The organism is Kribbella sp. NPDC050241, from assembly GCF_044459685.1.
GTDB lineage: Bacteria > Actinomycetota > Actinomycetes > Propionibacteriales > Kribbellaceae > Kribbella.
Genome location: NZ_JBITJE010000004.1, coordinates 395,318 through 451,663, shown reverse-complemented (window position 1 = coordinate 451,663; position 56,346 = coordinate 395,318). Strand labels below are relative to the sequence as shown.

Sequence of the window (56,346 nt, the reverse complement as noted above, 5' to 3'; positions counted from 1 at the left end):
TTGCCCGCTGTCGCTGGTTGCAGGTTGAGGACGGCGCGACCGGTGGTCGACTTGCCGCAGCCCGACTCGCCGACCAGGCCCAAGGTCTCACCACGATGCAGGTCGAACGAGATGTCGCAGACGGCATGTACGTCGCCGTTGCGACGGCGGAGCACTCCCTTGCTCCGGACGGGATAGTGCTTGACCAGGTTCTGCACGGACAGCAGCGGCTGCTCGCTCATTGGGTTCCTCCCGCACTGTCCAGCGACGTCTGAGCGAACACGTCCTCCGGTCGCCTTCCTTCGAGATGGTTGGAGAAGTGGCACGCCGCGAAATGATCGGTCGCGCCGACCGCGAGGAGATCGGGCTCGTCGGTATCACAGATCTCCGCCCGCATCGGGCATCGCGGCGCGAACGGGCAGCCCGGCGGCAGATCGAGCAGGGACGGCGGTGCACCCGTGATCGGGACCAGACGCTCCGACCGTCCGTCCAGTCTTGGCAGGCTGCCGATCAGTCCGAGCGTGTACGGCATCCGTGGTGCGTAGTAGATGTCGTCGACACCACCGAGCTCGACCGGGCGTCCGGCGTACATCACCAGGACACGGTCGGCCGAACCGGCGACGACGCCGAGGTCGTGGGTGATCAGGACCATCGCGGCGTCGGTGGCGGCCCGGGCGGTCTCCAGCGCCTGCAGGACTTGGGCTTGCACGGTGACGTCGAGGGCCGTGGTCGGCTCGTCGGCGATGATCACGTCCGGGTCGTTCGCCATCGCGATCGCGATCACCACTCGTTGCCGCATGCCGCCGGAGAATTCGTGCGGGAAGTCGCGGGCCCGTTCCCGGGGGCGGGGGATCTGCATCGCCGCGAGCAGGTCGACGGCCCGTTCGCGTGCGGCCGCCGCGCTGACGTCGTTGTGCGCGCGGACGGCCTCGGCGATCTGGTCGCCGACCGGGTAGACCGGGTTCAGCGACGTCATCGGGTCCTGGAACACCATCGCGATCCGGCCGCCGCGGATCCGCTGCAACTCCTTGTCCGGGGCACCGATCAGCTCCTGCCCGCGGTACCGGACCGAGCCGCCGACCCGGGCCGAGGCCGGCAGCAGACCCATCACCGCCATCGAGGTGACCGACTTGCCCGAGCCGGACTCGCCGACGATGCCGAGCACCTCACCGCGGCGCAATGCGTAGCTGACGCCGCGGACCGCGCGGACCAGGCCGTCCTCGGTCGGGAACGACACGGTGAGGTCCTCGACCTCGAGCACAGTCTCGCGGTCAGCGCTGTGCTTGACGGTGAACTCGCTCACTGGCGCACCTTCCGCTGGGTCGGATCGAACGCGTCCCGCAGTCCGTCGCCGATGAAGTTGATGGTGAGCGCGATCAGCACGATGAACGCGCCTGGGAAGTAGAACAGCCAGGGCCGCGTGCTCACCGCGGTGTCGGCCTCACTGACCAGCAGGCCGAGCGAGGTGTCCGGCGGCTGCACGCCGAGTCCGAGGAACGACAGTGCCGTTTCGACGAGGATCGCCGCCGCGACCAGGATCGTGACGTTGACGATGATCGGCCCGAGCGCGTTCGGAATCAGATGCCGGAAGATGATCCAGCGGTCGGGGGCGCCGAGTGCCCGGCTGGCCTCGACGTACTCCTTCTCCCGCAGTGACAGGACGACGCCGCGCACCACCCGCGAGACATAGGCCCACTGCAAGGCGGCGATCACCAGCGCGACGAACCACCACGAGCCCGAGGTCGCCCGCGTGAGTACTGCGGCGACCGCCAGCAACGGAAGGGTCAGGACCAGGTCGGCGATGCGCATCATGATGCTGTCGGTCACACCGCGGTAGTAACCGGAGAAGGCACCCCACAGCGTGCCGAACAGACCTGCCAGCAAAGCGATCAACAACGCGATCTCGATCGATCGTTGGGTGCCCCGCAGTACCTGCGCGAAGGTGTCATGACCCAGGTTGTCGGTGCCGAACGGATGCTGGGCCGACGGTGGCACGGACGCCGCCGGCGTGATGTCGGCGTACCCGTAGCGCCAGACCGCGCCACCCACGAAGGCCAGCAGCACGATCGCGACGAACAGGACCAGACTGATCACGGCCGCCTTGTGCCGGAGGAATCGGCGCAGGACCAACTCGCGCTGGCTGCGCTGCCTGACGGTGCTGACCGGCCGGGTGGTGGGTGCGGCGACGGTCGAGAGATGCTCACTCATAGCGGATCCGTGGGTCGAGGAGGGCGTACAGCAGGTCGGCGATCAGGTTGAAGACGATGACGGCGACCGCGACCACGAGCAGCCACGCCAGTACGGCGTACGCGTCGCGTTCGTTGACCGAGCTGACCAGGAAGTCGCCGAGTCCACGCCACTGGAACACGGTCTCGGTGATCACCGCCCCCGAGATCAGGGCGGCGAAGTCGAGCGCGGTGATCGTCACCATCGGGATCAGTGCGGTCCGCAGTGCGTGTTTGATCACCACCCGACGTCGCGAGAGACCCTTCGCCCGCGCGAACAGGACGTAGTCGCTGTTCAGTACGTCGAGCATCGAGGCCCGCTGGAAGCGGCTCCACGCACCGAACGAGATCAGCGCCAGCGAGATGGTCGGCAGCACCAGGTGGCCGGCCGCATCGGTGAGATGAGCCCACGTCCCGCCCTCCACGATGACCGATCTCTCCCCGATCGTGGAGACGACCTGCCGGCCGACCAGATTGTTCAGCGAGATCCCACCCTGCTTGAGCAGTACCGCGAACCAGAACGACGGCATCGACAGGAACAGGAATGCGGCGAAGGTGAAGCCGTAGTCGATCCCGGAGTACTGCTTCACCGCACTGACCACGCCGACGAACACCGCCAGCAGCAGCGCGAGAACGACGGCGACCGCGATCAGCCGCAGCGTGACGCCGAACCGGGTGACGATCTCGTGGCCGATGTCGACGTTGGTGCGCACCGACGGCCCGAAGTCGCCGTGCACCACCCCGGTGATCCAGGTCCAATAGCGCTGCAGGACCGGCTGATCCAGATGGAGGCGCTCCGCCTCGACCGCGACGACCTGCGGCGACGGTGGCGGGTTGCGTCCCTTCAGGTTCGCCAGCGGATCCCCTGACAGCGTGACGAGCAGGAAAACGATGAACGTCGACGCGATGATCACCGGGATCGACACCAGCAACCGGCGGATGGTGTAGGTCAGCACGTCGGCCTACCGCGCCGCTGTGATCGCGTCGAACACGGCGGTCGCACTCGGGTCGAGTTGGGCCTGCGTCGTCTGGTCGTTCCCGAGCAGCACCACCGCGATCCCGTCGTCGGGGAACAACGCATGCATCGCGTGGAAGCCGCCGACCGTACCGTTGTGCCAGATGAGCGGTTTGCCCTCGTACGTCTGGGCGACCCATCCACACGCATAACTGCCGAGGCTCGGCGTGAACATCAGCTTCAGCGTCTCGGCCCTGAACAGCCCCGGCCGCAGCAGCGCCGCATCCCATCGCGCGAGGTCTCCCGCGGTCCCGGTGATTCCACCCGCGCCCAGCATCCACGGCAGGTTCCACTGGTACGCCCGGTGTACGCCGTCCGCCTCGGCGTAGTAGCCGAGGGCAACGTCCCGGCTGCCCAGCGCCGGGTAGCTCTGCCTGGTGTCGCGCATCCGCAGTGGCCGGAAGAACGACTGCGCGAGGTACTCCCCCAGCGTCATCCGGGTCACCTTCTGCACGACCAGCCCCAGCAGGAGGTAGTTGGTGTTGCTGTAGGCGTACTGCGATCCCGGTGGGAACTGCAGCGGCAGGGTCTGCAGTTTCGCCACTACCTCCGAGTGATCCCGCTCGCCGCTCGCGACAAAGGCGTCGTACGCCGGTTCGAACAGCGGGAACTGGTTGTAGTCGATGATGCCGCTGACCTGCTGCAGCAGTTGGAGCAGCGTGATGGCGGCCCCGCGTGGATAAGCAGGCAGGTACTTGCCGAGGGGATCGTGGACGGAGAGCTTGCCGCGTTCGTGCAGCCGCAGTACCGCGGCCGAGGTGAAGCCCTTGCTGATCGAGCCAAGGTTGTAGATCGTGTCGCCGGTCGCCGAGCGCCGGCCCCGGGACAGGTGCAGCCGGTCGTCCAGCTGCTCGACCTCGAAGAAGTCCTCGCCGGTGAACACGTCGGGCTTGCCACGGTCGCGCAGTCCGTAACCCTTCGTGAAGATCGTGCGGCCGTGCTTGCTCACCGCAACGGTGATGCCGACGCCGGGCGGCTGGATCGCCGCCACGATCTCGTCGATCCGCTGGATCGTCCCGCGGGCGGACCCCGCTGTCGCCTCGGCCGGCGCCGTCAGACTCGCCGCGGCGACGCCGGCCAGGGACGCCGTCAGGAGCGTCCGTCTCGAGGGTGTGCTCGCCATTCCCGACCTCCGTGTCGTCGTCCGGACCTCGCAGCCCAGTGCAGCCGGTGGGTCCAGGTCGGCTCTTCGTTGTATCGCACACAAGATTGGCTCCGACTTCGGCCGATTGGACGAGTACCGCGGCCGTCGCAGCGGCTCAGGATGCTCGCATGTCGACGACCCTGATCATTCGAGGCGGTACTGTCCACGACGGCACCGGCGGCCCCGGCCGGGCCGCCGATGTCGTGATCGAGAACGACCGCATCGTCGCGATCGGGCCCGGCCTGGCCCGCGACGACCAGGACGCCGAGGTCCTGGACGCGACCGGTCTGGCGGTCGCCCCGGGCTTCGTGAACGTCCTGAGTCACTCCTACTTCACCCTCGAACGCGACGGCCGCGGACTGTCCGACCTGTACCAGGGCGTCACCACGCAGATCTTCGGCGAGGGAATCTCGATCGGCCCGTTCACCCCGGAGATCCGGGCCGAGCTCGAAGCGACCCGCGACGCGGGCGATCCCGAGCTGGTCTGGGACCGGCTCTCGGAGTTCCTCGCCCACCTCGAGACCAAGGGCGTCATCCAGAACGTCGCCAGCTTCGTCGGAGCGCACAACCTGCGGATGATCGGCGCCGGCGCGGACGACCGTCCGATGACCGCGGCCGAACTGGCGAACGTCACCGGCATCCTGGACGAGGAACTCGCCGACGGCGCCCTGGGGATCGGCTCCGCCCTCATCTACCCACCCGGCTGCTTCGCCTCGACCGACGAACTGGTTGCCTTGTCCACGGTCATCGCCAAGCGGGGTGGCATGTACATCTCGCACATGCGCAGCGAGGGCGACCATTTCCTCGAGGCCGTCGACGAGCTGATCGAGATCGGCCGCCGCGCCGGAGTCCACGCGGAGATCTACCACCTCAAGGCGGCGGGACGGCACAACTGGCCGAAGATGGCGCAGGCGATCGAGCGCGTCGAGGCGGCCCGCGCGACCGGCCAGCCGGTCACCGCGGACATCTATCCGTACCTGGCCGGTCAGACCTCGCTGGGGGCATCGATCCCGCCGGACTTCCACGACGGTGGCCATGAGGCGCTCGCCGCACGCCTGGCCGACCCCGCCGAGCGGGCCCGGATCCGGGAAGCGGTCGTGACGCCCTCCCCACGCTGGGAGAACCTCTACCTCGCCGCCGGCGGCGCCGACGGTGTGATGCTGCTCCCCGATCCGAACGGCCCGGCCGCGAAGTACCGCGGACTCAGCCTGCAGCAGGCAGCCGAGGCCGACAGCCAGGATCCGGTCGAGATGCTCTGCCGCCTGGTCGAGCAGGAACCGTCGCTGAGTGCGATGTACTTCATGATGGACGAGGACGTGCTGCGCAGCGCGCTCCGCAATCCCTGGGTCTCGGTCGGTTCGGACGCGCAGACGTTCGCGACCGAGGCGCCGTACTCGGACGGTGCGACGCATCCGCGCTCCTACGGCACGTTCGCCCGCATCCTCGGCCGGTACGTCCGCGAGGAGTCGCTGCTGAGCCTGCCCGAAGCGGTCCGCCGGATGACCAGTCTGCCGGCCGGCAACCTCGGTCTGAGCAATCGCGGCGTGCTTGCTCCGGGCAACTACGCGGACGTGATCGCGTTCGACGCCGGTACCGTCGCCGACCGGGCGACGTACGAGGAACCGCACCAGTACGCCGTCGGCATGCGGCACGTCGTCGTCAACGGGACGGTCGCGCTCGCCGGCGGCGCACCCACCGGCAACCTGCCCGGCCGCGCGCTGCGCCGTGGCCAGTAGCCCCGCGAAGGAGAAGGCATGAAGGAACAGCTGGAGCAGGTGCTCGGGCCAGTGCATGCGCAGGCCTGGGTGCACGCGGTCGACCTCACCACCGGCAAGGAGGCCGGGTACGGCGAGGACACCGCGGTGGTACTGGCGAGCGTGTTCAAGATCCCCGTACTGGTGGAGTTGTTCCGCCGGTTCGGCGACGGCCGGCTCGATCCGGCGACGCGGATGGACGTACCGGTCGACGGTCGCTCCGCCGGGCCGACCGGGTTGTCGGTGATGGCCGGACCGATCGAGCTGTCGCTGCACGATCTGGCGTACTGGATGATGAGCGTCAGCGACAACGCGGCCACCGACATCCTCGTCAACCTGCTCGGCACCGAGTCGATCAACGCGACCGTGCGCGAGCTCGGACTGACCGCGACCCGGGTCGACGGCACCTGCGACGACATCTACCAGACCATCTACGCCGACATCCCGGACACCGACGAGCTCGAACTGGAGGCCTGGCGAGCCGCCCGGGCGATCGATCCCGCGCGCACCCTGCAGGCCTCGACGGTACGCGACATCACCAGACTGCTCGCCGCGATCTGGAACGACGAGGCGGCGCCTCCCGAGCAGTGCGCGGAGATGCGTCGCATTCTCGCGGGGCAAGCCTGGCCGCACCGACTCCGCAGCGCGTTCACCGAGACGGGCACGATCGTCAGCGCCAAGACCGGCACGCTCCGGTTCTGGCGGAACGAGGCAGGCGTCGTCCGAACTCCCGACGGAAGCCGGTACGCCGTCGCGTCGTTCGTCCGGACCGACGACCCGGACTACCGTCTCCCCGCGGTCGACGCGGCAGTGGGGTCCGTCGCGCGGATCCTGGTCGACAATCTCAGGTCGGTCCCGACCAAGCTCCGTACGCCGGTCACCGCGACTGCGTCGACCCCGGACGAGATCCGCGCGTACGCCGGAGAGCTCGGCGCCGAGATCTGGTTGCACGCGCGTGACCTCGCCACCGGCCGGACGGTCGGCGTCGACGCGGAGACGCCGGTGGTCACCGCCTCGGTTCTGAAGGTCCCGGTGGCGCTCGAACTCGCGCGCCAGGCTGTGGCCGGCGAGGTGGATCTGACCGAACGGATCACGGTGCCGACCGAGGGCCTCGTCCCTTCGCCGTACGGGCTGGCCATGCACCGCGATCCGGCGCTCATCTCCTACGACGACCTCGCCCTGCTGATGATGGTGATCAGCGACAACGTGGCCACTGATCTCGTGATCGATCGGGTCGGCAAGGACCGTGTGGCCGCACTGCTGGCCGAGCTCGGGTTGCCGGGGACCGCCGTACCGCAGAACTGTGCGGAGATCCTGGCGTCGATCGAGGCCGACCTCGCGATCAGCTACACCGACGACGAACGCGAGCTGGCCGACGTACCGGTGGAGCAGTTGCGTGCGCTGCGGGCACTCGATCCGGCCGGGACCTGCCGGACGACACCGGACGAGATCACCAGCCTGCTGGCCGGCATCTGGCGCGACGAGGCCGCCGACCCGGAGGCCTGTGCGCTGGTGCGCGGCTGGATGGGCAAGCAGGTCTGGCCGCATCGGCTCAGCAGCGGATTCCCCGGTGACGAGGTCACGGTCAGCGGCAAGACGGGCACGCTGCCGCTCGTCCGCAACGAGGTCGGCGTGGTCGAGTTCCCCGACGGCGGCCGGTACGCCGTGGGCGTCTTCACCCGGGCCGCCGACCCGGCTCCCAATGCCCCGCAGTTCGACGGGCTGATCGGCTGGGCGGCCGCGCAGGCCGTGGCCCAGCTGCGTTCCTGACCCTTCTCATCCCCTGGAGCCGACATGGCTTTGCGAACCGCAGTCGTGGCCGCCGCTGGTGCCGCCGCACTGCTGCTGGCCGCGTGCAGCGGCGGTGGCGGTACGACGAACTCCGGCGACGGCCGCGTGTCCGATCCGCTCAACACCGCGAACACCGCCACCGTACGATCCGGCGGCACCGTGACCTACACGATCACCTACCCGATCTCGAACTGGAACGTGCTGAACTCCGGCGGCGCGACGTACTCGGTGCTGGACATCTCCAGCGTGCTGCTGCCAGGCGTGTTCCTGATTCAGCCGGACGGATCGCTGGCCCCGAACGAGCCGGTCGCCACGAAGGTCGAGAAGGTCGCCGATTCACCGCAGACGATCCGCTACACGATCAACCCGAAGGCGGTCTGGTCCGACGGTACGCCGATCTCGGCCGACGACTTCGCCTACACCTGGCGGGTGCTCGACCCGCGCCAGTGCCCGAAGTGCCAGGCGTCCAACACGGCCGGGTACGACCGGATCAAGTCGGTCACCGGGTCGAACGGCGGCAAGACGGTGACGGTCGTGTTCGACCAGTCGTACGTCGACTGGAAGGCACTGTTCTCCCCGATCCTGCCGGCGCACGTGGCCGCGACGTACGGGTCGGTGACGACGCCGGCCGGGCTCGAGAAGAGCTTCAACGAGGGGTTCGCGAAGAACGTGCCGAAGTTCTCGGCCGGGCCGTTCAAGATCCAGGAGTACACCTCGGACGGCTCGGTGGTGATGGTCCGCAACGACAAGTGGTACGGCAAGGCGCCGAACCTCGACAAGCTGGTGTTCCGCCTGATCACCGACGTCTCACAGCAGCCGACCTCACTGGCGAACGGCGAGGTCGACGTGATCTACCCGAACCCGCAGGTCGACATCGTCCAGCAGGTCGACGACCTGCCCGGGGTGAAGTACCAGGTCACGCCCGGCGCGTCGGTCCATCAGGTCTGGCTCAACCTGAACGCACCGACGCTGAAGAACATCGCGCTGCGCAAGGCGATCATCCAGGCCGTCAACGTGCAGGGCGTGATCGACAAGACGATCGGGCAGTTCGACCCCACCGCCAAACCGTTGCGCAGTCACCTCTTCATCGAGGGCTATCCGGGCTACTCGGACGTGGACACGGCGAACGAGTACGGCATCGGCGACGTGGAGAAGGCCAAGAAGACCCTGACCGATGCCGGCTACACCGGGGTCGGGTCGAAGGTCGTCGCGCCGGATGGTACGCCGGTACCGACGCTGCGGTTCATCGTTCAAGCCGGTGACAAGCTCCGTGCCAGCGAGGCGCAACTCGTGCAGGCGGCGGTCGCGCCGCTGGGCATCCAGGTCAAGTCCACCCCGGTGCCGAACACGATCGACGGAGTCCAGGCCGGCAACTGGGACCTGACCGTGGGCACCGTGACGCAGTCACCGTTCTCGGCCACCAGCAACATCCCCTACTACCTGAGCTGTCCCGCAGGGGTCACCTTCTGCCGGTTCAACCTGGGCAAGTACGGCAACCCGAAGGTGGACAAACTGCTGAACGCGGCACTGTCCGCGACCAGCGCCGACGTCGCGACGAAGGATCTGCAGGAGGCCGACAAGATCGTGTCCTCGGACTACGCGATCCTGCCGCTCTACCAGAACCGGTCGTTCCTGGCCTACAGCGCGAAGCTCGGCAACATCCGGGAGAACAGCCTGGCGTTCCCCACCTACAACACCGAGCAGTGGGGACTGCTGGACGGCTCATGACGACCACCGCGGAAGGACGACCCCGATGCACGACCTGATGCTGGCAGATCTCGAGCGGCTGATCTGCTGCGAGTCGCCGTCGTCAGACCTCGACGCCCTGCACCGCTGCGCGGATGTCCTGACCGGCATCGGTACGACGTGCCTCGGCCAAGCACCGGTCCGGACGGAGGCCGGCGGCCGACCGGTCCTCCGGTTCGGACCGGCCGACCCGGCCGTCCTGCTGCTCGGGCACCTGGACACGGTCCACCCGATCGGCACGCTCGAGCAGACGCCGTACCGAGTGATCGACGGGCGCGTCTACGGGCCTGGCGTGTTCGATATGAAGGTGGGACTGGTGCAGGCCGTGCATGCGATGGCTGCTTGCACTGCCCGCGACTACGTGGGCCTGCTGGTCACTGCGGACGAGGAGCTGGGCTCCCCGGCCAGCCGTGAGGTGATCGAGTCGGCGGCCGTGCGGAGTCGCGCCGTACTGGTGCTCGAGGCAAGCGTCGACGGCAGGCTCAAGACGGCTCGGAAGGGTGTGTCCACCTACGAGTTGCAGTTCACCGGGCGGGCGGCACATGCCGGCCTGGAGCCGGAGAAGGGTGCCAACACGAGCCTTGCGCTCGCGCAGGCGATCCTCGCGGTCAGCGATCTCGCGGACACCTCGGTCGGGACCACCGTCACTCCGACGGTGGCCCGGTCGGGCGTGACGATCAACACGGTTCCGGACACCGCGTCTCTCGCGATCGATGTGCGGGCCGCGAGCAAGGAGGAGCAGGAACGCGTGGACAAGGCGATCCGTGCCCTGCCCAGCCCGGTCGACGGCGTGTCGATCGAGGTACTGGGCGGGATCAATCGCCCACCGCTGGAAGAGAGCCTGTCGGCGGAGCTGTTCGCCCTCGCACAGGACGTTGCCGGTGAGCTCGGTCTGCCATCGTTGGAAGGGGCTCACGTGGGCGGCGGGTCGGACGGAAACTTCACCGCCGGACTCGGAATCCCGACGCTTGACGGACTAGGTGCCGTGGGCAACGGCGCGCACACGGTCCACGAGTGGGCCGACGTCGCCGCGCTCGGCGAGCGCACGCGGCTGCTGACGGGATTGATCGACCGTATCGCCGCCGGAGCGCGCGGATGACGGCCGTGCTCGAGGCCGAGGTGCGCGAGGCCCGGAAGGTGGCCGATGCGGTCGCCCGGGCCCGGGACCTGACCATTCGCGAGCTGCACGAGCCGATCGAGCATCGCGATGCGGAACGTCTCCTCGGGCGGGTCTGGCGCACCGGTCCGGCCAGCCCCCCGGTGTCGGGCGACCTGATGCGCGCTCTGTCGCACGCCGGTGCGTACGTCGCGGGCGCCTTCCTGGACGGCGAACTGGTCGGTGTCACCGCGGCATTCCTGGCCAACCGACCCGGCTCGTCCGCCGAGCTGCACTCGCACATCACCGGCGTCTTGTCCGAGGTTCGGGGCCGGCAGGTCGGCTGGGCGTTGAAGCTGCACCAGCGGGCCTGGTCGCTGGAACGCGGGATCGAGTCGATCGCGTGGACCTTCGACCCGCTCGTCCGCCGCAACGCGTACTTCAACCTGACCAAGCTCGGCGCGCACGTGGTGTCGTACCTGGTCGACTTCTACGGCGAGATGGCCGACGGCGTCAACGCCGGTCAGGGCAGCGACCGGCTCCTGGTGCGCTGGCCGCTGCGGGCTCCCGACGTGATCGCGGCCGCGGCGGGCCATCACATCGAGACACCTGTGGCAGCGGGCGCAACGATCCTCGACACCGACGGCGACGGTCGACCGCGCCGGCTGGCGATGCCGGACGGGCCGACGATCCGGTGCGCCGTACCGGCCGACATCGAGGGAATGCGGCTGGACGACCCCGCGCTCGCGCAGGTCTGGCGAATGGAGGTCCGGACGGCGTTCCAGGAGGTACTGGCGAGCGGGGCCCGGGTGGCCGGAGTGACGAAGGACGGCTGGTACGTGTTCACGAGGGAGAGGAAGAACCGTTGAAGATCACAGGTGTCGAGCTGCGGCGGATCGGGCTGCCGCTGGTGGCTCCGTTCGAGACGTCCTTCGGTGCGCAGACCCATCGCGACATCCTGCTGCTCCGCGTGGTGACCGCGGACAGCGAGGGCTGGGGCGAGTGCGTGGCGATGTCGGAGCCGGTCTACTCCCCCGAGTACGTCGACGGTGCGGCCGACGTACTGCGTCGATTCCTGCTCCCCGCAGTCGCCGCCGCTGGGCCGATTACTGCTCCGCTCGTTGCCGAGGTACTGGCGCCGTACCACGGTCATCCGATGGCCAAGGCGGCGCTGGAGGCCGCGGTGCTGGACGCGCAACTGAAGGCGGCAGGCATGTCGTTCGGTGACTACCTCGGTGCGGTCAAGCCGTCCGTGCCGGCCGGGGTCTCGGTCGGGATCATGGCGTCGGTCGACGTACTGCTCGAGGCTGTCGGCGGCTATCTGTCCGAGGGGTACGTACGGATCAAGCTCAAGATCAAGCCCGGTTGGGATCTGGAGCCGGTGCGTGCCGTGCGAGAGCGGTTCGGTGACGACCTGATCCTGCAGGTCGACGCCAACACGGCGTACGAGGTCCGGGACGCCCGGCACCTGGCGCAGCTCGACGCCTTCGACCTCGCGCTGATCGAGCAGCCGCTGCCGGAGGACGACCTGCGCGGCCACGCCGAGCTGGCACGGATGATGTCGACCCCGATCTGCCTGGACGAGTCGATCACCTCGGCACGGTCCGCGGCGGATGCGATCGCCATCGGAGCCACCTCGGTGGTGAACGTCAAACCCGGTCGCGTCGGCGGCTACCTCGAGGCCCGGCGGGTTCACGACGTGTGCGCCGCGAACGGAGTCCCGGTGTGGTGCGGCGGAATGCTGGAGACGGGCATCGGACGCGCGGCCAACGTGGCGCTGGCGGCCCTGCCAGGCTTCACGTTGCCCGGTGACACCAGCGCTTCCAACCGGTACTACGCCCGCGACGTGACTACGCCGTTCGTGCTCGACGGCGGGCATGTCACCGTGCCGACCGGTCCCGGCCTTGGTGTCGACATCGACCGCGACTGGCTGGACGAGATCACGACCGGAGTGGAGTGGGTCGCGTTCTCCTGATCATGCGTCCCCGGCGAGCCGGCGAAGCCGCAGTTGCAACATCGTGGCCAGCCGGACGTCGGGGTCGTCCAGGTCGAGACCGCTGATCTCGCACAGCCGGCGCAGGCGGTAGCGGAACGAGTTCGGGTGCAGGTGAACCGCGGCGGCCGCGTCCGCGACGTTGCCGAAGGCATCGAGATAGGCGACCAGGGTGTCGACGAAGCCGATCTCGTGCCGGTCGTCGTACTCGATCAGCGTGGCCAGCGGTCCCAGATGCAGCTCGCCGTCCTCGGTGACGAGGTCGGCGAGCCGGAGCAGGAGTGACTCGGCCTGGACGTCGTCGAAGCGGGCGATCCGGCGGCCGCGGCGATCCGCCTGCAACACCCGGAGCGCCCGGTCCGCCTCCCGGCGGGACAGCGCGACCTCGGCGAGCGACTCGGTTGTCCGGCCGACGCCGATCACGGCGTCGGCGCGGGCACCGATCCGGGCCAGGAAGTCCTCGGCCAGCCGGATGATGTCGCGATCGCCGTTCAGCACCGTTCGCGTCGAACCGTGGCCGGCCGGGAGGACGACGTACGTGACCCCACCCACCAGAGCGGCCGCCGACCTCGGGTGGACCGCGGCGAAGTGGAGAGCCAGCGCATCGCGCAGCCGTTGGGAAGCGGCCTCGTTGTCAGCCGCGTCGCCCGCGAGGACCTGAGCGGCCATCACACACAGCCGGCCGTCGGCCAGACCGAGTCTCTGTGCGGCCTCAGACGCACCCGCGCCACCTTCCAGCACAGTAGCGACCAGGTCGGCGCTGAGCCGTCGCTCGACATCCGCGCCGGCCCGGGCCCGAAGCATGTGCAAGGCAACAATCCGCGCGGAGTCGGCGAAGGCCGCGGCACGATCGGCGGTCAGTGGCCCCCGGGCGACGGCCCACATCGACCCCAGTACTTCGTTGCCTGCCCGCACGGCGATGGCGACGCGGGGCAGCATCTCGTCGGTCAGCGCCTCGACGTACACCGGCTCGTCGCCGTGGAAGAGCTCACGGAACGCGCCGCGCTCGTGCAGCATCCGGGTGTACCGGTCTGGCACCTGACGGCCCAGGATCGTCTCGACGCGGCCGGGGTCGGACTCCTCCTGATGCCCGGAGAACGCCAGCACCCGCGATGCCCGGTCCTCGATCGTGACCGGCGCGTCCAGTAAGGCACCGACCGCGTTCGCGAGGGCGAAGAGATCGCCGGCCGGTGCGCCCGCGAAGTCGTCCGTGCCGCCGACCATGTCGGCTGAGGCCAGTGACATCGTCCGGAGCAGCGCCGCCACGTGCGACCACGACGCCGCCCGGGTCAGCCCGAGCAGCGCGACCGAGCTCTCCCGGACCGCCCTGACGACCGCCTCGGAGGTCTCGACCGGATGCTTCACGACGAGCCCGATCGCACCGCACTCACCGAGCCGCCGCAGCAACTCGACCGTCGTCTCCGCGTCCCGGACGCCGACCCCGAGCACCAACTCCCCCGGACTGACCACCAACTCGTCGTCCGGGTCGTAGATCAGTACACCGGTCAGCTCCGCGTCGAGCTTCCCCGGCGACGCGACCACATCCAGCAACGTCCGCCCGAGATCCTCGAGCACGCGCGAAAGCTTCGACCTCGCCTGACCACTCATTGCCCACCGATCCTAGTACCGCCCCACATCGTTGCGCTGCCAACCGACTCGCCTCTGCAACCGAACGCCGCCACGCGGACCGCCCCTGGCGGGCGCCGCTGGGTCGGCGCCGATGGTGGGTCAGCCCATCGGAGTGTGGGTTGGCCCACGGCATCCGGCTGGCCAACCCCGCGTCCGGTGGGTCAGCCCATCAGACGGGGCTGGGCAGGTGGGGTGGCGGCGCGGGGCACACAGCGGTTGGGGTGGGGGGAGGATGTCGAGTGGGCGGGAATCCGGGCACCTCCGTCGGAGGGATCAGGCTCCCGCTGGCGGACGAAAGGCGCCGATCAGCTTCCGGTACGCCGACGGGTTGCTGAGCAGATCGGTGTTGTCGGCGAACTGGTCGATGGCGCCGAACATCCCGAGCGCCCGCACCCGTGGGTCGGTGACCGTGGCCTGGCAGGCGTCGACGAAGCGTTCGGCGCCGAGCACCATCGCCGGTCGGTCGAAGAACTGATGTGGAGACGGATCGACCTCGGGCGTGATCCCCAACGCGTTGTGGCGCCGCGCGACCAGCTCGTACGCCGTGGTCAGCGCGCGCTCCCGATCGGCGTGGTCGCCGGCCGCGACCACCTCAGCCAGCACTCGGTCCAGTCTGTCCGCGTGCCCGAGCCGGCCGAACGCCGTACCGAGCCATTTCGTGTACGGCGCGTAGGCGCGCGACTGGAGCAGCGCAAGGCGCATCAGGTCCCGGACCAGCCGGGTCGCGACGACACGGGAGCCCAGCTCATCGCCGACCTCGTGCGCACGCTGGACGAACGGCTCCTCCTGCGCGATCCGCGACCACTGACACGTGAGCAACCAGCGCCACAGCTCGTCCGGATACCAGTGCAGTGCGGCCCGGACCGGCTCGAGCCGACCATCGTCGGCGTACACCGCACCTGCGACCACACCCTGCAACTGCTGCTGTGGCGTGACCATCCAATCCTCGAGGCTGACGCCCTTGCTGGCATCGAATCCGAGGTGATCGACCAGCCAGCCGGACAGCGTCGTGACCGTGATGTGGTGAGTCGGCTCCTGCGCATCCCACCCGAACCGCACCGCGTGACCGTCGTACTCCTCCGGCAGGTTGGCCTCGATCGCCTCCCGCACCGGCTCGACCTCGTCGACGAACACCTGCAACCGCGGACCCCAGCCATGGTCCATCGACCGCTCGGTGTCATACCCCAGTACGTCGGACCCCCACCCGAGCAACCCGGCCGCGTGCGGAACCTCCACCACCGGCCTGATCACCTCGGCATAGAACCCACGACTGACCTCGAGCGCCGACCGAAATCCCGTCACCACCCCATCATCGGGCGAATCGAGGTTCATCCTGGGTCCGAGCCAAACTAGGGCATGTCGAAGTACCGGCGCGTGCTCCGACGTTGCGGGAAAGGTGTGACCTCGGCTACGGAAGGTGTTTGAAATGGGAACCACGGTTACTGCTGATCTGTTCATCTCTGCGGACGGTTGGGCCCGCGGAGCGGAGTCGCCGGGGTACTTCGGGTACCTCGGGCCGGATCTGCAGCAGTGGATCGACGAGGAGGGGGCACGGCCGCAGCATGTGCTGATGGGGCGCCGGACCTACGAGGCGCTGGCCGGGTTGCCGGAGGAGGTGAAGGACGCCGGATACGAGCGGATGGCGAACCTGCCGAAGACGGTGTTCTCACGGACGCTGAAGTCGGTCGAGTGGCCGAACAGTACGATCGAGTCCGACGATCTGGTCAAGTCGGTGCTCGCGCTCAAGGAGAGCAGCGACGTACCGCTGCGCACGATGGGCAGCATGTCGGTGGTGAAGCAGCTGGTCAACGCGGGTGTGCTGGACAACCTTCGGCTGATGGTGTTCCCGCTGTTCTGCGGCCCGACCGGACGCGAGTGGGCGTACGACGGGCTGAACGAATCCGAGCTGACCCTCACCAGTCAGCGCGTCCTCGACAACCGCATTCTCCTGGTCGAGTACACGCCGACAGGCAATCCGATCCCCCGCTGAGGTTGGCCGCGGCTACTCCTTGCGGCACGCTATAGTCCAAGCAACCATACGGTTGCAATCGGAGGTTGTCGTGGGCTTTCCCGATCGGATCGAGCGGGTGCTGGAGCTTGCCCACCCGCCGGAGAAGGTGTGGACCGCGCTGACCACAGCCGAGGGCCTGGGCACGTGGTTCGGGAACGAGGCGACGATCGATCTCCGGCCGGGCGGTGTTGCGCGGCTGACCTGGACCAGCGGTGACACCGCCGAGCTGACCCTGGAGCGCGTCGAGGAGCCGACGGTCTTCGCGTTCACCTGGCACATCTACGGACTGCCCGCCGACGACCCGCGCCGGACGTACGTCGAGTTCTCCCTCGAACCGACCGGCACCGGCACCCGGCTCACCGTGGTCGAGTCCGGCTTCGCCCAACTACCACAGGAGGCACACGACAAGGCGTTCGGCGGCAACAGCACCGGCTGGACCCACGAACTCGGCGAACTGGTCGACTACCTCGATGCCGCCTGAGTCCGGTACGCCGTCAGCACCCGACGTCGAGGCGGTCGCGGAGCAGGTGTTCGTCGCCCTCGCCGACCCGAGCCGGCGCAACATCCTGGCCGCCCTCGCGGTCGGCGGCCCGGCGACCGCCACCGACTTGGCGAACCGCCTGCCGATCACCCGGCAGGCGATCGCCAAGCACCTGACGCTGCTGTCCGAGGCCGGCCTCGTCACCGCCGAACACGGCGAGCGTCGCCGTGTCCGCTACCGGCTCCAGTCCGCGCCGATGCAGGTGGCACAGCAGTTCCTCGCTGCACTGGCCCGGGACTGGGACACCAACCTCGATGCCCTACGCAACCACCTCGACAGCTGACCTCAAGCGGATGACCTGACTCGCGTAATCACCGGTCAAGGTCAGCGACAACCCGTGGCTCATCAGCAGGGCACCCGACACCGACGTCTCACCGACCTGGTACGTCGCCGAAGCGTCCAAGCCCTGCAAGCGAAGTGGTCGCGGCGCACTGTCGTACTGCTGTGCCTCCTGATACACGAGTACGACGGACTCCGTGCGATCAGCCGTCACGTACTGGACCGCCGACGCCGATCGACCAGGCTCACCCAGGCGGTACTGCGATCCGTGCTGCACGACGTGCCGGATGTCCTTGTACGCCGCGATCAACGACTTCGCCAACGCGAGCTCGTCGGCCGACCATTCGGTCAGATCTCCACCAATTCCGAGTACGCCGGCCATCGCGACGTGAAAGCGGTAGGTCAGCGGGACCTGACGCCTGTTGATGAACGTCGGCAGGTCCGTCACCCAGCACGACATCGTGCGGGCCGGATAGACCTGGCTGAACCCGTGCTGGATGTAGCGGCGATCCAGCGCGTCGGTGTTGTCCGAGGTCCAGAACTGGTCGGTGCGAGCCATCATCCCGAGGTCGACCCGGCCACCGCCGCCCGAGCACGCCTCGATCGCGACCCCGGGATGTTTCGCCCGGAGCGCGTCGATGATCGCGTACACCGCCGTCACGTGGTCGAACCAGATCCGCCCCTGCCGGTCGGGTTCGGCCGGCCAGCCGGTGTCGGCGAACGGGCGGTTCATGTCCCACTTCACGAACTGGAGATCGTTCGAGCTCAGCAGTTCGTCCAGCACACCGAGAACCCAGTCGGCGACGTCCGGCCGGGCCAGGTTGAGGACCAACTGGTTGCGCATCAGCGCGGGTTCGCGCCCGTCGAAGTGGTACACCCAGTCCGGATGAGCGCGGTAGAGGTCCGAGTCCGGATTCACCATCTCGGGTTCGACCCACAGGCCGAAGCCCATGCCGAGCGCGTGGACCTTCGAAATCAGCGGTTGCAGCCCGTTCGGAAAACGGTCCGGGTTCACCGACCAGTCTCCCAGCCCGGTCCGGTCGTCGACCCGTCGGCCGAACCAGCCGTCGTCCAGCACGAACAGCTCGCAGCCGAGGTCGGCCGCCTGCGTGGCGAGCTCGACCTGGCCCGCCTCGTCCACGTCGAACTCGGTCGCCTCCCACGAGTTGAACAACACCGGACGGACCTCAGTTGCCCGTGGCAACACGTGCCTCAGTGCGAACGAGTGCCACGCGCGGCTGGTCGTACCAAAACCGCCGGTGCTGAACAGACCCGAGGTCACCGGCGTCTGCAGCTGCTCTCCTGGCTCCAGCCGGCGCGGCCCGAAGTCCTCGTGGCCCCAGCCGAACAGCACCTGCACCGGCTCATCGAGTTCGCGCTGGGCCAGCAGTCGCCACGACCCGCTCCAGTGCAGAGCCGCGCTGTAAACCTCGCCGTGCTCCTCGGTCGCTGATCCGTCGTCGATCGCGAACCACGGGTTGGCGTGGTGGCTCGTGATCCCCCGTCGACTCTCCAGCACGAACCGCCCCTCGGCCAGGTCGGTCCGGCCGAGGCGGGTCTCGGCCGCCCACCGCCCGGTCAGATGCGACATCCGGTACTGCGCCTGTTCCGGCATCACCCATGCGGCCGAGTCGAGGCGATGCACATCGACCGCATCACCCGACTCGTTCCGCAGCGTCACCCACCGGTCGATCACGTCGCAGTCGTCGTACACCCGGTAATGCAGGCCAATCCTGACCTCGCGGGCGTCGAACAGCAGTTCGAGCTCACGGCCGTCGTGGACGACATGCCCCGCGAACGACCACTCGGTACTGCGGACGTCCCCGAAGCCGAGCGACAACGCGGCCCGTCCGAACTGCAGGCGTCCGTCGAGCGGGTACTCCTCATGGCCGTTGGCCGGCGACCGAAAGCTCGGCCACTCCCCGGCCAACCTGGCCGCCGTACTCGTCGCCAGGTGCGCCGCGTCGGCCGGCGTGATCCTGTCACCCCAGTGCGTGTGAATCGGGATGTCGTCGTCGCCGAGGTAGGCCGAGTACGACGTACCGGGCGTGGTGAGCAGCAGGACCCGGTTCTCGAAGAAGACAGTCACTTGACCGCCCCCGCGGTGAGACCGGCGACGAACTGCTTCTGCAGGGCGACGAAGAACAGCAACACCGGCAACGACGCCAGGAACGAGAAGGCGTACAGGGTGCCGAAGTTCGTCGAGTACTCCCCCACCGATCGGTAGACGCCGACAGTGACCGTGGTGCCGGACTCCGGGCCGAGGACGATCAGCGGGGTGAGGAAGTCGTTCCAGACCCAGACGCCGAGGAAGATCATCACGCTCGCCGCGGCCGGGCGCAGGGTCGGGAAGACCACCTGCCAGAACAGGCGGAACCGGCTCGCGCCGTCGATGCTCGCGGCCTCCTCCATCTCGACCGGCACCGTGCCGATGAAGCCGGAGAAGACGAACACGCCGAACGGCAGGTAGTAGGCGACGTTCGCACAGACCACGCCGACGACGGAGTTCATCAGGCCGGCCGCGCCGAGCACCTGCGTCACCGGCTGCAGGATCACGGCGGGCGGGATCATGAGGCCGGCCAGCAGCATCAGCAGTGCCGGCCGCGTCCAGCGGGCGGTGGACCGGACCAGATAGTGCGCCAGCATTGCCGAGAGCAACGTCAGCGCCAGCACCGAGAGGACGGTGATCTGGACGCTGTTGAGCAACGCCGACCAGTACAGTCCGTCCTCGCGGCCGAGTACGGCGCCCAGGTTCGCTCCGGTCGGCGGCGTCGGCAGGCCGAGTGGCGAGGACTGGATCTCACTCGGCGGCTTCAGCATGCCCATCACCACGACGTACACCGGGAAGAAGAACAGCGCGGCCAGGGCGACCGCGGCGATCGGGCGTGCGGTCCCGAAGCGGTTCCTCACAGCTGCACCTCCCGCCGTTGCAGCAGGCGCAGGACGACGCCGCTGAGGACGACGATGATGCAGAGCATGATGGTGGCCTCCGCCGCGGCGTAGCCGATCCGGTCGCCGCGGACTCCTTTCTCGATCACGTCGAAGGCGATCGAGGCGGTGGTGTTGCGCCCCGGCCCGCCGTTGGTGAGCACGAGGATGTGCTCGTACACCTTGAAGCCGCTGATCAGCAGCATCACCGTGTTGATCGTCACCGCCGACGCGATCATCGGCCAGGTGACCGAGCCGAACCGGCGCCACCAGCCCGCGCCGTCCACGATCGCCGCCTCGTACAACTCCTTCGGTACGCCGTTCAGCCCGGCCAGGTAGACGACGACGCAGAAGCCGAGCATCTGCCAGCAGAGGATCCCGCTGATCGAGTACAGCGCGATCGACGGGTCGGACAGCCAGCCCGGCGCGGACTCGACGCCCGCGTCGGCCAGCACCTTGTTCAGTACGCCGTCCGGCCGGAGCACGCTCTGCCAGATGACGCTGACCACGATGCCGCTGAGGATCACCGGCGTGAAGAAGACCGACCGCAACAGCCGATACAGCAACGACTCGCGATCCAGCAGCAACGCGATGCCGAGACCGAGCACATTCGGTACGACGACCACGATCGCGGTCACCACGAACGTGTTCTTCAGCACCAGCCAGAACTGGTCGTCCTCGAGCAGCCGGCGGAACTGGTCCAGCCCGACCCAACTGGTCTGCGGGTCGAACCGGTTCCGGTCGGTGAACCCCTGGGCGACGGTCCATCCGATCGGAACCAGCACGAGCAACCCGTAGAGGAACAACCCGGGGAGAGCGAACCCGGAGAACTCCCGCGCCCGCCGCAGCACGGACGGCAACTCCCGGCTCTTCGGTGGCCTGCTTGGCCGCAGCATCGACTACCTTTCCTCGTCGGCTGCCGCACTACTTGAGTGCGGCGTATTCCTTGTCCAGCTTCCCGACGGCGGCCTGGGCGTCGGACTTCCCGTTCAGCAGTTCGACCGCGATCTGCTGCACCGGCACGGTCAGGTCGGCGGGCAGGCCGTTGTCACCCTGCTCGATCGACAGCGCCGGGGTGACGGTGCCGTCCTTGACGGCTTGGTTGTACAAGGCAAGCGTCGCCTTGAACAGCGGACCCATGTCGGCCGGCGGCTGGTAGCCCGCGACGGTGTTGAAGGTTCCGTCCGCCCGGGTGAAGGCGTCCGAGGTCTCCTTGTCCTTGGTCCACTCGAGCGCGAACTTCTTCGCCAGGTCGACGTTGTCCGCCTTCGCGCTGACGCTCAGCCCACCGCCGGTGAGGTTCGGCACGACCGCCTTGCCGTCGTCGGACGGCCACGGGAACACGCCCACGTCGAACTTCGGCTTGTCGTTGTCGGCCGAGGTGGCGAACCACGAACCCATCGGGTACATCGCGGCCGAGCCGGCCCGGAACGCCTTCTCGTGGTCGGCGTACGAACGGCTGGTGCCTTGCTTGTCCAGGTAGCCGAGCTTGGCCAGCTGGGCGACCTTGCCGGTGGCCTTCACGAACAGCGGGTCGGCGAAGGTCTTCGAGCCGTCCCGGATCTGCTTCGAGAAGTCCGGGTCGGACAGGTAGACGTCGGTGCCGGCCGTGCCGACCCAGGTGTACATGCTCGCGAACGTGTCCTGGCCGCCACCGCCGACGGCGATCGGCGTGATGCCCGCTGCCTTGAGCTTCGCGCACGCGGCCAGGAAGACGGTCCAGGTCTTCGGCGCAGCGGTGATGCCGGCCTTCGTGAAGTCGGCCTTGTTGTAGTAGAGCAAGGACTGCGGCTGGGCATTGGTCGGCAGCTGGTAGATCTTGCCGTTGATCGCGCCGGACTCCGGGCTGGCGAAGTCCTTCAGCTCGTCCTTGCCGAACTCGGCCAGCTGACCGCCCTCGGCGAAGCCCTGCGGGTTCACCGCGATCATGATGTCCGGCAACTGCCCCGAGCTGGCCAGTTGCTTGGCGTACGTCGTCCGGTCGACGTTCGGGGTGACCAGCTTCTTGATCTTCACCCCGGGCACCTTCTGCGACACCCGGGCGATCGCCGAGTCCCACAGCGAGGCCGGCAGGTTCGGGGTCTCGAAGGTCAGCATGGTCAGTTCGACCGTTCCGCTCGCGTCACTCGTCGACGCCTTGCCGCCGCTGGTACAGCCGGCGAGCGCTACCGTCAGAAGCGTCGCCGCCGCGACCGCGCGTGTCCACCGTGCTGAGCCTGTCCCACGTGATGGCATCGGGTTCCTCTCGATCTGGCCCGCGTGGTCGCCCCGGCGACCCACTCGGCAGTAATATGCAACTCAGTTAGCAATATTGGCGCGAGCATAAGGACGATTCATCGGATGAGTCAAGACAGAGCCGCCGGCGGCCGGATGGGCGATTCGTCGCTGTTGCGCAGACTGAACCTCGCGGCAGCCCTCGGCGCCTTCCTCGAGTCGGAGTCGCTGACGCTGCGTGGACTGCGCGCCATCGTCGGCGTCTCCCGGCCGACCGCCGAGGACCTGCTCGCCGAACTGCTCACCGAGGGCCGGGTCGAGGAGACGACCCCGCCCCGGAAGCCGGCGTCCGCCCGGGGCGCCGGCCGTCCCGCCCGGTACTTCCGCTTCCGCGCCGAATCCGGGTACGTCGCCGGACTCGACATCGGAGCCCACAAGGCGATGGCCGTGGTCAGCGACCTCCGTGGCAACACACTGGCGACCCATCGGGTCGAGCTCGACCCGGAGCTGCCCGGTCCGGACCGGGTGCAGGCTGCCGTCGATGTGGCTCGCGCGAGCTGGGCCCAGGCGCGGCTCGGCGCGGACGACATCACCGGCATCGCCTGCGGCGTGACCGGTCTGCTCAGCGCGGCCGAGGGCGTGCACGACGTCCGCGAGGGACCGGTCGGCTCAGGGCTGGCGCCGTACTCGCTGCCGGGATTCACCGAGCTCGACGTGACCGGTGAACTGTCGGAAGGGCTCGGACGGCCCGTGACCGTGGCCAACGACGTGAAGCTGGCCGCGCTCGCCGAGCACTGGAAGGGTGCCGCACGCGAGCACCGGGACATCGTCTACATGTTCGCCGGACACCGCGCCGGCGCCGGCGTGCTGATCGACGGGCAGGTGCACCAGGGCCGGCACGGCGCCGCGGGTGAGATCGGCGCCCTGCCGATGCTCGGCTGGGAGGCAGCGGTCGATCGGCTCCACGCGCGCGGTGCCGCGCTGGCCGCCGAGCAGGGTGCCGGGCCGGGGCGTGAGGGCGAGTTGGTGATCGCCTCGGCCGCCCGCCAGGACCCGGAGAGCCTGGCGGTGCTGATCGAGTTCGCCGAAGTGCTGGCGCGCGGCGCGGCCGTGCTCGCGCTGGCCGTCGACCCCGAGGTGGTCGTGCTCGGCGGCGGTATGTCGCGCGGTGGCGCGATCATCGCCGAGCCGTTCCGCCGGGAGCTGGCGAAGCTGACGCTGGTGCCGATCGAGGTGCTCAGCTCGACGATGGGCGCCGACTCGGTCGCGCTCGGAGCGGCCCGGATGGCGCTGGACACCGTGCTCGCCGAGCTGCTCGCGGTGCCCGGCAGCTGAGCCTGGGGGCTTGACCGCAGGCGGGAACCGTTGGAAAGATCGGATCTCTCAATAGGCAATCTTGTTGTCATTATTTCTCCCGCCCACCTGGAAGTGAGAGAACCCCGATGGCCCTCCGACTTGCCCGGCGCCGGCGGCGGCTCAGCGCGCTCGCCCTCGCGCTGGCCCTGCTCGCCGCGCTGCTCAGCACCACACCCGCCCGGGCGCAGGTGGAGAACCCGCGCCAGCAGTGGATGCGCGACTCCACCGCCGGGCTCTTCCTGCACTGGGGCATGTTCACCGCGCCCCGCCACACCGATTGCGCCGCCTGGGAGCGTGACGTCACCGCCGGTGGCTGGAACGCCGACTACTGGGTCGACGAGGCGCAGAAACTGCACGCGTCGTACATCGTGCTCGCCACCTTCCACAGCCGCCTCGGCTACGCCCGGCCGTGGCCGTCCAAGATCCCCGGTAGTTGCTCCACGCAACGAGACTTCCTGGGCGAACTGGTCGCGGCCGGCAAGGCCAAGGGCGTGCACGTGCTGCTCTACATGACCGACGACCCGCAGTGGCACAACGAGGTGCCCGGGGTCGAGACCCTCGATTCGGCGGCCTACTCGGCGTACAAGGGTCAGCAGGTCGACCTGACCACGCGGGACGGGTTCGGCATGTACAGCTACGACCTGTTCCACGAGGTGATGGACAACTATCCGGACCTGTCCGGCTTCTGGATCGACAACGACAACGCCTACTGGGAACAGCACGGCCTGTACGAGCAGATCCGCCAGCAGCGTCCCTCGTGGTTGCTCAGCAACAACAACGAGGACACGCCGATCATGGACACGGTGAGCAACGAGCAGAAGACCGGCATGACACCGGCCTACGACTACCCGCAGGCCACCTTTACGCCGATGCCGCGGCTGACCGAGGCGGACTACAAGCTGCCCAGCTCCGGCCAGTGGTGGTACGACGGTAGCGACAGCAAGGTCGACTACGGACTCAGCGTCGGACGGTACGTCGCCAACGCGGGATCCTCGATCAAGTCGCTGATGGCCGAGACCGCGATGGTGAACGGCAAGTTCCCGCCACAGCAGGTCGCTTTCAACAACTTCATGGCAGAGTGGCTGCCGCCCGTCTGGTCCTCGCTGGCCAAGACCAACGGCGGCGGCTACATGTACGGCGGCATGCAGCCCGGGTTCTGGAACGACGGGGCGCACGGCGTCATCACGCTCGCAGACAACGCCCGGACGCAGTACGTGCACGTGCTGACCAAGCCGAAGTCACAGGACCTGGTGAGACTGCGGGACAACGGCTACCGGATCACTGGGGTGACGGACGTCCGGACCGGGAAGAAGTTCCGGTTCAACCAGTCCGCCGGCTACCTCACCATCCTCGGGGTGACCGACTGGGACACCTACGACACGGTGTTCAAGGTGACCACGGGCGGGCAGGCCGGCCTGTATCCGCAGTCGATCCTGACCGCGACGGCCACCGCCGCCACCGCCGACCACCCGGCCTCGAACCTCGTCGACGGCAGCTACCCGGACTACTGGGACGCCAACGGGCAGTTCCCGGTCGCGACGACCCTCGACCTGGGCCGGCCGCGGTCGGCGACGTACCTGGCGGTCAACCAGACGGAGTGGTCGCCGACGCACGCACGGGAGTCGTTCGGGCGACCGGAGGACTCAGCGCGGATCAAGGACTACAAGGTGTCGGTGAGCGTCGACGGCAAGCAGTGGAAGACGGTGCGGACCAGCGCGATGCCGAGCCGGCGTGGGGTGCAGTTCATTGACATCGGCAACCAGCTCACCCGCTACCTCAAGCTCGAGGTGCTCAACACCTGGTCGGGCCCGCAGTCGCCGCCGTTCTACCGGCAGCTGAAGATCGACGAGATCAAGGTCGGCTACGCCTACCCGCAGGCTCTGGCCAACCCACTGCCACTGGAGGCGGAGTTCCACAACAGCGGTGCATCCCGGATCGAGATCTGCACGGCCTGCTCAGGCTCTGCGCAGGTGGTCGGATTGGACCGCGGCAGCGTCACCTACGAGGACATCCAGGCTCCGGCGGACGGGACCTACCGCCTGCAGCTCGACGGTACGACGTCGGCCGCCGGCACGTTCGCGATCCGCGTCAACGGTGCGGCTCCGATCACGGCCGACCTGGATGCCGGCAACCCGGAGGTCCCCGGCAGTACGGCGGTCGCCGTACCACTGAAGGCTGGTCCCAACACGATCGAGGTGTCGGGCACTGCCGGACTCGACCGGATCAGCGTCGGTCCGATGCCACCGGCGTCGTACGTGCCGAAGACGACCATGACGGTGAAGCCTTCCGGCGTCGTGTGGGTCGGTCCGGGTCAGCAGTCGGTCGAGGTGTCGGCCGATCTGCGACTGGACGAGGACTCGGTCGACAACGTGCGAATGGCTCCGGCCGTGCCGTCCGGCTGGACAGTGTCGGGCGATCCGGTCACGTCGGCCGGATTGCGGCTGGGTCAGACGATCAGCGGCTCATGGACGATCACCAGCCCGGCGTCGGGTCAGACCGGCCCCGTGCAGGTCCCGGTCGAGGTGTCGTTCGAGACGGTCGGCCTTCCGCACAAGGTGAGCAAGACCGTCCCGATCCAGGTGCGCCCGGCCGACCGGGTGTTCATGCGTGAGGCCGAGAGCTCGCTGAACCAGATCGGCAGTGCCGGTGTGACCAGTTGCTCCGGATGCTCAGGCAGCCAGAAGGTCCGCAACCTCGGCGGCTCGGACGACGCGCACGTGGTCGTTCCGGAGGTCACTGTGGCACAGGCCGGCCAGTACCAGCTCTACCTGGACTACACGGTCAACGGGACCAAGTCGTACTTCGTCTCCGTCAACGGCGGTGCCCCGACCGAGGCGTCGGTCACCGGCATCGGCAACTCCACCGTCCAGACGGTCGCCGTACCGGTCGAACTCAAGGAGGGCACGAACACCCTCCGCATCTTCAACGACGAGGATTCCGCCCCGGACCTCGACCGCATCTCCATCGGCTGAGGCTGAAGCCGACGCTCCGCAAGCCGGCCGGGACCACGCGTCCCGGCCGGCTTCGGCGGTTCAGGCGGTCAGGCGGTTCAGGCGGTGAGGCTGGACAGGTCGGCGAGGGTGGCTCGCATGATCTCGGTGATGTCGGTGTCGTGAGAGTCCGCGACCCAGCGCTCGAACGCCACCCGGAAGACCGCCACTCCGGTCTCCGCCGCGAGGGAGGCGATCTCCGGCGCGACGCCTCGCTTGCGCAGCGCCTCGGTGAAGGCCGCGGCGAGCGACGCCATCTTGATGAACTCGCGCTCGCGCAACTCCGGCGTCGCCGTGATGACGGCCTGACGGCGACGCGAGTGCTCGCGACGATCGACGAAGAACTCGCCCGAGGCGAGCACCCCGGCCGCGACCGCGTCCATCGGGCCGGCCGACTCGGGCGCCGCCAGCACCGCCTCGACCATCCGCCGCTCGAGCTCCTCCGAGCCGGCGAACAGTACCTCGCGCTTGTCGGCGAAGTGCCGGAAGAACGTCCGGGCGGTCACTCCGGCGCGGTCCGCGATCTCGGCGACGGTCGTGCGCTCGTAGCCGCGCTCGGCGTACAGCGCCATCGCCGCTTCTCGCAGCCGTCCCGCCGCATCCGGTTCCCACCGCGCCATGGCTCAGATCCTAGCCGATGTCATCGAGTGACATCACCGGTGTAGGCTGGGTGATGTCACTGACTGACATCACCGAAGGGAACCACCCATGCACGTGTTCATCACCGGAGCCACCGGTCACCTCGGCTCCGCAGTCGTCCCGGAACTCCTCCAGCACGGCCACTCGGTCGCCGGCCTGGCTCGCTCGGACACCTCCGCCGCCCGGCTCACCGAACGGGGTGCCGACGTGGTCCGCGGCGACCTCGACGACCTCGACGGTCTGCGCGCCGCGGCCCAAGCCGCCGACGGCGTCATCCACCTCGCGTTCCCGCACGACGCCATGCAAGCAGGCGACCTGGCCGGCGCGGCCGAGACCGATCTGGCCGCTGTCCGAACGATCGGCGATGCGCTCGCCGGCACGGACAAGCCGTTCGTCGGTACGTCGGGAACCGGCCTGCTGGGTCACGCCGGCCTTGGCCGCACCGGGACCGAGGACGACACCCTGCCGGGCGGCTACCGCGTCGACGCGGAGAACTTCGTCATCGACCTGGCCGGCAAAGGCATCCGGTCCTCGGTCGTCCGGCTGCCGATCGTGCACGGCCCGCTCGACCACACCGGCTTCGTGCCCGGGCTGATCACCTTCGCCCGCCGGAACGGATTCGCGGCGTACGTCGGCGACGGGACGAATCGCTGGCCGTCGGTACACACGCTCGACGCGGCCCGGCTGTACCGGCTCGCGCTCGAGTCGGCGTCCGCGGGCACCCGGCTGCACGCGGTCGCCGATGAGGGCGTCGAGTTGCGCCGGATCGCCGAGGCGATCGGACGCGGTATCGACGTACCGGCCCGCTCGGTCACGCCGGAGCAGGCGGCCGAGTACATCGGCTACCTGGCGGCGTTCGCTGCCCTCGACCACCCGGCGTCGGCGGTCCGGACGAGTGAGCTGCTCGACTGGCAGCCCACTCACCCGGGCCTGCTGGACGACCTGGCCGAGGCCTTTTACTTCAAGGGGGTCTAGACCTTCGGGATCGGAGCGATCGTCTTCGTGCGGGATCCTTCGTAGGCGGCCAGGAGGATTCCGAGGACGGCGATGCCCTCCTCCTCGGTGTGCAGCGGGCGGGTCTTGCCGAGCAACGAGTCGGCGAAGTGCCCGATCTCGGCGACGAACGTGTCGACCGATTCCAGCTCGAACGTCTCGGTCTCGCCGGACCGGAGCCGGTAGGACAACGACGTACCGTCGCTGTGCAGGGAGCCGAGCTCCCCGACGGCGGAGAACCGTTCGGTGGAGGCGGCCGGCTGGTAGGCCCAGCTGGTCACCATCTGACCGACGACCCCGTTGTCGAACCTGATCAGGACCTGCGCGGAGTCCTCGCCCTCCATGAACTTCAGCCGGTGAGTGGACAGCATCGCCGTCGCCTCGACCGGCAGCCCGCCGGCCAGGTGCAGCATCAGATAGGTGGGGTGGTACCCGGTGTCGATGAGCTCGCCACCCCCACTGGTCTTGCTGCTGGCACGCCAGCCCATGCTGCTCGGGTCGAAGTTGTTGTAGAAGCTGTCGGTCGTCCGTACCTCGTAGACGGTGCCGATCGTGCCGGCCTCAAGCAGTTCCTTGGCCTTCGCGACCGTGGGCATGAACAGCTGGTTGTGCGCGCACATCAGCGTCACCCCGCTCTTCGTGACCGCCTTGCGGACGTCCGCGGCCTCGTCCGCCGACAGGCACAGCGGCTTCTCGCAGAGCACGTGCTTGCCCGCCTCGGCCGCCGCGACGATCGCGTCGCGGTGCAGATGGTGCGGCAGGCAGATGTCGACCGCGTCGAGGTCCTCGTTCGCGAGCATCTCGCGGTAGTCCGTGTACGGCGTCGCGCCCAGCTCCTCGCCCCGCGCGGCGGCCGTGGCCTCCACGGCGTCGGCGACAGCGGTGATGCCGATCTTGGCGGAGTGTTCCTGGTAGCCGCGGATGTGTGCCGACGCGATGCCGCCGGCCCCGATGAGCCCAACCTTGATCATCGGCAGTCCCTTCACTTGTAGGCGATCGATCGTCCGGTCTCCGCGGCTTCGTTCGCGGCCACCACCAGCCGGGTCAGCTCGACCGCCCGGCTGATGTTGTCGTCGGCGCGGGTCCCCTCGGTGATGTGGTCGACCCACTGCCCGAACGCGTCCTGGCTGTGCTCGGGCACCGGCAACTGCTCGTCGCCGACCTTCAGCACGTTCCCGTCGTCGGTGTAGGTCAGCGTGCCCTCGGTCCCGAAGAGCTCGATCGTGAACGGGTTCCGGCTGGCGAACCCGGCCTCGATCACGCCGATCGTCTGGTCGGCGTACCCGGCGGTGACGACGGCGTTGTCCTCGAGGCCGCGGCCGGCGACCGACCGGTACGTCGCGCTGATCGTCTCCGGCGTGGAGCCGAGGAACAGCTGGGTCAGGTACACGGGGTGGCAGCCGAGGTCGGTCAGCGCGCCACCGATCGCGGTCTTCGGCTCGAAGAACCGCTGCGGCAACCAGCCCTCCTGCCCGTCCCGCGGCAGGGCGCCGTCGTGGGAGAGGCGGACCCGGCCGTAGTTCAGCTGCCCGAGCCGGCCGCTGTCGATCACCTCGCGGATCGCCTGGGTGTAGCCGTGATACAGCCGCGGCAGCGAGACGATGAGCTTGACGCCGTTCGCGTCGGCGGCGGCGATGATCTCCTCCGCCTCGGCCGCGGTCGGCGCCAGCAGCTTCTCGGTGAAGATGTGCTTGCCGGCGTTGGCCGCCTTCACCATCACGTCGCGATGGACGTTGGTGGGCGTCGTGATCGTGACGCCGTCGATGTCCTCCCGTGCCAGTAGAGCATCCAGGTCGTCGGTGTACGCGACGCCGAAGTCGTCCGCACCCGCCTGTCCGAGTCCTGGGTCGTCGTCCCAGACCGCGACCAGTTCAGTCCCCGGATGCTGCTGGGTCTGCCGGGCGTAGTCCTTCGCGTGAACGTGCCAGAATCCCAGGACCGCGATGTTGAGCGGTTTCGACACCTTGTCCTCCTCGCGCAAGTCATTGACGGTCTCCCGCAGTACTTTGCCAAGACAAACGGGTGCTCGCGCGGGTTGTCGGCGGTTCGTCTCACGGACCGGTCAGTAGTTCACGACCGGAGCCACCGCGATCTTCAGCGCTGTCACATTCCGGGCGGGTGTCCGGTCCTGATGGACAAGGAGCAACACCGAATCAAGGGGAGAACTCACCATGCCCGAGCAGAACCCGGTCGTCGTGCTGGTGCACGGCGCCTTCGCCGAGTCCGCCAGCTGGAACGGCGTCGTCGAGCAGTTGCAGGCCCAGTCCATCGACGCCGTCGCCGTCGCCAACCCGCTGCGCAGTGTCGAGGGTGACGCGGCGTACGTCCGCGACGTGATCGCCGGCCTCGGCCGGCCAGTGGTGCTGGTCGCCCACTCGTACGGCGGCTTCGTGATGACCGAGGCGGCGGCGAACAACGACGCGGTGAAGAGCCTGGTCTACGTCTGCGCGTTCGCTCCGGACACCGGCGAGAACGCCTTCGACCTCTCGCTGAGGTTCCCGGGCAGCACGCTCGGTGACGCGCTGAACGCCTACCCGGTCAGCACCGGCGGCAACGAGCTCGCCATCCGCGCGGATGTCTTCCACCAGCAGTTCTGCGCCGACGTACCGGCCGAGACCGCCGCACTCATGGCCGCGACCCAGCGCCCGGTCACCCAGGCGGCACTCACCACCGGCCTGCCGACCGACTCCCCGGCCTGGAAGACGATCCCGTCCTGGTTCGTCTTCAGCGACCAGGACCGCAACATCCCGGTCGCCCTGCACCGCTTCTTGGCCGACCGCACCGGCGCCAAGAACGTCCGCGAGATCGCCGGGGCCTCCCACGCCCTCAGCGTCTCCGAGCCGGACGCCGTCACGGCCACCATCCTCGAAGCCCTCAACGCTTGAGCACCAGGGTCGCTGGCGGGTTGTTCCACCGATGACGGGGAGTTGTCACGGCAGCGAGCAAACAACCCGCCACCGGGCCTAGTGGACTTCGAGCCGGATGCGTTTGTTGGCTTTGCCTCGGGATTCGGTGCCGGTGACCTTGACGGAGCCGACCTCGGCAGTGGTGAGGACGTGGGTGCCGCCGTCGGCCTGCTTGTCCAGACCGGTGATGTCGATGACGCGGAGCGGGTCGATCTCGCGCGGGATCAGGTGCGCGGCGATCCGGATCAGGGCCGGATCGGCGTCGGCGACCTCACGGCCGACGAAGTCGACGACGATCTCGCGGGCCGCCGCGATCTCCTCGTTGATCCGGGCCTCGATCCGGCGGCCGAACTCGGCCGACATCGAGTCGAAGGCGAAGTCCAGCCGGCCCTTGCCCGGATCCATGTTGCCGCCGGTCACCGCGACGTGGTGGTCCGCCCAGATCACACCGCAGAGAATGTGCAGCGCGGTGTGCGTCCGCATGGTCAGGTGGCGGCGCTCCCAGTCGAGCTCGCCGTGCACCTCGTCGTCGGGACCGGGCAACTGCTCACCGTCAAGCCAGTGCCAGAGCAGTGGTCCCTCGCGCTTGACCCGGGTGACCGGCGCCGAGCCGTCGGCCCAGCGCAGCGTGCCCACGTCGTACGGCTGACCGCCGCCTCCCGGGAAGAACGCCGTACGCCGCAAGGCCACCCGGCGCTGCTCCGCGTCGACCTCGACGATCGGAGAGTCGAACTCGGCCAGGTACGCGTCGACGGCGTACAACTCGGTGTCGGCCAGCGCCGGCGGGGCGTTGTCCGGCACCTTCTGCCCGGGAACTGCCATCGGTCAGCCGCCTACAGGTGGTTGGGGATTCGCGCAGAGGAACGGGGGCCGGTTCGGACCGGAGTGGTAGTGGTACTCCTTGCCGCCAGACTCCAGTACGACGCGGCTGCCGTTCACCAGCGCCTGCGTGTAGTGCATGCCGGGCTCGGGGCAACCGAGACTGCCGTCGCGCCACATCACCTCGGCGGAGCTGACCACAGTGACCTGCGCCGCGTCGACGCCCAGCCGCTTCACCAGATCGGCCTTCGCCTGCTCGGCCGGTCCCGACGGCGGCGGCGAATCGCTCTCGGACACGCCGCTGCTGGACGGTGTCATCGACGGCTCCTCTCCCGCGTCGGATTCGTTGCCGCACGCAACCAGCAGGAAGAGCGCGGCCAGCACAGTGAACACTCGCATCACGATCACCTCCTACCCTAGACGCTCCGCGGGCGGCCGCCGTTGCAGCCTCAGAAGAACTCGTCCAGCAGGATGTAGAAAGCCAGCTTGTCCTGGTCAGGCCCGGTCAGCCCGTAGCCGGCCAGGAACGCGGCGAACGGCTCCGCGGTCAGCTCCCGCTGGAGGATCGCCAGATCGAGCCACCGATCCGCGACGCCCAGCCTGCCGACGTCGATCACCCCGGTCAGCCCGCCGGTCCGCGGATCGACCAGGACGTTGTCCGGGGTCAGATCGCCGTGACACACGACCAGGTCCTCGCTCACCGGCCGGGTCCGCTCCAGCTCCGCGAGCAGTTGCTCACCGGTCCAGCCGGCGTACGAATCCTCGAGGTTGTCCAGATCAACCAGGCCCGCGGCGACTCGCGAGCGAGCCTCCGCCATGGTCGTGTTCAGGTCGCGACGGAACGGGCAGTCCTCGATCGGCAGGCTGTGCAGGGCGCGGGCGAGCTCCACGAACGTCGCCACGACGGCGGGCCACTGCTCGCCAGACCAGTCGAAGGAGGCCGGTACGCCGGGCACCACTGAAGTCGTCAGCACGCCGTCGCGGTGATCGACGATCCGCGGCACCTTGATCCCCTGCCGCGCCAGCCACTCCAGCCGCTCCGCCACCGCGCCGACAGCCGGGTCGCGCTTCACGAAGTGGTTGCCGACGCGCCGGACCTCGGCGCCCGAGAGCCCTGTCATCCACGCAGCCTACCGAGCATCAATCCTCGACGAACTCCAGCAGATCGCCGGGCTGGCACTCCAGCACGCGGCACATGGATTCGAGGGTGCTGAATCGGACCGCCTTGGCGCGGCCGTTCTTCAGTACGGCGATGTTCGCCGGTGTCAGACCGACCTTCTCGGCGAACTCTCCCACGCTCATCTTCCGCTTCGCGAGCTCGACGTCGATGCGCACCACGATGGGCATCAGATGACCGCTTCCATATCGGACCGCAGGGTCGTGGCGCGCCTGAGCAGGGCCCGCATCACCACCATGAGCAGGACCAGGACGGCGCCGCTCAGCACCATGCCGAACAGAAGGATCGGCAACGCTGGGTCGTCGGCCAGGAAGCCGAGGTAGACGAACCCGGCGAACAGCAGAACCCAGGCCGCACTCAGCGCCCACAGGATCGCGTCCACCCAGGCGAACGCCTCCTCGGTGAAGATCCGGTCGGCCTTCACCATCGTCAGCAGGCGCCACGTGCACACGATCACGACCTGCACGCAGAGCAGTCCCAGGATCGCCCAGATCGTCAGCGGCCAGCGCAGGTACGCCAGGTCGGGGTCTTCCTTCGCCATGTACGCGAACTGTCCCGGCATGCTCAGCGCCTGCGCGACCACCAGGCCGGCGAACAGCATGACGAGCAGGATCCGGAGGGGTACGACGACCCGGTCGACCAGATTCATGCATCGACTATCGGTGGCTACCTATCGATTGTCAATAGACCTCACGACATGGGCCGAGGCCGCTCAGCGATTACCACTGAGTTGTTCAGATGGTGTTTGCCGTCTGGCAGCCGACCGACGGCAGGATCATCCACGCTCGGGCGGACACCGTCGCCCTGCGGGAGAGGTCCCGGCCCGCAGTGCCGCCGAGCGAGTCTGTGCGGTTCGAGAACACAGGATCTCCGGCTGTCGCCCGCGTTGGTCCGCCACTAAATGCTTGAGGAGCATTCATGTCAGTCGATCGCCGTTCCGTTCTCCGTGGTGCCGCTGCCGGCGCCGCGGGCGTCGGCTTCGCCACCGTCGGCTCGGTGCCGTCACTCGCCGAGGCCACCCCGGTCTCGCACTCGCAGCACGGTCCCGGCCCGTTCCCGACGCACCGTCCGTTCCCGCCGCTGCTGGACGACCCGAACGGCCTGCTGGCCCTGCCGGCCGGCTTCAGGTACAAGGTCGTCACCCACGCCGGCGAGACCAAGCTGAAGAGCGGCCAGCCGACCCCGTCGCTGCACGACGGCACCGCCGTGGTCGACAACGACCACAACGGCTACACGCTGATCCAGAACCACGAGATCGGTGCCAACGACCCGCTGGGTGTGCCGCAGATCCCGGGCACCGTGTACGACTCGGCTGTCGGCTCGGCCGGCGGCTGCACCGTCATCTCCGTCGACAAGGACGGTCGCAACAAGGGCGAGTGGGTCGGCATCTCCGGCACCCTCACCAACTGCGCCGGCGGGCCGACCCCGTGGGGCACGTGGATGACGTGTGAGGAGACCGAGAGCAAGGCCAACGGCACCAGCCGGCTCAAGGACCACGGGTACGTCTTCGAGGTCTGGGCCGACGGCAAGACCGCGCACCCGGTGCCGCTGAAGGCCCTCGGCCGCTACGCCCACGAAGCGCTGGCGATCGACGAGGAGCTGACCCACATCTACCTGTCCGAGGACGCCAGCGGCCCGAACGGCCTGTTCTACCGCTGGTCCGCGCCGCGTGGCTACAAGCTCAGCTCGCGCAGCTACAACGACCTGGCCGACAAGGACTTCGGCACGCTCGAGGCGATGGCGATCCTCGGTGACGACGGCAAGCCGATCCCGGACGTCGCCTACCTGACCTCGGCGCAGTTGCTCCGGCCGTTCCGGGTCGCGTGGGTGCCGGTGGCCGACCGCGACGGACTGACCGTCTCGGTGCGCAACCAGTTCACCGAGGGCCAGGTCACCCGCGGCAAGAAGTTCGAGGGGGTCTACGGCACCCGTGACGGCGTGTACGTCGTCAACTCGTTCGCCGAGGGCGGCACCGCCGACCTGCCGGCCGACGGCGTCCCGCACGACGGCATGGTCTGGTTCTACAACTACGACGCCAAGACCATCCAGCTGGTCACGTACTTCCCGGAGAGCGCCGCCGCGAACAAGGGCGCCGAGGCGAAGTACGACGACTACAACTTCGACGGTCCGGACAACGTCACCGTCACCCCGTGGGGCTCGCTGATCCTCGCCGAGGACGGCACCGCGAGCAGCCACGTGCTCAGCGCGACCCCGGGCGGGCCGACGTACGCGATCGCCCGGAACATGCTGAACGACTCCGAGTTCACCGGTCCGACGTTCTCCGCCGACGGCAAGGTGCTCTTCGTCAACATCCAGACCCCGGGCATCACGCTGGCCATCACCGGCCCGTGGCGCGACTACCTGGGCTGACACCGGGCGCCGTAGCCGGCCCCCCAGGGGTCGGCTACGGCGTCACCCAGCCGGTGAGGATCGTCGGCCCGGAGGCCGGCGTACAGATCAGGCGGTAGGGCTCGGCCGGGATCGGCCAGAGCACGAAGAACCCGAGGTCGTCGATCTCGGCCGAGGCCACCTCACCGCTGTGGCCGCGGGCACTGACCGTGCCGGACTCGGGCGGGTCCAACTGACCGAGTACGCCGGTCGGCGTCAGCTCGATCTCGATCGTCCAGCCCTCGGAGGCGAACGTCAGCGCGCGCAGGGTGGCGCTCTCCGATCGGACCGGCGCGGCATCCGCGCTCTCCCAGGCCGAGTCGTAGGTCAAGGCGGCGAGCTCTGCGTCGATGGTCCGCCAGACGAACGCCGCCTTCCCCGCGTCGACGAACGTCCGTGGCATCTCCCGCTCGGTCTGCAGCGCGTCGCGCAGCGCGTCGAGGAGCTCGTCGTCGTTCCAGCCGGTCTCCGTCATGCTTCCCACCTCCTCACTGATCCCTCAGTGTTCGTCCTCAGTGCTCGTTTCAGTGCTCGTCCACCAGTGTCGCCAGTGCCGGCGCTCGCCGCAGCCGGTCCAGGCAGCGGGCCCGGTTCGGCCCGATGCTGCCCATCGGCATGTGCAGCTTGCGGCTGATCTCGTCGTACGGCGCCGGCGGGTCCTGCGTGATCATTGCCAACAGCAACTGACAGCGCTGGGACAGCTGGCCGAAGGCGGTCCGGACGATCCGCCGTCGTTCGTGCCGCAGCACCTCCTCCTCCGCCACCGCGTGATCCACGGCGTGCTCTCCCCCATCCCGCGAGTCCACCGGGTCGACAGGGTCGACCCGGCTCGACACCCGCAGCAGGCGCAGGCACTCGCGTTGCGCGGTCGTCGCGATCCAGCCCGGCAGTGCGGCCGGTTCGCGAAGCCGGGGCAGATGCTCGATCAGCCGCAGCCACACGCCCTGACCCACGTCGTCGGTGTCTCCCGGCTGAAGCCGGTACCGGCGGCAGATGGACCAGATCAGTGGGGCGTACCGCTCCACCAGCTCGTCCCAGGCCCCCTCGTCCCCGTCCCCGGCTCGCATGACCAGGCTGACGACGGTCGGATCATCCCGCATTCCCCCGCTCCTTCCGCCCGCCGTCATTGATACGGAGTCCGCGGGCCGCGCGTTGATACATGGTGTGAGTCACGCTCCCAGTGCGACGAACGACCGGCCCGCCGCACGGGCGACCGGGTCGTCGCCGACCTTGGCACGGGCGAGCGCGAACGCGGCCGCCAGCGGCTGACCGGCTTGCAGGTGGTCGTGGAGCGCTGTCATCAGTGGCACGGTGGCCGGGTCGTTCACCGGTACGACGCTGGCCAGGATGCCGGCCGCGCCGAGCGGCACGAGGCTGCTGCTGAGTCCGAGCAACTCGTCGGCGCCGACCGGTTTCGCGAGGCCCGACTCACAACTCGACAACACCAATCGGTACGGCGCCCGCCGCAGCCGCTCGAAGTCGTAGACGGTCAGCGGACCGTCGTCCACTCGCAGCGAAGAGAACAAGGGACTGTCGGACCTGAACGTGCCATGCGCTGCGATGTGGCCGATCCACGCACCATCGAGTTCCTTCAGCACTCTGTCGGCAGTGGCGTCGCCGTCCGCGAGGACAGTCGCACCCGGGTACCGCTCGGCGAGGCGCGCGACCTCAGCACGACCGGCCGGCAGTCCCGGGCCGAGCACCAGGACGACTCGTCGATCGGACGGCGGCTGCAACCGCCGCGCCCGCAACCAGGTCGCCGCCGACGGTACGACGTTCACCGCGCGACGATCCAGCGACGGCACCAACCCCCAGGGCAACGCCTGCAAACGCGCGGGCGGCACGATCACGACAGGCCGATCCCCGAGAACGTTCTGCACCGGGCCGAGGATCGCGCTGCCGAGCCGGGCACCCAGCACGTCCAGCGAAGGGCCTGACTTCGATCGTCCATGGGCCAGCCAGCGCAGCCGGAACCGAGACCGCTCCACCTCGATCTCGGCCGCCGCCATCGGCCCGACCGTGAGCCGGCTGATCCGGCCGTCGCGAACCACCACGGCATGCAGGACTCCGTCGATCTCGATCAACTCGACCAGCACCGTGTCACCGAGTTCGTCGAGCAACTCGTCGATCTGAACCCCCGAGGTCTCTGGGTGCGAGCGATGCCCGTGCGCTCGGAGCGTGTGCTCTCGCACCGCCTTCTCGAGCCGGCGCCGTTCACGATCGAGGGCCGGGTCGGTCCCGTCCCCCTCGCGCTTCGCGTCCAGCCGTCGTACGACGTCGCGCAGGGCGGCGAGATCGTGGACGAGTTGCTGGTCGTCCGGTGGACGCACGGGAGGGATCGTGAGTGCGGTGGCACGCCAGCGTTCGCCCCACTTCAGCAGGCTCCGGGCATTGTCGCGTCGCAACGCATCACGGAGCGCCAGTCCGGCCAGCTCCGCGCCATGACCGGTCGCGCGTGCTCGCAGTTCGGTCGCACCCATCATCAGGCGATGCTCGTCCAGCGCGTCGAGGCCACGGGCGCAAGCGGTCAGCATTCCGCGGACGTCTCCCCTGGCCTCGGACCTCAACGCCTTGCCGAGCCAGGCAGCGCCGCGGGCGAGTGGTGGAGTGTCTCGGGTCCGCCGCCCAGCCAGCTCCAACTGGCGCTCGGCTGTCCGCGTTCGTCCGTCGGTCAAGGCAAGCCGGCCGGCGAGCAGGTGCGCGGCCGATGCCTCTGTCGCGCCGAGGGTGTCGAGGCGCCTGGCAGTCTCTGTCACCTGCCGCAGCAGCCGTGGACCACTCTCGCCGGATTGGTAGCGGGCGTCGAGCTGCACCATCGACGCGCGGACCGACCACCACGGACGACGTTGTGCCGAGAACAGCCGGCGCGCGCTCTCTGCGCGAGAACGAGCCGTCTCGAGCTCACCGGCCGCCAGCGCTGCGGTCGCCGCCGCGAACAGTACCTCGGCTCGCTTCGTGGCCTGCCCGCCGACGGTCTCCATCCGGACGATCGCTTGGTCCGCCTCGGCGAGCGCCTCCGTCGGCAGACCCGCCGCCAGCAAGACAGCACACCGGTCGATCGCGAGCTCGGGCCAGACCACACCGACCTCCGCGAACCCGCGCCCGGCCTCGTCGAGGTACTGCAGCGCCGCCGGCAGATCGCCGCGCGAGAACGCGACCAGGCCACGGTTCTGGCGGGTCTCGGCGTACTCGAACTCCTGGCCGCTCGCGGCGTACAGCCGGCCGGCCTGTTCGAAATCGGTGTCGGCCTGACGGGTGACGCCCATCTCGAGCTGGATGAATCCGCGGTAGTTGCGACAGCGCGCCTCCCAGACCCGGTCGCCGGACCGCCGCAGCCGGCTGATCGCGATCCGCAGATCGTCCAGCGCCTCGCGATGTCTGCCCAGGATCAGCAGTACGTCGGCACGCCGCAGGAGAACGCGGCCCGAGAGCGCTCCACGGCTGAGGCTCACCGCGCGGTCCAGGTGGGTGAGTCCCTCGCGGCTGCGGCCGGCGCGACCGAGGGTCGCGCCGAGGGTGGCGAGGACGTCGGCTTCGCGCTCGGGCCGGCCCGCGGTCTCGGTGAGTCGCAGCGCGGTCCGGAGCTCGCGGATCGCTGTCTCCACATCGCCGAGCTGGCGCAGGCCGATCCCGATCGCCTGGTGCGCGCAGGATGCGGCGTCCGGATCCAGGTCGCCGGCGAGCAACGATCGAGCCGCCGCGATGGCGTCGTGCGGGCGCGAGAGAGCCAGCGGCAGCAGATCATTCGGTGCAACCGCCGTTCCGACACTCCCCCCGGCCGTCTGCACGGTGAAATGATATCGGTCCGTTCGACGATTTCGTCGAATCCCGGGTTAACGATTCAAGGGGGATCGCCCACCGAATGGCGCAAAAAGCAGGAAATCAAACGACCGACCAACAGGACCCGAAGTACATCGCCCAGATCAAACTCATCCTGGAGGCATTCGGACGGGACGTCGGTGTCCATCCGCCGGAGTGGGAAAAGGAAGGCGTCGACTATCTGTACCGCATCGGCACGGTGCTGGTCCGCGACAAGGATCTGCCCCGCGTGGTCGAACTCTTCCAGGGCGGCACGACAGGAGAGGGCGGCATCGGCGGGGTCACCCGGCTGCTGCTGCCGGACAAGGTTCCGCCGAACGCACCGGAGGGACCGAACGCCACGCAACGCTTCCTGGCTCTTGCCGACCAACGGCTCGGCCGCGGGGTCGTCACGCCGGAGCACTTGTTCTACGTGACTCCCAGCGTCAGCCCGTGTCCGGCCACCGAACCCGAGGAGGTCGCGCAGGGCATTCCGCCGGACCCGGTCCTGCCGACTCCGTTCCTGCCCGCCGGCGCCGCCGACGGACGCGGAGTGAAGGTGGTCGTGCTCGATGTCGGTTGGTCCGACGCACCCGCGGCGTACTGGCTGAACGGCGTGACCGGCGATCCGGAGGACGCCTTCTTTCCCTCCGGCCGGATCCGGCCGTACGCGGGTCACGGCACCTTCATCGCCGGTGTACTGCGGGCGGTGGCGCGAAATGTCGAGGTGGTGGTCAAGAGCTATTTCACCAGTGCCGGCGCGATGTGGGAGTTCGATCTCGCCCAGGCGCTTGACGAAGTACTCGATCTGGCCCCGGACATCATCAGTCTGTCGGCCGGAACCAGGACGCGTTTCGACCTTCCGGCGCTCGGACTCGACGTGTTCGTCCAGACCCGGCTGAATCGGGTGAACGGTCTGGTCCTGGTGGCCGCGGCCGGGAACGAGAACAGCCGGGACTATTTCTGGCCGGCCGCGTTCCCGGAGACCGTGTCGGTCGGAGCGCTCGCCGACAACGGGCGCGACCGCGCGTCGTTCAGCAACTTCGGTGGCTGGGTGGATGTCTACGCGCCGGGCGAGAACCTGGTGAACGCGTTCCTGACCGGGAGTTACGAGTGCACCGAACCACCCAACACCGGCCAGATCCGGGACTTCACCGGCATGGCGCGCTGGAGTGGTACGTCGTTCTCGACACCGCTGGTCGCCGCGCTCATCGCCGGTCGCATGTCGCTGACCGGGGAGAGTGCTCGCCAGTCCGCGGATGCGCTGCTCGCCTTCGCACTGACCCAGCCGTCACCGGGGGTCGGGCCTGTTCTCACCACCGGCGACGCGTTGGCGTCACTGGGTCAGTGAGCGTGTGAGTGTGTCGACGCGGCGCGGCCCCCATCCGGTCTGATCACCGGATTCCTCCCGCACCGCGTCGACGCTCCCCCCTCTATGCCCCCCGCTTGCTCTCCCCCCAGAGCATCTCGAAGGGCGCCCCACTACGCGGAGTCGCCGTCGGCGCGGGTTGATACACCGATTTCGGGAGAGATCTCAGCCAGCGCTCTCCAACGCGTCGAGCAGTGTCTGCGGCCGCGGGTCGGGCACCGTGCGGACCTGGTTCATCAGGTAGGAGAACGTGATGCGCCGAGACGGCCAGGCGCCGTGGGTGGAGCCGCCGGCACCGACGTGGCCGAAGGCATCGATCGGCCGGCCGAGGCGACTGCCCGGGACGTGGAGTTCGACGCCGGCGCCGTACACCATCTCGCTCCCCCAGGTCGGCTCGGTGCCGCGGCGGATCTCCCGGCGCGCAAGCTCGACGGTGGCCGGGGTCAGAATGCGCTGACCGTCGACCTCACCGACGAGGGATGCGTAGAAACGAGCCATGCCGCGAGCAGTGGCGAAGCCTCCTACAGCGGCAAGCCCGGCGCCGCGGTACTCCGTGCTGTTCCACATCTTCTCGGCGCCGGGCACCCAGAGCGGATTGCGGTTCAACTGCAGAAGCCGGTCGGTGTGTGGCTCGTCGGTGAGTACGCCGTCGGGCGCGACCATCGTGGTCGCGCGCCAGTGCAGGTCCTCGGGCAGACCGATCCACACCTCCAGCCCCAGCGGTACGGCGTACTCCTCGGCGAAGAACTGCCGAACGGTCCGGCCGTCGACTCGTCGTACCAACTCGTCGACGAGCCAGCCCCAGGTGATCGCGTGGTACATGAACGCGGCCCGTGAATCCGTCGACGGAGCCTGCGCCGCGAGGTGCCCGGCCATCACGTCGTGGTCCAGGAGGTCGGCGTACCCGGCCTCGACCCAGGGCAGCCGGGCCTGGTGGGAGAGTACGTCGGAGAGCGTCGTCTCGGTCTTCTCGGCGGCACCGAACTCGGGCCAGTAGCGGCTGAGCCGATCGTCCAGCGACACCTGTCCCCGCTGCACCATCAGCAGGACACACGCCGACGCGAGCCCCTTGGTGCCGGAGAACATCAGCTGGATCGTGTCCCGATCCCAGCCACGCCCGGTGTCCGGGTCCGCCGTACCGCCCCACAGGTCGACCACCGGTCGACCGTCCTGGTACGCCGCGAAGGCCGCGCCCAGCTCGCCTCGCGCGACGAAGTTCCGCGCGAACGCATCCGCCACCTTGTCGAATCCTGTTGCCGTCCAGCCATCAATCATGGACAGATGGTACCGATCGGTCTTATCTCTCGCCACTCCGACATGACACCGATCGGTATCCTGTTCTCCGGAGGTGGTGCTCGATGCCGGTGAAGGCCGGAGAGCGGCTGGACCCCGAGGCGACCAGGGCGCGGATCCTGAAGGCTGCCTCGGAGGTGTTCATGCAGCGCGGCATCCACGCGGCGGGGATCAACGAGGTCGCCGAGGCGGCCGGCGCGTCCAAACTGACCATCTACAAGAACTTCGGCTCCAAGGACGGTCTCGTCGAGGCAGTTCTGACCGACCGCACTCAGCGGGTCCGCGCATGGCACGAGCAGGCGGTCGAACAGGCCGCCACCGGCCGGGAGCGGATCCTCGCCGTCTTCGATCTGGTCGCGAGCTGGTACGCCGAGGCCGGCTTCCGCGGCTGCGCGATGATGAACGCAGCCACCGAGGACCGCGGCCATGACGGCGCACCCCGGCGACTCGCGCAGGACCACCTCGCCTTCTACCGCGGCCTGTTCCAGCGGCTGCTCACCGAGGCCGACGTGCGCGACCCGGAAACCACAGCTCGCCAATTGGTCATCGTCCTGGAGGGCGCGACGATCATCAGTGCGGTCGATCGCGATCCGGGCCTGGGCGCCGAGGCGCGCGTCATCGTGGAGACACTGCTCGACGCTGCCTGAGGAACACCAGGCAGACGGCGACGCAGGCCACGGCGGACACCGCGGCCAGGTAGAACGCGACCGGGAATCCCAGTCGTTCCGCAACGAGTCCACCTAGCGGTCCGGCCACCATCACGCCGAGATCCCAGAACGACGTCATCACGCCCATCGACACACCCGGCCGCAACCCGCGCACCCGGTCCAGCGTCATCGACACGCACGCCGGATAGATCAGCGCCATCCCACATCCGGCCAACGCGGTGAACACGAGCGCACCAATCGCTTCGCCGACCAGCGCGAGCCCCACCAACGCCACGACCTCGATCGTCACGGTGACGGCCGCCACCGCGCGCCCGCCGTACCGATCGACCGCGGGGCTGCCAGCGAACCGGACCACCAGGAACGCCGCCGCGAACACCGCGAGCGCGACGCCGTCACCACCGATCCCGTCCGCACGCAGGCGCAGGACCAGCAACGCCGCGACTGTGCCATAGCAGTACGCCGCCAGTCCGACAGTTGCTCCGGGCAACGGGACACCGATCGGGACCAGGTCACGGAACCGCTGGATGTGGACCAGCGGCTCGATCCGGCCGGGATCCGAGCGCGTAGTCAGCACCAGGAGAGCCGACGCGGCCGCGAGACCGACGACGAGCCACCACACGCGATCCCCGACCAGCGACGCGATCACGGGTCCGGCGGCCAACCCGCCCCACATCGACAGGCCGAACCACCCGGCCGCGCGCCCGCGTTGCGCCATCCGCATCCCCGACAGGACCCACGGCAATGCAGCGGAGAACAGAGCCGCCTCCCCGGCGCCCATCACCAGTCGCGCGATCATCAGGACCACGAGACTCGGCGCCAGCAGTTGCCCAAGTCCGCCGAGCGCCGTCAGCACTCCCCCGGCCACAACGACCGGGCGCGACCACCCGGCATCGGCCAGCCACCCCGCGACCGGGCGGCCGCACGCCGTGGCCAGGAACGCGATCCCGACCGCGGTCCCACTCGCCAGCACACCGCCGCCGAACTTCTCCGGCACGTACGCCGGCAAGGCCTGCAACGTGGCGCCGAACGCGAGATACCCGCTCAACACCGCCACCCACAACCGCCGCACCGGAACACCCATGCGCCAGATGATACCGCTCGTTCTTATCTCGGCTGACGTGGTGCACCGGATCCGTACGCCGGGCGCCGCCACGCACGGACCTGGTGCACAAAGTCGCCGGGCAGCCGAGGGCGGGCGGCGCTGGTGGGCGGGGGCGCGGCTGGTGGGTGGGGGTCAGATGGTGAGGACGAGGCGGGCTGTGGTTTGGCCTGTCGACTGGCGGGTCCAGGCCTTGGCGATTTCGTCGAGGGGGACGCTCTCGTAGGCGACGGCGATCTCCCCGACGGCGGCGTGCTGGAGCACGGCGGTGAGCGCGTCCCGACGCTGCTCCGAGGTCAGGGAATTGTTGGTGTAGCCAAGGACACTCACCGACCGGCTCCGCAGCACTGCCGACGAGAACGTTGCCTCGTCCCCCGACGCACCACCGAGATTCACCAACCGCCCACCAGCGGCCAGCACCCGCGACGCGGCGGTCGCCGCAACGCCGAAGACCGGATCGACCACGACATCAACCGAGCCACCAGTTGCATCGGAGAACGCTCTCGTGAGTTCTCCGACGTCACCGGTCAGCGACACGACCTCGTCCGCACCTGCCGCAAGCGCCCGCTGCCTGGCCTCCTCCGACCGGCATTCCGCCACGATCCGACTGGCGCCGAGGACGCGCGCCGTACCGATCGCGGCCTGACCGACGGCTCCGCCGCCGCCAAGAACGAGAACGCTCTCCCCCGGCTGCAACTGGGCGCGCCATGTCAGCACCATCCATGCCGCGACCGCCGACAGACCGAGCGCCGCGACCTGCGCATCCGCCACCGGCGCATCGAGGACGATCAGATCGGCATCCGGTACGGCGCACCGCTCGGCGAAACTGCCGTCACCCGGAGACATCCCAGCCGAGGTCGGGAAGAACACTCTGGTCCCGGGAGCCAGGACCTCCGACTGCTCAAGTACACCGACACCCTGCACACCCGGGACGTACGGCAACGGCTGCTGACCGAAGTACGACGTACCTGAGGCGCACAGCAGATCCAGCGGTACTACGGGGGCCGCGGTGACGCGGACGATGGACTGGCCCGCGGACGGCACGGGGTCCGGGTGTTCGGCATGCGCCGGCGATTCGCCGTGGGCGCGCAGGACGGCTGCTCGCACGCGTGTCTCCTCAGAAGTCAGGTGGCGATGTCCGGGTACGGCAGGGTGAGGTGTTCCATCGCCTTACCGTAGGCCTTCTGGTACTCCAGCGGTCCATGGTCCCGCTCGAACATCGCGATGAACAGGGTGAGCGTGAGGAACGGATGCGCGCCCAGCTCGAACAGCGCCACATGGTTGTGCTCGCGCAACGCCGTCCGCTCCTCGTCGGTGAACTGCTGCCAGGTCGACTTCTCGCCGGTCGTGCAGTTGAGGATGCGGTTCGCCACCTCCGCTTCCCACCAGCTCACCGTCCCGGCCGCGTCCTCGCGATACCGCTCGACCAACTCAGGATCCCGGTCGACAGTGAACAAGAACTTGTCCAGCAGATACCTGCTCATCCACGTCCTCGCTTCGCTCCGGGCGCGGATGAGGCTCGAGCCGCGCTGTACTTGATGGTGAACTCGCTTCGCTCCTTCACTCCGGTACTCCGCTCGGATACCAGGTGAAGTAGGCCTCCATCGTGTGGAACAGGTCGAGTGAGTCGACGTGATCCGCCTTCGCGCCGGCCCCGGCCACGCCCATCATCAGCATGAAGTCCATGAACCCGTGCGTCGCGTTGCCCGGCAGGTGCAGGCTGTCCAGCGTCACCTCGGCCAGGCAGCCCTCGATGTCGCCACTCGCGATCCACTCGACCGCCTTCCGGTCGAACTCCGGATCGGGGCCGTGGGCACCGAACTGCCGCGGCCCGCCGAGTTCGAGGGACAGATGACCGGTGCCGATGATCGCCACCCGCTTGTCGTCCGGCCAGGACTCGACCAGCTGCCGGATCGTCCGGCCCAGCTCGACGAACCGCTGCGGCCGCGGCAGTGGCGGCGCGAAGATGTTGGTGTAGATCGGCACGATCGGCAGGTCGGCGTCCGGGCGGAGCGTGATGATCGGGCAGGTGATGCTGTGGTCGATCCGCAGTTCGTTGCTGAAGGCAAGGTCAAAGCCGGCGTCCAGCCCGTTGCGCAGGATATGCGCGGACAGCCGCTCCTCTCCCGGCAGCGTCATCCGCGGCAGCCCGAACTCGCGCTCCTCGTTGTACCAGTTCGCATCGAAGTACGGCGCCTTGCCGACCAGGAACTGCGGCATGTTGTCCAGCCACAGCTGATGGAAGTGGTCGCTGCCGACCATCACCAGGATGTCCGGCCGGGCCTTGGTCAGGGTCTCCCGGAACGCCTCGATCTTGGCGACCCACTCGTCGGCGAACGGCGGCCGGTCGGCACCGGTCGAGGTGCTGGCCCGGTAGTAGAACGGATGGTGCGTCGAGGCGATGACCGCGGCGACGGTGGCCATGAAGAGCTCCTCTGCTTCCGGGAACTGTCAGTCGTTGGGGTCGACGTAGACGGCGTTGCGGTCCACGGTGAGATAGGCGTCCATGCCGATCGGCCGGCGACGTTCCTCGGCGAGTTGCCCGAGCAGGCCGGCAGCCCTTGCCAGCAAGGCGAAACCTCGCAACAGCTCGACCGGCAGGCCGAGATCAGCGAGGGCAGCGCCGCAGACACCGGCGCCGTTCAGCGGCAGCCGACGGCCGAGGACCTGCTCGTGCACCCGACCGATGGCTTCGAAGAGTCGTAGGTGTGGCCCGCGGAGGCCTTCCTCCTCGGCAATGCCGATCAGCACCGGCGTTCGCGGGTCCTGCACCTTGTGCACCGGATGCCCGAGGCCGGGAACGTACTTGCCCGCCGCCCGCGTCGCGGTGACCACCTCCAGCGCCAACGCGTCCCACCCGGCGTCGTCGGTCGGCACCTCACGTCCGTCCAGCGCCTCGTGCAGGTACATCCCGCAGTCCTCGGTCACCCCGAGGAAGCGCGACCCACCGCCGAGCAGCCCGGCTGCGAGCGCGCCTTGGAGCGAGTCCGGCGCGGAGAGGTACGTCAGCCGGGCCGCGATCGCGGTCGGGGTGAAGCCATGGTCGGCGAGAGCGACCAGGACTGCCTCGAACACCCGCGTTTCCGACGGCGTCGGACGGCGCAGCGCGACCAGCCAGAAGGCCAGCTCGCCGAAGCCGACCTTGCCCATCAGGTCGGCCGTGAGGTCCTGCCCGAGCAGGCGGATCTCGTCGGCCGTCGACGTACCCAGGGAAGTTGGGAAGCTCATTCCTTCAGCCACCTCCGCAGCTCGGCTCCGTGTTCGTCCAACGACGGCGGCGGCAGCCGGTACTCCGCCGGGGTCTCCGAGAACGTGATCGGGTTGCGCACCGACGGGATCGAGTCGATCGTCACCACCGGGTCCAGCCCGATGTCCTCGGCGAACGCCACACCACCGTCGATCGTGTTGATCGGCCCGCACGGCACGCCGGCGGCGATGATGTCGCCGAACCATTCCATCCGGGTCCTGGTCCGCAACCGCTCCACCAGCAGCGGCCGCAGTTCCTCCCGGTTCGCGGTCCGCTTCTCGTTGCGGTCGAAGCGCGGATCGTCGGCCAGCTCCGGTACGCCGAGCACCTCGGTCAGGCGGCGGAACTGGTTGTTGTTCCCGGCCGTGATGATCAGCTCGCCGTCGGAACAGGGCAGCGGCTCGTACGGAAACAGGCTCGGGTGGCTGTTCCCCATCCGCAGCGGTACGACGCCGCCCGCGACGTACGCGCTCGACTGGTTGACCAGCCCCGACAGCGCCGAGGACAGCAGGTTGACCTCGACGTGCTGGCCGCGCCCGGTCTCGTGCCGTGCGTTCAGCGCGGACAGGACGCCGATCGTCGCGTGCATTCCGGCCATCACATCGAACACCGAGATCCCGGCCCGGAACGGTTCGCCGTCCGGATCGCCGGTCAGACTCATCAGCCCGGAGATGGCCTGCACGATCAGGTCGTAGCCCGGCAGGGCGGCCCCTCGAGGCCCGCTCCCGAATCCGCTGATCGACGCGTAGACCAGCCGGGGATTGACCGCTGCGACCGACTCGTAGTCCAGACCGAAGCGCGCCAGCCCACCCGGCTTGAAGTTCTCGATCAGTACGTCGGCCCGCCGCGCGAGCTCCTGGGCGACGGCCACATCGCCGGGGTCCTTCAGGTCGAGCGCGATCGACCGCTTGTTCCGGTTGACCGCCAGGTAGTACGTCGAGATCCCGTCGCGGACCGGCGGTTGCCAGGACCGGGTGTCGTCACCGCCCGGCGCCTCGACCTTGACCACCTCGGCACCGAGGTCGGCCAGCAGCATGGTCGCGTACGGGCCGGCCAGGATGCGGGAGAAATCGGCCACCAGAATCCCGGACAACGGACCTTTCCCAGCGGGCACGACGCAACCTCCCCGATCATTGCGGACACTTGTCCGCATTGAGCTCGTCGCCTCAGTCTCAGGGCGCCCGACCGGCACTGTCAAGGACCGGACGGCGAGCCCTTGACACCGCCGACAGGCACTTCGATAGTGACCATATCGCCGTGATGACCGGCATACGGACGTCTGTCCGACCGTTTTCTGGAGGGGATCATGACCACTGCCGAGACGCCGGTCGCGGGCCGGCCGCTGCTGCTGCGCGGCGGGACCGTACTGACCATGGACGACAACCACACGGTGCTGACCAGGGGCGACGTGCTGGTCGTCGACGACCGCATCGCCGCCGTCGGAGGGTCGGTCGAGGACGTACCCGAGAGCACGCAGGTGATCGACGCCACCGGCGGCATCGTGATGCCCGGGATGATCGACACGCATCGGCACATGTGGCAGACCGCGATGCGCGCGTACGGCGCCGACTGGACGCTGACGCAGTACTTCGTCTGGTACTACCTCGAGCATGGCAAGACCTTCCGCCCCGAGGACATCCACGCCGGCAACCTCACGTCGGCCTGGGAGTCGCTCGAGGCCGGTGTCACGACGACCGTCGACTGGTCGCACGGGTTGCAGTCCGTCGATCACGCCGAGGCCGCCGCGGACGCTCTGCGGGCGGTCCCCGGCCGCTTCGTGCTTGCCTATGGCAACATCCAGGCGGGGCCGTGGCAATGGTCCGCGGACCCGGCCGTCCGGGCTTTCCTGGAGCGGATCAGGGATGACGACGAGCTGGGGCTGCAGCTCGCGTTCGACGTCACCGGCGACCCGGCCTTCCCCGAGCGGGCGGCGTTCGAGGTGGCTCGCGACCTCGGCGTCGGCGTCACCACGCACGCGGGTGTCTGGGGGGCGACGAACGACGACGGCATCCGGCTGATGTACGAGAACGGCTTCATGACGCCACAGAACATCTACGTGCACAGCGCGACCCTGACCGAGGACTCGTACCAGCGGATGGCCGCGACAGGCGGCTCGGTCTCGGTCTCGACCGAGTCCGAGCAGAGCGCCGGCCAGGGCTACCCACCCACCTGGCAGGTCCGCAAGTACGGCATCCCCGTCTCACTGTCGATGGACACCAGCGTCTGGTGGAGCGGCGACCTGTTCAGTGCGATGCGTACGACGCTGGGCGCCGACCGGGCTCGTGAGCACCTCGAAGCCCACATGAAGGGCGACACCGTGACGCACAGCCATCTGCGCGCCGAGCACGTGGTCGACTGGGCCACCCGCGGCGGCGCGAAGGCCCTCGGCCGCGACGATCTCGGCAGTCTCGAGCCCGGCAAGAAGGCGGACGTCGTACTGATCAAGAACGACGCGTCTCCGGTGTCGTTCCCGATGGTGCATCCGTACGGCCAGGTCGCGTTCCAGGCGCAGCGCGGCGACGTCCACACGGTCATCGTCGACGGCAAGGTGGTGAAGTACGCGAACCAGTTGGTCGGCGTCGACCTGGCCGCCGTCCGACGGGAAGTGGAATCAACCGTGGACTTCCTCCGGTCGGCGCTCGGCGAGGACGCATGGGCCGCGGGGATGAACCCGGACCTGCCGAAGGACGAGGTACTGGACAACCCGTACCAGTACACCGAGTACAAGTCGGAGTCCACCCGCGAAGCCCGCGGCACCATCTTCGGCGACCCCGGCTCCGGCGAGTGACAGCAGCCGGGTCGTAGGCTCTCGTCCGCAACGGCACGTCGTACGACCGGGAGGCAGGAACTGATGGCAGGACGCGGCGCGGGTCCGGACTTCGTCGAGTCGCTGGCTCGCGGGCTGGACGTGCTCGCCTGCTTCGACGCGAACCACCGCACCATGTCGCTCAGCGAGGTGGCGACCGCGGCCGGGCTGGCCCGCCCGACCGCGCGCCGGCTGCTGCTCACGCTGGAGGAGCTGGGCTTCGTCCGCTCGGTCGAGGGTTCCTTCCAGCTGACGCCGAAGGTGCTGACGCTCGGCATGGCGTACGTCGGCGCGCTCGGCCTGTGGGACATCGCGAGACCGCATCTCGAGGAACTGGTGGCGCGGACCGGCGAGTCGTCGTCGATGGCGCAGCTCGACGGCTCCGACATCGTCTACGTCGCCCGGGTGTCGGTGCCGAAGATCATCGCCCTGCGGGTCGACATCGGCACCAGGTTCCCGGCGGCCCAGACCTCACAGGGCAAGGTTCTGCTCGCCGCCCTCTCCCCCGACGAACTCGCCAAGACCCTCGCGCTGCCGAGTCGCGCCGGGCTTCCGGCGTACATCGGGCGCACTGCGGATCAGCTGCGCGACGAGCTGACCGAGATCCGCGCGCGTGGGTGGGCGCTGGCGGATGAGGAGCTGGCGCCCGGGGTCCGCTCCGTGGCGGCGCCGGTCCGCGACGGAACGGGCGCCGTCCGCGCCGCGATGAACGTGACCGTGCACGCGGCGGAAACCACGGCGGAGAAGCTCCTCCGAGACCATCTCCCGCTGCTCCTGCGCGCTGCCGGCGACGTCAGCGCCGAGTGGGCGCTGTGGCAGTCGCGGCCACATCACGAAGTACCGCAGTCGTCGAGTCAGTCTTCGGCCTAGGCCAGCGTGATCGAGTCACCCGAGACGGCGATCTGCCGGGCGGCGAGCGGCTGCGTGGCCGGGTCGTGGACCACCGAGCCGTCCTTGATCGAGAACTTGCTGCCGTGGCAGTCGCAGTTGATGGTGCCGTCGGCAACACTCGCCACCTGACAGCCCTGGTGAGTGCACACCGACGTGAACGCCTTGAACGTGCCGGCGGTCGGCTGGGTGACGACCACCTTGCTGTCCCCGAAGATGACTCCGCCACCCACCGGGATCTGGCTGGTCTTCGCGAGCGCGGCGCCGGCCTGCGGCGTACTCGCCGGCGGGCTGTCGGACTCGCCGTACGTGCTGCATCCGGTGACGGCGGCGAATGCGGCCGCGGCCAGGACGGTACGGCGACTTGGATCGTCCACGGGCAGGTCCCTTCAGCGAATGATGCCGAACGTGGTGAAGAACCACAGCGACGAGGTCAGCCACAGCCCGACCAGGCCGGCGAAGACGGCCCCGCCCACCGCCGGCAGCAGCCAGCGGGGCGTATCGGTCCGGGTCAGGGTCAGCATCTTGGCGACGAACGCGCCGTAGAAGAAGCAGCCGAGCAGCGAGTGGATCAGCACGCGTGGCTGGTCGTACTGGAATCCCAACGCGTACAGGCAATGTGCGACCACAGGAAGCGTGGCCGCGACGGCGGCACGGCCCGACCACCGATGCAACGGTCCGATCCAGCTCCGGCCCGCGAGCGATCCGAGATGCCCGAACAGCGCCAGGGCGGAGACCAGTTGCACCAAGGCGAGGACGAACGCGAGCGATGCCAGCCACGCCTTGACCGACTGCGTGCTGGAGAACCCGGCCAGGTTGACGGCGACGCCGGTCGGCTCGTGCAGCCGCGCGTACAGACCGAGGACGACGGCGACCGCCGCGCCGATCGACAGCGGGATCGCGACCCTGCTCGTCGCGCCGATCGTTGCGGTCGACATGGCCCTCCTCAGAACGTCTCGTCGCCGGTGACAGACGTCGCCGTCACCGCGGTTCCGCCGACGGTCGACGTACCGGTGGACGGATCGAGTGGTGGGGCGGGAGCGGGTGTGCCGTCGTTGTCGATGCCGACCTGGCTGCCGTCGGCGAGCACGATCCAGCCGATGGTGTTGCCGGAGGTCTTCGCCCGGTACAGGCCGGCCGGTGGGTCGGCCTTGGAGATGGTGAAGCGCAGCGTGCGGCCTTGCACTGTAACCGTGCCGGTGACTTGGCCGCTGCCCACGCTTCCGACCAAACGGTCACCGGCTCGGGAGCGCAGCGCGAGCGCGTCGCCGGTTCGCGTGCCGGTCAGCCATGCCTCGACGCGACGGCCGTCGCAGACGTACGCCGCGGCCCGGCCGCCCTTCACCGCGATAGCGAGACTCGCTTCGCGGTTCGCCGTACGACCGGCGTACACGACGGCGACCTGCTGGGACGGAGTGGGGGCCGCCTGCTGCGTGGCGGTCGGTTGTGGACTGGCCGGTGGCGAGCTGGCCGCCGGCCGGCCGGTGTTGGGCGGAGTGACCGGCGCGCTCGTCACGGCGGCCTCGGACGACGCTGGGCCGGTGGACGTGGTCTGCGTGCTGTTCACGACAAGCAGCGCCACGAGCCCGACGGCCGCGGCCGCGAGCGTCACCAATGGACTGCGTTGCCCCATCTCTCCCCCACCCCGGAGGCACTATGTGTCGAGAATCGCCGCCGGGACGGGCCAGGTCAACGGCTGGGCGCCTCGCTCACACAGAGCGCTGAAGTGCCGCCATCATCGCGAGTTGCTCGTCGGGGTCGGTGTCCATCGCCCAGAGCACATGGTCGGCGCCGGCCGCGCGGGCGTGCTCGAGATCGTCGCGGACCTGCTCGACACTCCCGGTGAGCGGCTGCCGCTCGTCCAGCGGGGACGGCGTCACCGGGCCGTTCACCCGGACGACGACGGGCAACGACTGTGCATCGTGGCCGGCCTTCTCGGCGGTTTCCCGGAACAGGGTGATCGAGCCCTCGAGGATCTCCCACGTCATCATGATCGGGTTCAGCCCGACACCGAGCCGGGCCGCGCGCTCGATCGCGGGCGGTAACATCGACCCGGCCAGCAAGGCCACTCCGTCCGGGCCGACGGGCTTCGGCCCCATCCGCGACGGCGGCCCGACCCGGTAGAACCTGCCGTCGTGCTCGACCGGATCCGGGCCCCAGACAGCCCGCATCGCGGTGATGTGATCCTCCATCCGCGCACCACGCTGCGTCGTGGGCACGCCCGTCGACTCGAACTCGGCCACCATCCAGCCGACCCCGATGCCGGCGAGCAGCCGTCCGCCACTCAAACGGTCGACGGTCGCCAGCCGGCGCGCGAGCACGACCGGGCTGTGCAGCAAGGCGTCCAGCACGCTCGTCCCGAGGGTGATGGTGCTGGTCCGGGCGGCGACGTACGCCAGCGTCTCGATCGGGTCGTACACGGAGCCATACCCCTCCGGCAACGGCACCGGATCTCCGCCACCGATCGGCACGGCTCCGTCGACCGGATCCATCAGCCGCTCGAACGACCACACCGAAGCCAGTCCGATCCGCTCGGCCTCCTCGGCGAACGCACCGATGGACTCCGGACTCGCTTCCGCTCCTGACGTACGAAGTTGCACGCCCAGCTTCATCCCGACTCCCAACCCTCGTCACCGCACAATGCCGTCGCCCAGCTAAGCCGCTCGCGCTTTCAGATCGCTTTCAGGCCCAGGGCTTTCAGGGTCAGAGCTGTCAGGCCCAGGGCTTCAGGCCCAGAGCTGTCAGGCTCAGAAGACGACGCTCCAGCCGGAGCGCTGGGCCTGGGCCGCGGTGTACGCGACGCCGTGGACCTTGAGGCCGGCGCTGTCCAGCAGGGTGATCTCACCACCCTTGTTGCCCAGCTGGACAGTGGACGGGAGGTGGACGAGGAGCGAGGCACCGGGTGCCAGCACACCCGCCGGGACCGGGCCGACGTGGAGTGCGCGATCGACGAGATGCCAGCCGGTCAGGTCGACCGCGTCCGGCGATGCGTTCAGCAGGGTGACCGTCTCGGCTTCAGGCGCAGGGCCGACCGGGTTGATCAACGCAGCGACGATCTGGACCGCCTCGGCGCCGAACTCCGCGACCGGCGCGTCGACGAGAGTGTGACCGGTCTTGTCGTCGGTGTGCCACGACTGGCTCTGGAACGCCAGGAAGATGCCGACCCAGCGTTGCTGGTCCGGAAGCCCGATGATGATCGCGCCGTCCTGCCAGACCCCGTCGTCCTTGCGGAAGGCACCGACGTTGCCCTGGTTCATGTGGATGTCATGTACGCCGTTGCCCGGCCGGAAGCCGAAGACCTTGTCCGGTACGCCGTCCTCCGGACCCCAGCGCTCGCCGAACGCGTACACGACCGCGGCCGGCTCGCGGATCGCCCGCTGCACCTGATCGTCCAGCAGGTCGGCCAGATCGTTGCCCGGCCCCTCGACCTCGGCCGGCAACGGCCGCAGCAGGGTGCGATCGAACAACGTCTGCCGTACGTAGTCCAGGTTCACCCCGGCCGCACCCGTGTCGAGCCGATGCCAGCCCCGGGTCAGTCCGGTCAACTGTGCGGTGACCGGATGCCGGAAGTCCTCGTCGACCCGGTAGAGCAACTCCGACGGGAACTCCTTCGACTTCACATTCACCGCGATCCGGTAGTCCACCCTGGCGTCGTCCACCAGCCGGATCTGGTAGTGCGGCGTGTCCGAATCACCTTCCCGGCGTACGCCGACCGCCCGGCCGACCAGTACGCCGTACGACTTCAACGGCATGGCTACCCCCTCCATCACATTCCCCACTACCTAGGAGCCCACGAGTCCGCGGGTAATACAACGGGCCGCGTCTTGTCGGTGGTGGCGTGTAGGAAAGGGGGAATGAGATACGGACTGATTCTTCCGGGTGGGTCGGCGGTCGAGCAGCTCGAGCAGGCGGTCGCTGCGGAGGCGGCAGGCTGGGACGGGGTGTTCGTCTGGGAGGCGGCGTACGGAGTCGACGCGTGGGGGCTGCTGACAGCGATCGCGGCCAGGACGAGCCGGATCCGGCTCGGTACGATGCTGACGCCGCTGCCGTGGCGACGGCCGTGGAAGGTCGCGAGCCAGGTCGCCACGCTGGACCAGGTGTCATCGGGCCGCGCGACCCTGGCGGTCGGGGTCGGCGCCGTCGAGACCGACCTGCCACGAACCGGCGAGGAGCTGGACCTGCGGACCCGGGCGGCCAAGATGGACGAGGGCATCGACCTGATCCGCGAACTCTGGGCCGGGCGATCCACCTATCACGGTGAGCACTACGACTACGAGTGCGCCCGCGACGACCTCGCGCAGGTCGGACGGCCGGTGCAGGAGCGGATCCCGATCTGGGTCGTCGGCGTCTGGCCGAGACCCAAATCGATGCGCCGCGTCCTGCGCTGCGACGGCGTACTGCCGCAGTTCCAGTCAGGCCAGGACTCGCCAGACGAGCTGCGGCAGGTCCGCTCCTGGCTCACCGCCCAAGGCGGCTCACCAGACCTGGACGTCATCGCCGAAGGCGAAACCCCGGCCGATGACCCAGCCGAGGCATCCGCCCTGGTCAAGCCCTGGGCCGACGCAGGAGCCACCTGGTGGCTGGAAACCCGCTGGGAAATGCCCCACCACTCCCCCGAACGCATGCACCAGGTCCACACCCGAATCACCGCCGGCCCGCCGACCGAACGCTGAGCCCGCCGTACGCCGGGGTGCGGAGCAGGTCAGCGGAAGTCGCGGGAGGGGGTTTTGGCGGCCAGGGGGAGGCGTTGGAGGTGGTCGGCGGAGAGGTTGGTGACTTCGCCGGCTCGTTCTACGCGGCCTCGGATGATGAGGGCTCCGGCGGTGCGGGCGACGGTGGCGTGGCGGTGCCAGCAGCCGACGGTGATGACGATGTTGGCCATGCCGGTCTCGTCCTCGAGGTTCATGAAGGTGACACCGGAGGCGGTCGCCGGGCGCTGGCGATGGGTGACCACGCCGGCGACCCGGACCCGGGCGCCGTTCGGGACTTCGCGGAGTTGGGCCGCGGACAGGATGCCCTCGGCACGGAGTCGCTCCCGGACGCGCTGCATCGGGTGACTGGTGGTGGTGATCGAGGTGGACCACAGATCCGCCATGTCGGCCTCGATGTCGCTCATCCCGGGCAGGGTCGGCGGTGGCCCGGCGGCGGTGATCCCGGCGAGCTGGCCCGGCCGCTCCTCGGCGGCACGACCGGCCTCCCACAACGCCTGCCGGCGATCGAGGCCGAAGCAGTCGAACGCCCCGGCCGTGGCGAGCGCCTCGACCTGCGCGGCGGTGATCCCGGTCCGCCGGACGAGGTCGGCCATCTCCGTGAAAGGCCCACCGCGCTCGCGTTCCTCGACGATCAGCTTCGCGCCCTTGTCGCCGATCGTGCGCACCTCGGACAATCCGAGCCGGACCGAGAACACGCCGTCGCGGCGGTGCCCGGTGGTGTCGGACGGCGCCTTCGGATCGAACGGGCCGACCAGCGGCTGCGGATCGTTCAGACAGGCGTCCGATCCCGTCGGGCCGGTGAGCTCCTGACCGTCGACCAGTTGCTCGAGCCCGGCGTCCACCCCCGACAGAT

The 56,346-nt window shown here is 69.0% G+C and carries 54 protein-coding genes (2 of these 54 only partly in view); 19 read left to right on the top strand and 35 right to left on the bottom strand.

The window, feature by feature from the left end:
- The 5 genes in view from ACIBG5_RS22350 to ACIBG5_RS22330 are tightly spaced (at most 6 nt apart) and all read right to left on the bottom strand, a layout consistent with a single transcriptional unit that may run on beyond the window.
- Positions 1-221, bottom strand: partial view of an ABC transporter ATP-binding protein gene (locus tag ACIBG5_RS22350; protein WP_396393402.1) — the 5' portion only. The gene continues 799 nt to the left of window position 1, outside the view; the window shows 221 of its 1,020 coding nt (coding positions 1-221); the start codon lies at positions 219-221; the stop codon falls past the left edge of the window.
- Positions 218-1,282, bottom strand: coding sequence for an ABC transporter ATP-binding protein (locus tag ACIBG5_RS22345; protein ID WP_396393401.1), 1,065 nt, complete (start codon positions 1,280-1,282; stop codon positions 218-220). Before ACIBG5_RS22345 ends, ACIBG5_RS22350 begins: the two co-directional genes overlap by 4 nt.
- Complete coding sequence (locus ACIBG5_RS22340) at positions 1,279-2,187, bottom strand: ABC transporter permease (RefSeq protein ID WP_396393400.1); 909 nt, start codon at positions 2,185-2,187, stop codon at positions 1,279-1,281. Before ACIBG5_RS22340 ends, ACIBG5_RS22345 begins: the two co-directional genes overlap by 4 nt.
- Positions 2,180-3,160, bottom strand: coding sequence for an ABC transporter permease (locus tag ACIBG5_RS22335; RefSeq protein ID WP_396393399.1), 981 nt, complete (start codon positions 3,158-3,160; stop codon positions 2,180-2,182). The genes ACIBG5_RS22340 and ACIBG5_RS22335 overlap by 8 nt, the downstream gene beginning before the upstream one ends.
- Before the next feature lie 6 nt (positions 3,161-3,166).
- Positions 3,167-4,342, bottom strand: a complete 1,176-nt coding sequence (locus tag ACIBG5_RS22330; RefSeq protein WP_396393398.1) for a serine hydrolase domain-containing protein — start codon at positions 4,340-4,342, stop codon at positions 3,167-3,169.
- A gap of 149 nt (positions 4,343-4,491) precedes the next feature.
- On the opposite strand from ACIBG5_RS22330, the gene ACIBG5_RS22325 reads away from it, so the two are divergent.
- From ACIBG5_RS22325 to menC, 6 genes are read left to right on the top strand one after another with little or no spacing between them, the layout of a single operon-like run.
- A complete protein-coding gene (locus ACIBG5_RS22325; protein WP_396393397.1) occupies positions 4,492-6,099 on the top strand; it encodes an amidohydrolase family protein in 1,608 nt (535 codons plus the stop codon).
- Between the two features lie 18 nt (positions 6,100-6,117).
- Positions 6,118-7,887 (top strand): serine hydrolase, encoded by a 1,770-nt coding sequence (locus ACIBG5_RS22320; RefSeq protein ID WP_396393396.1) that lies wholly within the window; start codon positions 6,118-6,120, stop codon positions 7,885-7,887.
- A 24-nt stretch (positions 7,888-7,911) separates the two neighbouring features.
- Positions 7,912-9,636: an ABC transporter family substrate-binding protein gene (locus ACIBG5_RS22315; protein ID WP_396393395.1), complete on the top strand. Its 1,725-nt coding sequence runs from the start codon at positions 7,912-7,914 to the stop codon at positions 9,634-9,636.
- Positions 9,637-9,661: 25 nt separating this feature from the next.
- The gene (locus ACIBG5_RS22310) at positions 9,662-10,753 is read left to right on the top strand and encodes a M20 family metallopeptidase (protein WP_396393394.1); all 1,092 of its coding nucleotides are present in this window, start codon (positions 9,662-9,664) and stop codon (positions 10,751-10,753) included.
- Positions 10,750-11,619: a GNAT family N-acetyltransferase gene (locus tag ACIBG5_RS22305; protein WP_396393393.1), complete on the top strand. Its 870-nt coding sequence runs from the start codon at positions 10,750-10,752 to the stop codon at positions 11,617-11,619. The genes ACIBG5_RS22310 and ACIBG5_RS22305 overlap by 4 nt, the downstream gene beginning before the upstream one ends.
- Entirely contained in the window at positions 11,616-12,725 is a 1,110-nt protein-coding gene (menC, locus tag ACIBG5_RS22300; RefSeq protein ID WP_396393392.1) for an o-succinylbenzoate synthase, read from the top strand. Before ACIBG5_RS22305 ends, menC begins: the two co-directional genes overlap by 4 nt.
- On the opposite strand, the gene ACIBG5_RS22295 is transcribed toward menC, so the two are convergent.
- Together ACIBG5_RS22295 and ACIBG5_RS22290 are read right to left on the bottom strand one after the other, a co-directional pair.
- Entirely contained in the window at positions 12,726-14,318 is a 1,593-nt protein-coding gene (locus ACIBG5_RS22295; protein ID WP_396393391.1) for a helix-turn-helix domain-containing protein, read from the bottom strand.
- Positions 14,319-14,645: 327 nt separating this feature from the next.
- Complete coding sequence (locus ACIBG5_RS22290) at positions 14,646-15,674, bottom strand: DUF4037 domain-containing protein (RefSeq protein WP_396393389.1); 1,029 nt, start codon at positions 15,672-15,674, stop codon at positions 14,646-14,648.
- Between the two features lie 124 nt (positions 15,675-15,798).
- On the opposite strand from ACIBG5_RS22290, the gene ACIBG5_RS22285 reads away from it, so the two are divergent.
- The 3 genes from ACIBG5_RS22285 (at position 15,799) to ACIBG5_RS22275 (ending at position 17,207) form a co-directional block, all read left to right on the top strand.
- Positions 15,799-16,362, top strand: a complete 564-nt coding sequence (locus tag ACIBG5_RS22285; protein ID WP_396393388.1) for a dihydrofolate reductase family protein — start codon at positions 15,799-15,801, stop codon at positions 16,360-16,362.
- Positions 16,363-16,432: 70 nt separating this feature from the next.
- On the top strand, positions 16,433-16,864 hold the full coding sequence (locus ACIBG5_RS22280; RefSeq protein ID WP_393382454.1) for an SRPBCC domain-containing protein: 432 nt from the start codon (positions 16,433-16,435) through the stop codon (positions 16,862-16,864).
- Positions 16,854-17,207 (top strand): ArsR/SmtB family transcription factor, encoded by a 354-nt coding sequence (locus tag ACIBG5_RS22275; protein ID WP_396393387.1) that lies wholly within the window; start codon positions 16,854-16,856, stop codon positions 17,205-17,207. Before ACIBG5_RS22280 ends, ACIBG5_RS22275 begins: the two co-directional genes overlap by 11 nt.
- Here ACIBG5_RS22275 and ACIBG5_RS22270 read toward each other — a convergent pair.
- Genes ACIBG5_RS22270 through ACIBG5_RS22255 form a run of 4 tightly spaced genes read right to left on the bottom strand, consistent with a single transcriptional unit; the run spans position 17,184 to position 22,366 of the window.
- Entirely contained in the window at positions 17,184-19,292 is a 2,109-nt protein-coding gene (locus ACIBG5_RS22270) for an alpha-galactosidase (RefSeq protein WP_396393386.1), read from the bottom strand. The genes ACIBG5_RS22275 and ACIBG5_RS22270 overlap by 24 nt on opposite strands.
- Entirely contained in the window at positions 19,289-20,113 is an 825-nt protein-coding gene (locus tag ACIBG5_RS22265; protein WP_360449106.1) for a carbohydrate ABC transporter permease, read from the bottom strand. Before ACIBG5_RS22265 ends, ACIBG5_RS22270 begins: the two co-directional genes overlap by 4 nt.
- Entirely contained in the window at positions 20,110-21,027 is a 918-nt protein-coding gene (locus ACIBG5_RS22260) for a carbohydrate ABC transporter permease (protein WP_396393385.1), read from the bottom strand. Before ACIBG5_RS22260 ends, ACIBG5_RS22265 begins: the two co-directional genes overlap by 4 nt.
- Positions 21,028-21,055: 28 nt before the next feature.
- Complete coding sequence (locus ACIBG5_RS22255) at positions 21,056-22,366, bottom strand: ABC transporter substrate-binding protein (protein WP_396393383.1); 1,311 nt, start codon at positions 22,364-22,366, stop codon at positions 21,056-21,058.
- 105 nt (positions 22,367-22,471) lie between these two features.
- Here ACIBG5_RS22255 and ACIBG5_RS22250 point away from each other — a divergent pair, with 105 nt between their 5' ends.
- Entirely contained in the window at positions 22,472-23,680 is a 1,209-nt protein-coding gene (locus tag ACIBG5_RS22250) for an ROK family protein (protein WP_396393382.1), read from the top strand.
- 107 nt (positions 23,681-23,787) lie between these two features.
- Complete coding sequence (locus tag ACIBG5_RS22245) at positions 23,788-26,673, top strand: alpha-L-fucosidase (protein ID WP_396393381.1); 2,886 nt, start codon at positions 23,788-23,790, stop codon at positions 26,671-26,673.
- A gap of 77 nt (positions 26,674-26,750) precedes the next feature.
- On the opposite strand, the gene ACIBG5_RS22240 is transcribed toward ACIBG5_RS22245, so the two are convergent.
- Positions 26,751-27,311, bottom strand: coding sequence for a TetR/AcrR family transcriptional regulator (locus tag ACIBG5_RS22240; RefSeq protein WP_396393380.1), 561 nt, complete (start codon positions 27,309-27,311; stop codon positions 26,751-26,753).
- Between the two features lie 88 nt (positions 27,312-27,399).
- Between ACIBG5_RS22240 and ACIBG5_RS22235 the strand changes: the two genes are divergently transcribed.
- The gene (locus tag ACIBG5_RS22235; RefSeq protein ID WP_396393379.1) at positions 27,400-28,305 is read left to right on the top strand and encodes an SDR family oxidoreductase; all 906 of its coding nucleotides are present in this window, start codon (positions 27,400-27,402) and stop codon (positions 28,303-28,305) included.
- On the opposite strand, the gene ACIBG5_RS22230 is transcribed toward ACIBG5_RS22235, so the two are convergent.
- Positions 28,302-29,294, bottom strand: a complete 993-nt coding sequence (locus ACIBG5_RS22230) for a Gfo/Idh/MocA family protein (RefSeq protein ID WP_396393378.1) — start codon at positions 29,292-29,294, stop codon at positions 28,302-28,304. The two genes, ACIBG5_RS22235 and ACIBG5_RS22230, sit on opposite strands and share 4 nt — an antisense overlap.
- An 11-nt stretch (positions 29,295-29,305) precedes the next feature.
- Positions 29,306-30,286, bottom strand: a complete 981-nt coding sequence (locus tag ACIBG5_RS22225) for a Gfo/Idh/MocA family protein (protein ID WP_396393377.1) — start codon at positions 30,284-30,286, stop codon at positions 29,306-29,308.
- A 208-nt stretch (positions 30,287-30,494) separates the two neighbouring features.
- Here ACIBG5_RS22225 and ACIBG5_RS22220 point away from each other — a divergent pair, with 208 nt between their 5' ends.
- A complete protein-coding gene (locus ACIBG5_RS22220) occupies positions 30,495-31,208 on the top strand; it encodes an alpha/beta fold hydrolase (protein ID WP_396393376.1) in 714 nt (237 codons plus the stop codon).
- A gap of 78 nt (positions 31,209-31,286) precedes the next feature.
- Here the strand turns inward: ACIBG5_RS22220 and ACIBG5_RS22215 are convergent, their stop codons facing one another.
- The 5 genes from ACIBG5_RS22215 to ACIBG5_RS22195 are packed head-to-tail and all read right to left on the bottom strand — an operon-like array spanning position 31,287 to position 33,874.
- A complete protein-coding gene (locus tag ACIBG5_RS22215) occupies positions 31,287-32,051 on the bottom strand; it encodes an alanyl-tRNA editing protein (protein WP_360449131.1) in 765 nt (254 codons plus the stop codon).
- 3 nt (positions 32,052-32,054) lie between these two features.
- Positions 32,055-32,447 (bottom strand): hypothetical protein, encoded by a 393-nt coding sequence (locus tag ACIBG5_RS22210; protein WP_396393375.1) that lies wholly within the window; start codon positions 32,445-32,447, stop codon positions 32,055-32,057.
- A gap of 50 nt (positions 32,448-32,497) precedes the next feature.
- Complete coding sequence (locus ACIBG5_RS22205; protein ID WP_396393374.1) at positions 32,498-33,169, bottom strand: APH(3') family aminoglycoside O-phosphotransferase; 672 nt, start codon at positions 33,167-33,169, stop codon at positions 32,498-32,500.
- A 19-nt stretch (positions 33,170-33,188) separates the two neighbouring features.
- Positions 33,189-33,395, bottom strand: a complete 207-nt coding sequence (locus ACIBG5_RS22200; protein WP_393382429.1) for a helix-turn-helix domain-containing protein — start codon at positions 33,393-33,395, stop codon at positions 33,189-33,191.
- Entirely contained in the window at positions 33,395-33,874 is a 480-nt protein-coding gene (locus ACIBG5_RS22195) for a DUF2975 domain-containing protein (RefSeq protein ID WP_393382427.1), read from the bottom strand. Before ACIBG5_RS22195 ends, ACIBG5_RS22200 begins: the two co-directional genes overlap by 1 nt.
- A gap of 269 nt (positions 33,875-34,143) precedes the next feature.
- On the opposite strand from ACIBG5_RS22195, the gene ACIBG5_RS22190 reads away from it, so the two are divergent.
- Positions 34,144-35,595 (top strand): alkaline phosphatase PhoX, encoded by a 1,452-nt coding sequence (locus ACIBG5_RS22190; protein WP_396393373.1) that lies wholly within the window; start codon positions 34,144-34,146, stop codon positions 35,593-35,595.
- Between the two features lie 34 nt (positions 35,596-35,629).
- Here ACIBG5_RS22190 and ACIBG5_RS22185 read toward each other — a convergent pair whose 3' ends face one another.
- The 3 genes from ACIBG5_RS22185 to ACIBG5_RS22175 all read right to left on the bottom strand — a co-directional run bounded on the left by ACIBG5_RS22185 (position 35,630) and on the right by ACIBG5_RS22175 (position 39,401).
- Positions 35,630-36,088: a hypothetical protein gene (locus ACIBG5_RS22185; protein WP_360449151.1), complete on the bottom strand. Its 459-nt coding sequence runs from the start codon at positions 36,086-36,088 to the stop codon at positions 35,630-35,632.
- Positions 36,089-36,137: 49 nt separating this feature from the next.
- The gene (locus tag ACIBG5_RS22180; protein ID WP_396393372.1) at positions 36,138-36,713 is read right to left on the bottom strand and encodes an RNA polymerase sigma factor; all 576 of its coding nucleotides are present in this window, start codon (positions 36,711-36,713) and stop codon (positions 36,138-36,140) included.
- Positions 36,714-36,782: 69 nt separating this feature from the next.
- Complete coding sequence (locus tag ACIBG5_RS22175) at positions 36,783-39,401, bottom strand: CHAT domain-containing protein (RefSeq protein WP_396393371.1); 2,619 nt, start codon at positions 39,399-39,401, stop codon at positions 36,783-36,785.
- A gap of 74 nt (positions 39,402-39,475) precedes the next feature.
- Here ACIBG5_RS22175 and ACIBG5_RS22170 point away from each other — a divergent pair, with 74 nt between their 5' ends.
- The gene (locus ACIBG5_RS22170; RefSeq protein ID WP_396393370.1) at positions 39,476-40,762 is read left to right on the top strand and encodes a S8 family peptidase; all 1,287 of its coding nucleotides are present in this window, start codon (positions 39,476-39,478) and stop codon (positions 40,760-40,762) included.
- Positions 40,763-40,945: 183 nt separating this feature from the next.
- Here ACIBG5_RS22170 and ACIBG5_RS22165 read toward each other — a convergent pair whose 3' ends face one another.
- Complete coding sequence (locus tag ACIBG5_RS22165) at positions 40,946-42,055, bottom strand: serine hydrolase domain-containing protein (RefSeq protein ID WP_396393369.1); 1,110 nt, start codon at positions 42,053-42,055, stop codon at positions 40,946-40,948.
- A gap of 83 nt (positions 42,056-42,138) precedes the next feature.
- Here ACIBG5_RS22165 and ACIBG5_RS22160 point away from each other — a divergent pair, with 83 nt between their 5' ends.
- Positions 42,139-42,720, top strand: a complete 582-nt coding sequence (locus ACIBG5_RS22160) for a TetR/AcrR family transcriptional regulator (RefSeq protein WP_396393368.1) — start codon at positions 42,139-42,141, stop codon at positions 42,718-42,720.
- On the opposite strand, the gene ACIBG5_RS22155 is transcribed toward ACIBG5_RS22160, so the two are convergent.
- The 6 genes from ACIBG5_RS22155 to ACIBG5_RS22130 form a co-directional block, all read right to left on the bottom strand.
- Positions 42,689-43,822 (bottom strand): MFS transporter, encoded by a 1,134-nt coding sequence (locus ACIBG5_RS22155; protein WP_396393367.1) that lies wholly within the window; start codon positions 43,820-43,822, stop codon positions 42,689-42,691. The genes ACIBG5_RS22160 and ACIBG5_RS22155 overlap by 32 nt on opposite strands.
- Before the next feature lie 153 nt (positions 43,823-43,975).
- Entirely contained in the window at positions 43,976-44,947 is a 972-nt protein-coding gene (locus ACIBG5_RS22150) for a zinc-binding alcohol dehydrogenase family protein (protein WP_396393366.1), read from the bottom strand.
- A 17-nt stretch (positions 44,948-44,964) separates the two neighbouring features.
- Entirely contained in the window at positions 44,965-45,324 is a 360-nt protein-coding gene (locus tag ACIBG5_RS22145) for a hypothetical protein (protein ID WP_396393365.1), read from the bottom strand.
- Between the two features lie 76 nt (positions 45,325-45,400).
- Complete coding sequence (locus ACIBG5_RS22140) at positions 45,401-46,264, bottom strand: hypothetical protein (protein WP_396393364.1); 864 nt, start codon at positions 46,262-46,264, stop codon at positions 45,401-45,403.
- 27 nt (positions 46,265-46,291) lie between these two features.
- Positions 46,292-47,068, bottom strand: a complete 777-nt coding sequence (locus ACIBG5_RS22135; RefSeq protein ID WP_396393363.1) for a citryl-CoA lyase — start codon at positions 47,066-47,068, stop codon at positions 46,292-46,294.
- Positions 47,065-48,201: a CaiB/BaiF CoA transferase family protein gene (locus ACIBG5_RS22130; RefSeq protein WP_396393362.1), complete on the bottom strand. Its 1,137-nt coding sequence runs from the start codon at positions 48,199-48,201 to the stop codon at positions 47,065-47,067. Before ACIBG5_RS22130 ends, ACIBG5_RS22135 begins: the two co-directional genes overlap by 4 nt.
- A gap of 192 nt (positions 48,202-48,393) precedes the next feature.
- On the opposite strand from ACIBG5_RS22130, the gene ACIBG5_RS22125 reads away from it, so the two are divergent.
- The gene (locus ACIBG5_RS22125) at positions 48,394-49,875 is read left to right on the top strand and encodes an amidohydrolase family protein (protein WP_396393361.1); all 1,482 of its coding nucleotides are present in this window, start codon (positions 48,394-48,396) and stop codon (positions 49,873-49,875) included.
- A 63-nt stretch (positions 49,876-49,938) separates the two neighbouring features.
- Complete coding sequence (locus ACIBG5_RS22120; RefSeq protein ID WP_396393360.1) at positions 49,939-50,763, top strand: IclR family transcriptional regulator C-terminal domain-containing protein; 825 nt, start codon at positions 49,939-49,941, stop codon at positions 50,761-50,763.
- Here ACIBG5_RS22120 and ACIBG5_RS22115 read toward each other — a convergent pair.
- The 5 genes from ACIBG5_RS22115 to ACIBG5_RS22095 form a co-directional block, all read right to left on the bottom strand.
- The gene (locus ACIBG5_RS22115) at positions 50,760-51,158 is read right to left on the bottom strand and encodes a Rieske (2Fe-2S) protein (protein ID WP_396393359.1); all 399 of its coding nucleotides are present in this window, start codon (positions 51,156-51,158) and stop codon (positions 50,760-50,762) included. The genes ACIBG5_RS22120 and ACIBG5_RS22115 overlap by 4 nt on opposite strands.
- A 12-nt stretch (positions 51,159-51,170) precedes the next feature.
- Entirely contained in the window at positions 51,171-51,719 is a 549-nt protein-coding gene (locus ACIBG5_RS22110) for a DUF6529 family protein (protein WP_396393358.1), read from the bottom strand.
- 8 nt (positions 51,720-51,727) lie between these two features.
- Complete coding sequence (locus tag ACIBG5_RS22105; RefSeq protein ID WP_396393357.1) at positions 51,728-52,414, bottom strand: hypothetical protein; 687 nt, start codon at positions 52,412-52,414, stop codon at positions 51,728-51,730.
- A 76-nt stretch (positions 52,415-52,490) separates the two neighbouring features.
- The gene (locus ACIBG5_RS22100) at positions 52,491-53,393 is read right to left on the bottom strand and encodes a TIGR03619 family F420-dependent LLM class oxidoreductase (protein ID WP_396393356.1); all 903 of its coding nucleotides are present in this window, start codon (positions 53,391-53,393) and stop codon (positions 52,491-52,493) included.
- A gap of 135 nt (positions 53,394-53,528) precedes the next feature.
- Positions 53,529-54,533: a DUF2278 family protein gene (locus ACIBG5_RS22095; RefSeq protein ID WP_396393355.1), complete on the bottom strand. Its 1,005-nt coding sequence runs from the start codon at positions 54,531-54,533 to the stop codon at positions 53,529-53,531.
- Between the two features lie 102 nt (positions 54,534-54,635).
- Between ACIBG5_RS22095 and ACIBG5_RS22090 the strand changes: the two genes are divergently transcribed.
- Entirely contained in the window at positions 54,636-55,454 is an 819-nt protein-coding gene (locus ACIBG5_RS22090; RefSeq protein WP_396393354.1) for an LLM class flavin-dependent oxidoreductase, read from the top strand.
- Positions 55,455-55,483: 29 nt separating this feature from the next.
- Here ACIBG5_RS22090 and ACIBG5_RS22085 read toward each other — a convergent pair whose 3' ends face one another.
- Positions 55,484-56,346, bottom strand: the 3' portion of a protein-coding gene (locus ACIBG5_RS22085; protein WP_396393353.1) for an error-prone DNA polymerase. The gene runs 2,563 nt beyond the window's last position; only the last 863 of its 3,426 coding nucleotides appear in the window; its start codon lies off the right edge, out of view — the gene reads right to left on this strand; its stop codon occupies positions 55,484-55,486.

Coding starts and splice junctions, on each gene's coding strand:
- ACIBG5_RS22230 (WP_396393378.1), bottom strand. CDS start 29,294: ATGATCAAGGTTGGGCTCATCGGGGCCGGCGGCATCGCGTCGGCACAC.
- ACIBG5_RS22190 (WP_396393373.1), top strand. CDS start 34,144: ATGTCAGTCGATCGCCGTTCCGTTCTCCGTGGTGCCGCTGCCGGCGCC.
- ACIBG5_RS22090 (WP_396393354.1), top strand. CDS start 54,636: ATGAGATACGGACTGATTCTTCCGGGTGGGTCGGCGGTCGAGCAGCTC.
- ACIBG5_RS22170 (WP_396393370.1), top strand. CDS start 39,476: ATGGCGCAAAAAGCAGGAAATCAAACGACCGACCAACAGGACCCGAAG.
- ACIBG5_RS22180 (WP_396393372.1), bottom strand. CDS start 36,713: ATGCGGGATGATCCGACCGTCGTCAGCCTGGTCATGCGAGCCGGGGAC.
- ACIBG5_RS22110 (WP_396393358.1), bottom strand. CDS start 51,719: ATGTCGACCGCAACGATCGGCGCGACGAGCAGGGTCGCGATCCCGCTG.
- ACIBG5_RS22165 (WP_396393369.1), bottom strand. CDS start 42,055: ATGATTGATGGCTGGACGGCAACAGGATTCGACAAGGTGGCGGATGCG.
- ACIBG5_RS22255 (WP_396393383.1), bottom strand. CDS start 22,366: ATGCCATCACGTGGGACAGGCTCAGCACGGTGGACACGCGCGGTCGCG.
- ACIBG5_RS22155 (WP_396393367.1), bottom strand. CDS start 43,822: ATGGGTGTTCCGGTGCGGCGGTTGTGGGTGGCGGTGTTGAGCGGGTAT.
- ACIBG5_RS22185 (WP_360449151.1), bottom strand. CDS start 36,088: ATGACGGAGACCGGCTGGAACGACGACGAGCTCCTCGACGCGCTGCGC.
- ACIBG5_RS22340 (WP_396393400.1), bottom strand. CDS start 2,187: ATGAGTGAGCATCTCTCGACCGTCGCCGCACCCACCACCCGGCCGGTC.
- ACIBG5_RS22105 (WP_396393357.1), bottom strand. CDS start 52,414: ATGGGGCAACGCAGTCCATTGGTGACGCTCGCGGCCGCGGCCGTCGGG.
- ACIBG5_RS22315 (WP_396393395.1), top strand. CDS start 7,912: ATGGCTTTGCGAACCGCAGTCGTGGCCGCCGCTGGTGCCGCCGCACTG.
- ACIBG5_RS22320 (WP_396393396.1), top strand. CDS start 6,118: ATGAAGGAACAGCTGGAGCAGGTGCTCGGGCCAGTGCATGCGCAGGCC.
- ACIBG5_RS22240 (WP_396393380.1), bottom strand. CDS start 27,311: ATGGCGCGGTGGGAACCGGATGCGGCGGGACGGCTGCGAGAAGCGGCG.
- ACIBG5_RS22140 (WP_396393364.1), bottom strand. CDS start 46,264: ATGGCCACCGTCGCCGCGGTCATCGCCTCGACGCACCATCCGTTCTAC.
- ACIBG5_RS22125 (WP_396393361.1), top strand. CDS start 48,394: ATGACCACTGCCGAGACGCCGGTCGCGGGCCGGCCGCTGCTGCTGCGC.
- ACIBG5_RS22100 (WP_396393356.1), bottom strand. CDS start 53,393: ATGAAGCTGGGCGTGCAACTTCGTACGTCAGGAGCGGAAGCGAGTCCG.
- ACIBG5_RS22250 (WP_396393382.1), top strand. CDS start 22,472: ATGAGTCAAGACAGAGCCGCCGGCGGCCGGATGGGCGATTCGTCGCTG.
- ACIBG5_RS22145 (WP_396393365.1), bottom strand. CDS start 45,324: ATGAGCAGGTATCTGCTGGACAAGTTCTTGTTCACTGTCGACCGGGAT.
- ACIBG5_RS22120 (WP_396393360.1), top strand. CDS start 49,939: ATGGCAGGACGCGGCGCGGGTCCGGACTTCGTCGAGTCGCTGGCTCGC.
- ACIBG5_RS22330 (WP_396393398.1), bottom strand. CDS start 4,342: ATGGCGAGCACACCCTCGAGACGGACGCTCCTGACGGCGTCCCTGGCC.
- ACIBG5_RS22260 (WP_396393385.1), bottom strand. CDS start 21,027: ATGCTGCGGCCAAGCAGGCCACCGAAGAGCCGGGAGTTGCCGTCCGTG.
- ACIBG5_RS22195 (WP_393382427.1), bottom strand. CDS start 33,874: ATGAATCTGGTCGACCGGGTCGTCGTACCCCTCCGGATCCTGCTCGTC.
- ACIBG5_RS22215 (WP_360449131.1), bottom strand. CDS start 32,051: ATGGCAGTTCCCGGGCAGAAGGTGCCGGACAACGCCCCGCCGGCGCTG.
- ACIBG5_RS22235 (WP_396393379.1), top strand. CDS start 27,400: ATGCACGTGTTCATCACCGGAGCCACCGGTCACCTCGGCTCCGCAGTC.
- ACIBG5_RS22210 (WP_396393375.1), bottom strand. CDS start 32,447: ATGCGAGTGTTCACTGTGCTGGCCGCGCTCTTCCTGCTGGTTGCGTGC.
- ACIBG5_RS22325 (WP_396393397.1), top strand. CDS start 4,492: ATGTCGACGACCCTGATCATTCGAGGCGGTACTGTCCACGACGGCACC.
- ACIBG5_RS22205 (WP_396393374.1), bottom strand. CDS start 33,169: ATGACAGGGCTCTCGGGCGCCGAGGTCCGGCGCGTCGGCAACCACTTC.
- ACIBG5_RS22275 (WP_396393387.1), top strand. CDS start 16,854: ATGCCGCCTGAGTCCGGTACGCCGTCAGCACCCGACGTCGAGGCGGTC.
- ACIBG5_RS22095 (WP_396393355.1), bottom strand. CDS start 54,533: ATGCCGTTGAAGTCGTACGGCGTACTGGTCGGCCGGGCGGTCGGCGTA.
- ACIBG5_RS22160 (WP_396393368.1), top strand. CDS start 42,139: ATGCCGGTGAAGGCCGGAGAGCGGCTGGACCCCGAGGCGACCAGGGCG.
- ACIBG5_RS22310 (WP_396393394.1), top strand. CDS start 9,662: ATGCACGACCTGATGCTGGCAGATCTCGAGCGGCTGATCTGCTGCGAG.
- ACIBG5_RS22305 (WP_396393393.1), top strand. CDS start 10,750: ATGACGGCCGTGCTCGAGGCCGAGGTGCGCGAGGCCCGGAAGGTGGCC.
- ACIBG5_RS22135 (WP_396393363.1), bottom strand. CDS start 47,068: ATGAGCTTCCCAACTTCCCTGGGTACGTCGACGGCCGACGAGATCCGC.
- ACIBG5_RS22220 (WP_396393376.1), top strand. CDS start 30,495: ATGCCCGAGCAGAACCCGGTCGTCGTGCTGGTGCACGGCGCCTTCGCC.
- ACIBG5_RS22245 (WP_396393381.1), top strand. CDS start 23,788: ATGGCCCTCCGACTTGCCCGGCGCCGGCGGCGGCTCAGCGCGCTCGCC.
- ACIBG5_RS22200 (WP_393382429.1), bottom strand. CDS start 33,395: ATGCCCATCGTGGTGCGCATCGACGTCGAGCTCGCGAAGCGGAAGATG.
- ACIBG5_RS22285 (WP_396393388.1), top strand. CDS start 15,799: ATGGGAACCACGGTTACTGCTGATCTGTTCATCTCTGCGGACGGTTGG.